Consider the following 55,023-nt stretch of genomic DNA (forward strand, 5'->3'; position numbering starts at 1 on the left):
GCGCCCTATGCGATCTTCAAGGACGGCGCGCTGGTGGGCGGCATCGACTTCGATCTGGCCCAGGCGATCGGCGAGGCGCTGCGCCTGCCGGTCCAGCATGTGCTGCTGCCGCGCCCGCGCGTGGACGCCGCTGTGGCCGCCGGCGAGATCGACCTGCGCTGCCATCTGAGCCCCGAGTTCACGCGTATGCCCGAGCAATACCTGTGGAGCAGCCCGCTGCTGGAGCTGGAGAACGTGCTGGTGGGCCACCAGACCGCCGAGGCCCTGGCCAGCCTCGAGCAGCTGCCGCGCGGCCAGGCGCTGGGCACGGTGCTGGGCTTCGTCTATCCCGGCGTCGACGAGCGCGTGGCCGACGGCCGCCTGCGGCGCGACGACACCATCGCCATCGAACGCTCGCTGCAAAAGCTCAGCCTCAACCGCGTGCCCTACGCGATCGCCGAGCAGCGCGAGGTGAGCTGGTACCAGCGCGCCAACCCCGGGCACAACATCGCCTACTGGCGGCTGCCGCTGTTCAAGGCCGAATTCCGTTGCGCCGTGCCCAAGAGCGGGCGCGGCGAGGCTGGGGGCAACGGCGGCGAACTCATGCTCGCCGCCATCGAGCGGCTGCGCAGCAGCGGGCAGATCGAGCGCATCCTGGCCCGCTACCTGGTGAGCCAGCCGGTGGTGGTGAGCTCGGCGCGGAGCCCGCTGGCCCGGCTCAGCAGGCAGGAGGTGAGCGAGCTCTACCTCGGGCAGGCGCGTGCCCTGCCCGACGGCAGCGCGCCACAGCTGCTGGCCAGCGGCGGTGCGCTGCGCGACGAGTTCTACGCCAGGGTGCTGGAGCGCGATGCGGCCCAGGTCAAGGCCGCCTGGTCGCGCCTGGTGTTCAGCGGCAAGGGCCATGCGCCGCGCGAGTTCGCCGATCCGGCGCAGCTGCGCGCCGCGCTGCTGGCCAACCCGGGTGCGATCGCCTATCTGGACGCCAGCCAGGTCGATGCCAGCATGAAAGTGCTGTACGCGCCCTGATGGACACCAGCGCGGCATGCCGCGCGGCTATGCTGGCGCCTTCGCTTCCACCCAGGCCCGCCACCCATGCAGATCGAGCAGCTCCAGCAGGAAATTCCGCGCATCTTTGCGCCCTGGATCGCCCAGATGGGCCTGGAGGTGCTGAGCGCCGAGCCCGGCCGCGTGCGGTTGCGCCTGCCGGTCAAACCCGAGTTCGTGCATGTGGGCGGCGTGATGTGCGGGCAGGCCGCGATGGCCGCGGCCGACACCGCCATGGTGCTGGCCATGATGGCCACGCTGGGCGAGTTCCGGCCCATGACCACGGTGCAGCTGCAGACCAGCTTTCTGCGCCCCGTCAGCGGCACGCATTGCCTGATCGAGGCCCAGGTGCTGCGCAGCGGCAAGAGCCTGGCCTTCGGGCAGATCGACATCCTGGGCGCCGACGGCAAGCTCGCCGCCCAGGCCACCACCACCTACGCCCTGCTCTGAGAGGCTGTGAAGCAATGGCTTACGCCCGCGTGAGGCCCCCAAAGGGGTCCAATCTAGGCGCCGACGCGCAGTCGTGCTGTACGCCCGACAAGCGTTGGCAACAACGAGTGGGCGCCTTTGGGGGCCTCACCCTGTGGGCCGGGGGGTCCCAGGGCGCAGGCGGGCGTTGCAGCCCTGGCCCGGACGCGAGTCCGGGCGGCGGCCTGCGCCTACTCCCGCGCCCTGGGATCCCCCGGCGCGGGCGCAAGCCATTACTTCACAGCCTCTAAGCACCATGGGCCTGGACTACCGCACCGCCTTCGACCTTGCACCGATCGGCCTGGTGCTGTCGGAGAACCGCCAGATCCTCGACTGCAACCGCCATGTGCTGGCGATGTTCGGCGCCGAGCGCGAGCAGTTCATCGGCCACAGCTTCGAGCTGCTCTACCCCAGCCCGGCCGAGTTCGAGCGCACCGGCGAGCGCATCGTCGCCAGCCTCGATCGCCAGGGCTATTACGCCGACGACCGCATCATGAAGCGGCTGGCCGGGCCGCGGCGCGGCGAGCTGTTCTGGTGCCATGTCTCGGGCCGCGCGCTCGACCCGCGCAACCCTCATGCCCAGGGCATCTGGAGCTTCGAGGACCTCTCCGCGCACCGCCAGCTGAAGGCCGTGCGCGCCGAGCTGACGGCGCGCGAGCGCGAGATCGCCGCGCTGCTGATCGAGGGCCTGACCAGCAAGCTGATCGGCAAGAGGCTGGCCATCAGCCCGCGCACCGTCGACGTCTACCGCGCGCGGCTGATGAAGAAGTACGGCGCCGCCACCACGCCGGATCTGGTGCACAAGCTATTGGTGGGTTGAGGCGCGGCGCTGCGCCCAGGCCAGCAGGGCCATCGCGGCCAGCACCAACGCCAGGCCCAGCAGCTGCTGGCCCGTGATGGGCTCGCCCAGCACCAGGGCCGAGAGCAGCAGGGCCGATGCCGGCATCAGCGCCGTCAGCAGCGCGGCCTGGGCAGCCGAGATGCGCGCCGCACCGGCATACCAGAGCACAAAGCCCAGCACCGTGGGCACCAGGGCGTAATAGGCAATGCCGGCCAGCGCCGCCGGGCTCATCCAGCGCCCGCCGGCCTGCGCCAGTTCCAGCGCGGCCATCGGCAGGGCCAGCAGCAGGCCGCCGCCCACCATCAGGGTGGCGAGCTGCAGCGGGTGCAGGGCCCGGCGCAGCTTCTTGTTGAGCAGGATGAACAAGGCCTCGCAGAGCACCGCACCCAGCAGCAAGACCTGGCCCCAGCCCAGGCCGATGCCCGCCTGCCGGAGGTTCAGCGCCAGCACGCCCAGGCTGGCCAGCGCGATCGCCGCCAGCGTCGCGGGCGCAGGCCGCTCGCCCAGCACCAGCACCGCGAACAGCGCCGCCACCGCCGGCAGCGTGCCGGTCAGCACGCCGGCATCGGCCGCACTCACCCAGGCCAGGCCCTTGATCAGCAACACCGTGTAGCCGACGCTGCCAGCGCCGGCCTGCAGCCACAGCAAGACCTGGTCGTGCCGGTCGGGGCGCGGCAGCGCCAGGCCGCGCCAACGCAGCAGGCCCAGCAACAGCGGCAGCGCGAGCGCAAAACGCAGCGCGGTGGCCGCGAACGGCGGCGCCCCCGCCGCGATCAGCTTGCTGACCACCACCGTGCTGCCCACCAGCAGCATCGCCAGCCCGGCATAGGCCTGGCCCTTGCGTTCATCCACCATCATCGCGCCCTCCAAAGGCTCAGATGCTGGCGGACGGATGGCGCGCGGTCTTGAACGAAATTGCAGCGCGGTAGGCGCCGGGCGTGAAACCCAGGCAGCGCACAAAGGCCCGGTGCATATGGCTCTGGTCGGCAAAGCCGGCCGCGCCCGCCGCCTCGGCCAGGCCCGTGCCGCGCGCGATCAGGCGGCGCGCCAGCGCCAGCCGGTGCTGCAGCAGATAGGCGTGCGGCGGCAGGCCATAGGCGCGCGCGAAACTGCGCAGCAGCTGGTAGCGGCCGAGGCCGCTGGCCTGCGCCAGCTCGTCCAGCCCCGGTGCGCGCTGCGGATCGGCCAGCAGGCGCTCGCGCGCACGCGCCATTTCAAGCGGGGCCGCGGCGCGCGAGTGCTGCGCCAGGGCGCCGCAGGCCGGCAGCAGCTGGGCCAGGCTCTCCAGCAACAAGGTCTCCAGCAGCAGGGCCGAGGGCGCAGCGCCCTGCTCCATCGCCATGAAGAGGCGCTGCAGCGCGCGGCGCAGGCCCGCATGGGCCAGCACCGGCGGCGTCAGCGGCACCTCGCCCAGCTGCGGCCGCAGCGCCGCGCCGCAGGCCTCGAACAGCGCCGGCTCCAGGTAGAGCATGCGCCATTGCCGGCCCTGCGCATCGAGCGCCCGGCCGTCGTGCACCTCGCCCGGATTCACCGTGATGAGCTCGCCCGCCCGCGCCTCGACCGGCCCGCGCCCACTCGCCGAGCGCTGGCCGCCGCGCTCGATCAGGCCGATGCCATGCTGGTCGTGACTGTGGCGCGGATAGCTGCGCGCGCCGCTCATCTGCAGCACCAGGCAACCCGGCAGGGGTGAAGGCAGCACGCGCCGCAGCTCTTGGAAGGCCATCGCGCCAGCATGCCAGCCGCCGGGCGTGCTGCCATTTGTCAGGGCGCCGCAAGACTTGACCCCGGGCAGCGGCCCACAGCGGCCTGTTCATCGATGTTTTCCCTGGTGCACGCTCAGAGCGCCCTGTTTATCGGCCACAATACGCACCGCCCGGAGCAATCGGGCTCAACCCAAAGTCATACTCGAATGAACAAGACCGAACTGATCGAACACCTGGCCTCCAAGCACGAGCTGACCAAGGCCGAAGCTGGCCGCATCCTCGAGACCCTGCTGGACGCTGTGGTCACCACGGTGAAGAAGGGCGGCGCCGTTTCCATCCCCGGCTTCGGCTCCTTCAAGCAACACGCACGTGCCGCGCGCACCGGCGTGAACCCCAGCACCGGCGACAAGATCAAGATCGCTGCTGCCAAGCTGCCCAAGTTCACCCCGGGCGCCGGCTTCAAGGCCGCCGTGGACCCCAAGGCCGCCGCTCGCAAGGCTGCCAAGGCCGAAGCCAAGCCTGCCAAGGCAGCAGCCAAGCCCGCTGCCAAGCCTGCCAAAAAGGCCGCCAAGAAGTAATCGCAATGCAGGCCGCCAGGCCTGCCGCTTGCGCACGAGAGCCCGCCAGACCCTGGGTCTGCCGGGCTTTTCCTTTGGCCTTACAGTGAAGGCCTGACCGCCCCGACCCGCCATGTCTGCCAGCTCCCTGCGCGTGCTCTCGCTCATCCCACCGATGACGCAGCTCAACACGCCCTACCCCTCCACCGCCTACCTGACCGGCTTTCTGCGCTCGCGCGGCGTGCCGGCCACGCAGCAAGACCTGGCCCTGGGCCTGGTGCTCAAGCTGTTCTCGCGCGCGGGGCTGCAGGCGATGCGCACGCGCGTGCAGGCCCTGCCGGCGGCGCGCCAGACCCTGCAGCTGCAGAACTTCGAGGCCCAGTTCGAGCGCTATCTGGCCACCATCGCGCCCACCATCGCCTTTCTGCAGGGCGGCGACCCGACGCTGGCGCACCGCATCAACACGCGCCAGTTCCTGCCCGAGGGCAAGCGCTTCGAGACCATCGACGCCTACCTGGCCGAGGACGGCGAGGACCCGCTGGCCTGGGCCTTCGGGGCGCTGGGCCTGCAGGACCGCGCCCGCCACCTGGCCACGCTCTACCTGAACGACCTCGCCGACGTGCTGCGCGAGGCGATCGACGAGCGCTTCGAGTTCGTGCGCTATGCCGAGCGCCTGGCCACCGCCCAGCCCAGCTTCGATCCGCTGGCCGAGGCGCTGGCGGCGCCGCCCAATCTGGTGGACGAGACGCTCGCCGCGCTGACGCTGGAGGCCCTGGCCAGGCATGCGCCGCAGCTGGTGCTGCTGTCGGTGCCCTTCCCCGGCGCGGTGTATGCCGCGCTGCGCATCGCCCAGACCATCCGCGCCGCCCACCCCGAGATCAAGCTGGTGCTGGGCGGCGGCTTCGTCAACACCGAGCTGCGCGAGCTGGCCGAGCCGCGCCTGTTCGACCATGTCGACTTCATCACCCTGGACGCCGGCGAACGCCCGTTGCTGGCCTTGCTGGAGCATTTGCAGGGCCAGCGCTCGCAGCAGCGCCTGGTACGCACCTTCGTGCGTGTCGATGGCGCGGTGAAGTACATCAACTTCGTCGAGCCCGACATTCCCTTCGATGCGGTGGGCACGCCCACCTGGGACGGCCTGCCGCTAGGCCAGTACCTGTCGCTGCTGGACATGCTCAACCCGATGAACCGGCTGTGGAGCGACGGGCGCTGGAACAAGCTCACCGTGGCGCATGGCTGCTACTGGAAGAAGTGCAGCTTCTGCGACGTCAGCCTGGACTACATCTCGCGTTACGAGGCCGCCTCGGCCACCACCCTGGTGGACCGGGTCGAGGCCATCGTGGCCGAGACCGGCCAGACCGGCTTCCACTTCGTCGACGAGGCCGCACCGCCCAAGGCGCTGAAGGCCTTCGCGGCCGAGCTGCAGCGGCGCGGCACCAGCATCTCCTGGTGGGGCAATATCCGCTTCGAGAAGACCTTCAGCCCCGAGCTCTGCCAGCAGCTGGCCGACAGCGGCTGCATCGCGATCTCGGGCGGCCTGGAGGTGGCCTCCGACCGGCTGCTGCAGCTGATGAAGAAGGGCGTGTCGGTCGAGCAGGTGGCGCGCGTCACCAAGGGCTTTGCCGATGCCGGCATCCTGGTGCATGCCTACCTGATGTACGGCTTCCCGACCCAGACGGTGCAGGACACGGTGGACGCGCTTGAGTATGTGCGCCAGCTGTTCGAGAACGGCTGCATCCACAGCGGCTTCTTCCACCGCTTCGCCTGCACCGTGCACTCGCCGGTGGGCATGCACCCCGAGGCCTATGGCGTGCAGCTGCGGCCGTTGCCGCCGGGCGCCTTTGCCAAGAACGACGTCGGCTTCATCGACCCGACCGGGGTGGACCACGATCTGCTGGGCAAGGGCCTCAAGAAGGCGATCTACAACTTCATGCACGGCATCGGCGTGGACGAGGATGTGCGCAGCTGGTTCCCCACCAAGGTGCCGCGCACGACCGTGCCGCGCCACAAGATCGCGCGGGCCTTGGCTTAAGGCAGCAGCCGCTCCCAGATCGGCCCACCGTCGTCGATGCGCAAATGGCTGCTGGCGGCAAAGCCCTGCGCCCGCAGTGCGACCATGGCCGCCTGGCCCGCCTCCCCCACCTCACCGGCGGCGGCCTGAGCCGCCTCGCTGAGGAAGGAAAGGTAGAGAGTCTGGCGCGGCAGCAGTGCCGCGAGGTGGCTGCGCCAGGCCTCACCCAGGCGCGCTGCGGCCTCGGCCGCGTCGCCCACGTAGAAGAAGGCGCCCAGGCCCTGCCAGAACGGCGATGCCCCCTGCGCATCGCGCAAGCCGCCCAGCTCCACCACCAGGCGCGTACCGAAGGCCCCGCGCGCATCGGCGATACGGGCCAGTGCCGCCTCGATCAGCAGCCCGAATGCCACATCGGGATCGTGCAAGCCGGGTGCGCAAGCCAGGTCCGCCAGCTCACTCTCGCCGGTATGGTCGTTGCCCAGCAGCAGCGTGGCCTGGCACTGGAACAGGCCCAGCTCCTGCGCGGCGTGCACGGCGCGGCCCAGGTGGTAGCTGTAGCGCGGCAGGTCCAGACCCAAGCGTGCGCGCAACCGCAGGCAGGCCTGCGGCCGCTCGTCGGCGTCGGCCAGCAGCAGCCATTGTTCGCCCTGCGCGAGCGCGGGCTGCACCAGCGCGCCGGTTTGATTGCGCCATTGCGCCAACACGGCGGCGTCGCTGGCTTCGCGCCAGGGGCGCAGGTGCAGCGCCGCGTTCATGCGGCCCTCCCGGCGTCCGGCCACAGCGGTGAAGCGCTGAGCCTGGCACCACTCATCGCGCCGAGGCGCTGCGCCGCCTCATGACCGGGGGCCAGGTCTTGCGTGCCGGGCGGCAGTTGCGCCAGCACCGCGGCGAACTGCTCGCGCTGAGGCCTGACGAGCAGATGCCAGGCGCCCTCCCCCTGGCCTATGCCGCCCTCGCGCACGCGCAGCTCGCGCGCAAGGCGCACACTGCGCAGCAGGGCCAGGCTGGCTTCCACGGTCGGGCCGCCATCGAAGATGTCCACATAGGTGTCGGCATCGAAACCCTCGTCCAGCAGGATGGAGAAGGGCAGCTCGCCCACCGGATGCAGCTGCCCGATGGCCCATTGCGCCGCCTCGGGCAGCAAGGGCACATAGATCGGCGAATGCGGCATCAGGTCGGCGATGAAGGCCTTGCTGCGGCCACCGGTGACGGCCTCGGCCTGCGGGTAATCCATATTGAAGAAACGCCGGCCCACCGCGTCCCAGAACGGGCTCTGCCCGGCCGCGTTGGACAGCCCCGGGCTTTCCGCCGCAATGCGCTCGTTGAAGCGCTCGGCACAGGCCTGGATGAAGAGCAGGCGCGCCCGCGACAGCAGCTGCGCCGCCGGGCCTTGCTCATAGGCCGGCTCCAGGTAGAAGGAGGTCAGCAAGGTGTAGCCGGTCAGGTCATGGCAGAGATGCAGGGTGTGCATGCGCTGGCTCACGCCCAGCGCCGCCGAGGCGTGCACGACGAACTCGTTGCGGTAGCTGTAGAAGCGATCGTGGAAACCGGCGCTGGCGGCGATGCCGCTGCTGCCCACCACCCGGCCGACGCTGCGGTCCTCCAGCACGAACAGATAGGTTTCCTCGCCGCTGGCGGCATCGCGGCTGGCAAAGGCCTGCAAGGAGCGCGCAATGCGCTCGGCCAGCTTGTCGCGGTCATGCGGCAGCGAGCTGATGCCATGCTCGCTGGCCGCGGCAATGCGCTCCAGGGCCGGCAGGTCGCTCATGGCCACGGGCCTGAGCAGGAGGTCGAGGGGGCTGGTCATGGTGTGCTGTCTTTCGGCGCGCTCAACTCGCGCCAGGCCGCCGCCCGCTGGCTGCGCTCGTCGCGCGGCGTGTTGCCGAACAGGGACTTGTAGGCATGGGAGAAATGCGGCCCCGAGGAAAAGCCGCAGGACAGTCCGATCTGCAGTATCGATTGGCTGGATTGTTGCAGCAGCCGCCGCGCGCGCTGCAGGCGCAGCTCGACGTAGTAGCGCGAAGGCAGCGCGTCCAGATACTGCTTGAAAAGCCGCTCCAGCTGGCGCCTCGACACCCCCACCAGGCGGGCCACCTCCTCGGTGGGCAGGGGCTCGGCGAGGTTGGCTTCCATCAGCGCCAGCGCCTCGGCCAGCTTGGGGCTGCCGCTACCCAGTCGTTCGGAGACGGCGACGCGCTGGCGCTCGCCGCCCGCGCGCGCGCGCTCCAGCCCCAGCAGCGGGGTCAGCTCTTGGCCCAGACGCTCGCCATGCAGGCGGCTCAGCCAGGCCAGCATCAGATCCAGGCTGGCGGTGCCACCGGCGCAGCTCAGGCGCAAAGCCTGAGCCTCGCCACTGATCTCCCAGACGTGGCGCGTCCACACCACCGCCGGGTGGGCGCTCATCAGGGCGTCGGCCAGGGGCCAGTCGACGGTGGCGCGCTGGCCGTCCAGCAGGCCGGCTGCCGCCAGCAGGGCGGCACCGCCGTCCACCCCGCCCAGGGTGCAGCCGGCATCCGCGAGCTGGCGCCAGGCCAGCAACTGCGCAGGCAGCAGCGGTGCACCCTCGCCGGCCACCACGAAAAGGGCATGCCAGGCCCGCTGCTCATCCAGCGGCTCGGTCTGCAGCAGGCTGCCGTTGGCCGCGGCCACCGGGCCGCCCTGGAGCGAGACTGCATGGGCCTGGTATGCCACCTCGTTCTGCAACTCGTTGGCGAGCTGCAGCGCGTCCAGCACGCCACTGGCCGCCAGCATGGAAAAGCCAGGCAGCAGCAGAACGGCACAGGGGCGGGACGGCAGGCTCACGGGTGCACTGTACTCAACGCCAGCCGATCAGCGAGGGCACGGCCAGCAGCCCCAGCGCCATCAGCAGATAGGCCAGCTGCAGCGGCAGCATCCAGCGCGCCCATTTGCTCCAGGGCACGCCGGCCAGCGCCAGCACACCGACGGTGATGCCCGAGGTTGGGATCACCGGCGTGGTGAGTTCGCCCAACTGGAAGGCCAGGATGGCGGTCTGGCGGCTCACCCCCACCAGGTCCGCCAGGGGCGCCATGATGGGCATGGTGAGCGCAGCCTGTCCGGTGCCCGAGTGGATGAAGAAGTTGATCACCGACTGGATCAGGAACATCTTCTGCGCCGCGATGATGGGGCTGGCTGAAGCCACGAAGGGCGTCAGCGCGTGCAGCAAGGTGTCGATGATCTGGCCCTCGCGCATCAGGATCACCGTGCCCTTGGCCAGTGCGATCACCAGCGCGGTACTGACCAGGTCCTTGGCGCCATGCATGAAGGCGGCCACCCAGGCGTCGGGCTGCAGGCGCCCCACCAGCCCGACCAGCAGGGCCATCACCAGGAACAGCGCCGCGATCTCCTCGATGTACCAGTTGAAGCGGATCACGCCGAAGATCATTGTGGCCAGCGTGGCCACGAAGATCAGCAGCACCAGCTTGTGCGTGCGGCGCATGCCGGCGAAGTTCTCGAAGCCCGCCAGGTCGAGCTCGCGGCGGCGCGCCTGATCCTGCTCAAAACAGGGGCTGAGCTCGGGCTGGCGCCGGATGCGCGCCGCGTACCACATCAGGAAGGCGATGGTGACGGCGGTGGCCACCAGCCAGACCAGCAGCCGGTAGCCGATGCCCGAGAACAGGGGCACGCCGGCAATGCCCTGGGCCACGCCCACGTTGAAGGGATTGAGAAAGGCGGAGGCAAAGCCGATCTGCGAGCCGACGAAGGGAATCGCGATGCCCACGATGCTGTCGTACCTGAGCGCCAGCGCCAGCGGGATGAAGATCAACACGAACGGGATGGCCTCCTCGGCCATGCCGAAGGTGGCGCCGCCCAGCGAGAACAGCACCACGAACACCGGGATCAGCGCCGCCCGCACCAAGGGAGAGCGGGTATGGGCCTGGGCGACCGACTTGATCATCGCGTCGATCGCCTCGGTCTTCTGCAGCACCGCGAAGGCCCCGCCCACGATGAGCACGAAGCCGATGATCAGCGCCGCCTCCACAAAGCCCTTGATGGGCGCCATCATCAGCGCCACCGGGCCCTGCGGCCGCCCTTCGATGGCATGGAAGGAGCCCGGCACGATCAGCTTCTTGCCGTCCACCAGCTGGGTGTCGAACTGACCACCGGGCACCAGCCAGGTGGCCAGGGCAATCAGCGCCAACAGGCTGAACAGCAGCACAAAGGTATTGGGGAACTTGAGCTTCATGAGTTTGTCTCAGAGCGAGAGCAGCTTGCCGCTGCGATAGGCCTGCTGGCCGGCGATCTTGGCCACGCGCATGCCGCGTGAGGCATAGCGCCTGGCCACGCGGGCGAACAGGGTGCCGGTGACACCGGCCAGCAGCGGCGTGGTCTGATCGGTGAGAGGGTCCAGCAGCTCGGCGATCGGCTCGCCAACCTGCACCGCGTCACCCGGCGCTTTGAGGAACACCAGCAAGCCGCTGTGGGGCGCGGTGATGGGCTCGACGCCCTCCAGCGGCGTGGCCTCGCAGAGCGCTGCCGGCAGGGGCGCGGCGCGGCCGTCGACCAGGCCCTCGTACCGCAACCATTCAATCAGGGCCCCGGCATCGCGTGTCGCCAGCCCGTGCTCGACCTCAACCTCGCCGCGCAGCTCCACGGTGGCCGCAAAGCAGGCCTGCGCGATCGGAAAGCGCCCCGCGAAGTGGGCGCCGAGCTCCCACCAGATGCGCGCCACCGTCTCGTCAAAGGGATCGTCCCCGGACGCGGTGCAGGTCAGCAACGCCTGCGCACCGAGGTAACGTGCCAGCGGCGCGGCCTGCGCGGCCAGCGGCGTGCCGGTATAGAGGTGCAGCACCGCCTGGTTGTCGCAATGCAGGTCCAGCACGATGTCGGCATCCATGGCCAGGCATTGCAGGCGCTGCTTGAGCGCCTCGGTCTCGGTGGCCGGCTGCCAGGCCTGCAGCAGCTGCATGGCGGTGCCGCGAATCAAGGCCGTGTTGCTCGCCACGTCGGGGCTCAGCCGCGGCTCCAGCAAGGGAATCAGCGCCGCCGTCAGCGACTTGTAGTGCCGGTTGAAGTTGAGCCCGGTGCTGAGGTCGAAGCGTCCCAGGCTCGCGCCTTGCAGATCCTGGGCCAGGCCGATGGGGTTGGCCATCGGCACCAGCACGATCTCGCCGCGCAGCTGGCCGGCCGCCTCCAGCGCCTCCAGCTGACGCCGCAGATGCTGCGCCACCAGCATGGCCGGGACCTCGTCGGCATGCAGCGAGGCCTGCAGATAGGCCTTCTTGCCGGCGGCGCCGCGGCTGCCGAAATGCAGGCTGCGCAGGGTGCGGGTGGTGCCGGCACTGAAGTCCGGGAGTGCATGCAGCACGGTTCTCATCGGGGCGATCCTGTGGAAAGGGGGCGCGGCTGCGCCCACCGGCTGCATGTGGCAGCCGGCAGCGCAAGGCGGAAAAGTTCAGCGCGCGGCCGGGCGCAGCGGGGTATAGAGCGGTTGCGCGAACTGCACGGGCATCACGTCCAGCCGCATATTGAGCACCGTGTAGTCCTCGCCACCGAAGGCGCTGGTGGACCAGCCCACCGTGCCCGCGCCCTTGTAGAGGCGGAATTCAAAGCCCAGCTCGGGCCGCTCGTTGCCGGCACGGACGCGCACATCCGCCGCCAGGCCACGCAGCTCGGCATGCGGGCTGTCGATCAGATGCGCCATCGCATTGACGATGGTGGTGTCACCCAGCATGTCCATGTAGAAGGGCTCGTTGCTGTAATAGGGCTTGAAGTCGGGCGCGGCCGGGTCGATGCGCGGCTCACGCTGTTTCAGCGGCGAAGGCGTACTGACACCGGTCTTGAGGTCGTGACGGTCGCCCCGGTCCAGGTAGCTCAGGCGTGCGCCCTGGAGGTTGAAGGCCCCTAGCGCCGCATCGCTGCTGGCCTCGCCCAGGTCCACCAGCAACGCGCCCTTGGCGCCGATCACTTCCACGTCCTTGCCACGTATCACGGCCGCGCTGTTCTCATCCACCCCCAAGCCCAGCTTGTAGCCCTTGGCCAGCATCATCGGCAGCATGCGACCGACGCGGCCACGCTTGAGGAAGTGCTGGTCGATGAAGAGTGCGGGGCCGACAAAGCCGAGGCCGCGGTCGACTTCCCTGCCCTCGCGCAGCTGCCCCTTGAGGACCTGCAGATTGTCCTGCGCGTCGCGGAACATCTGCTCGCTCATGATGGCCGCGCCGGCGCTGGTACCGGCCACCACACCGCCGGCGCGGTAGACCTGCCAGATCGCCTTCAGCATCTCGGTGGGCTGCCCCTGGGGCTGCAAGGTGTCCACGATCAGTTCCTGCGCGCCGCCCGAGAAGAACACCCCCTTGGCACTGGCGATGCGTGCGATCAGGGCGGGATCCTGCAGGTTCTTGTTCAGGTCCGCACCCTTGAGCTTGGGCGCCACCGGAATCGCCTCGGCCACCGCACCCTGGCGTTCCAGCGCATCCACGATCAAGGCCGCCGCGCGCGCCGGATTGCCCGCGGCGGTGGCCAGCACGGCAAAGCGCGCGCCCCGCCCACCGGCCTCATCGACGATGCGCTTCCACACCGCGTCGTTGTCGAACTTGAGCGCGCCGCCAATGGCGATGGCGGTCTGCGCCTGTGCGGATGCACAGGCGCCGGCACACAGCAGGGCCGCACTCAGGCGCACTGCGTTGGCCAGGGTGGTCTTGGATTTCGTCGTCATGGCCGAGATCTTGTCAGCTGCCGCCCGCCCTGCCCAGCGGGTAAGGCCCGGCCAAGCCGTGTCCTGCGCGCATTCGGCAATTGCATGTCGCATCCATGTAAGGCCGGCCCATGCTGCCTCTGCGGGGTTTATATGCATGCGACGCGCATTTATGCCGAAGCGACCGCTGCGCCGAAACCCCATAGGCAAGTGCTTCGGCCCGCTCCTAGAGTCGCCTCCAGTTTCTTCCCTCCCCATCACCACTCCGAGGCCCTCATGTCCCGATTCAAACTGCAACACCTGGCCCAGGCCAGCCTGATGCTGATCGCCACCCAGACCCTGCATGCCCAGGAAGCGCAACTGCAACGCGTGGAGATCACCGGCTCCAGCATCAAGCGCATCGAAGGCGAAGGCTCGCTGCCGGTGCAGGTGATCAAGCGCGACGACATCGACAAGAGCGGTGTCACCACCGCCGCCGAATTGCTCAAGAGCATCAGCGCCAACACCGCACCGCTCACCGACGGCGCCAGCATCACCGATGGCACTTCGGGCCAGCGCGGCTTCAACGGCGCCAACCTGCGCGGCATTGGCGTCTCCAGCACCCTGGTGCTGCTGAACGGCCGGCGCCTGGCCAACTTCGCTTCGCCCGGCGACAACGCCGGTGTCGACCTGAACAACATCCCGGCCGGTGCCATCCAGCGCGTGGAAGTGCTGAAGGACGGCGCCTCGGCCATCTACGGCACCGATGCGATCGGCGGCGTGATCAACTTCATCACCCGCAAGGACTACCAGGGTGTGGAGCTCGGCGCCTACGCCAGCGGCACGCAGGAAGGCGGCGCCGGCAAGCGCACCGCCAGCCTCAGCGCCGGCACCGGCGACCTGAACAGGGACCGCTTCAATGTATTCGGCGTGCTGGACGTGCAGCAGCTCGACGCGCTGCGCTCCAGCCAGCGCCAATTCATCCAGGAGCGCCCGCTGGCCAGCACCCTGCCGGCCCTGATGTCCAGCAACACCTTCCCGGCCAATATCGACATCAGCTCCTCGCAGCGCAACGCGCTCATCGCCGCGGGCGTGCTGCCAGCGGGCAGCACGCGCACCCGCATCAATCCGGCCAACCCGGCCTGCAACACGCTCACCGATGCCACCGTGTTCGCACCCACCGGCCCGGGCGGCCCGCTGGCTTGCAGCTACGACTACATGAAAGACACGGAGATCTATCCGGAGGCGCAGAAACTCGGCTTCATCGGCCGCGCCACCTTCCAGGCCAGCGAGGATCTGCAGCTGTTCGCGGAACTGGTGCAATCGCACGCCGAGAGCCGCTATGTGCTGAGCCCCAACCCGCAGCGCATTCGCAGCCTGCCGGTGGCGCTGCTGCCAGAGAAGTACCGCACAGTGCTGAGCGCGCCCGGCCTGCCGTCCATGTTCAGCGGCATCCGTTACCGCATGAGCGAGGCCGGCAACCGTACCAACGAGGTCAGCAGCGACGCGCAGCGCCTGGTAGTGGGCGGCAACGCCAGCTTTGCGGGCTGGGACCTGGACTTCGGCATCGCCCGCGCCCAGAACGACGCCATCGACAAGTACGTGGATGGCTATGTGCTGTTCAAGGAGTTCGACGCGGGCGTGCGCGCCGGCACCATCAACCCCTGGGCGCCATCCAGCCAGGCCGGCAAGGACCTGATCAGCAGCATCAAGGTCAACGATGAAGCCCGCAAGGCCAGGGGCGTGACCACCTCCATCGATGCCAAGGCCTCGCGCAGCCTGATGACGCTGGCGGGCGGCGATATGGCGATCGCCGTCGGTGCCGAGTTCCGCAAGGAAAACACCAGCTTCACGCCCTCCGCGCTGCTGGTGGACAACAAGATCGCTGGTGACCGCGATACCGGGCTGGCCGCGGGTTCAACCACCGATTTGAAGGCCACCGACGACAGCCGCAAGGTGGCCTCCGCCTTCACCGAGTTGAACGCACCCCTCAGCAAGGAACTGGAAGTGCAGGCCGCGCTGCGCTACGACCGTTACAGCGAGGTGGGCTCCACCACCAACCCCAAGCTGGGCGTGCGCTGGCAACCGGAGAAGACGGTGCTGCTGCGCGGCTCGGTGGGCACGGGCTTCCGCGCGCCCTCACTCGCCGATCTGAAGCGGCCCACCACCTTCGGCTCGGCGTCCAGCTTCCTGACCGACCCGCAATGCGTGAAGCAGGAAGGCTCGATCGATCTGTGTACCGACCAATGGGCCGTGGAGCGCCGCTCCAACCCGAATCTCAAGCCCGAGAAGTCGCGCCAGTTCAGCTTCGGCCTGATCTTTGAGCCGGCACGCGATCTGAGCTTCAGCGTGGACTACTGGAACATCCGCAAGACCGATGTGATCAGCACGCTGGGCGAGCAGATCATCGTGGACAGCCCCGAGAAGTACAACGGCAAATACATCCAGCGCGATGCCGATGGTTTCATCACCAACATCCTGCTGCAAAAGGAAAACCAGGGGGTGTTGAAGACCGACGGGCTGGATCTGGGCTTCGACTGGCGCAGCGCCAAGAGTGAATTCGGCCGCTTCAGCGCCGGCCTCTCCGGCACGCTGATCCTGCACTACGACCGCCAGTTCGGCCCGCAAGAGCCCTACCGCAGCAACCTGGGTGTGTTCCTGAACGACCAGGTGGTGCAGAAGTGGCGCCACCGTCTGAACTTTGGCTGGGACTTCGGACCCTATGGCCTGACCCTGAGCAACCAGTATTCGTCGAGCTACACCGACCAGAACACCACCTACGACCCGAGCAGCGACACCTTGCTGCCCTCACGCACGGTGAAAGCCTATTCGCTGTGGGATCTGACGGGCAGCTGGAACGTGAGCAAGCAGTTGAAGCTGCGCGCCGGCGTGCTGAACCTGTTCAACACCGCCCCGCCCTTCTCCAACCAGGCCTACTACTTCCTGGCCACCTACGACCCGACCTACACCGATCCGAAGGGCCGCAGCGCCTTCGTGAGCCTGAACTACAGCTTCAACTGAGCGGCTGTGCAAGCGCCGGCAGCCATGCCGGCGCTGCCGGGCCCGGCCTTACTGGCCGGCGCCCATGCCCTGCGGGCGCTCGCGCATCGATTCGGCAAAGGCTTCCTTGCTGACCTTGGTGATGCTCTCGGCGTTGGACTTGCGCGGGATGCGCGAGCCGGTGGTGTAGCTCTTGTCGTCGGGATCGCTGGCGCGCGCGCTGCTCTTCTCGCCCTCGGGCGAGGGGGTGCTGGCGCAGCCAGCCATGACAGCGACGGACAAAACAGCGCACAGGCACGCACCGGCGTGCTTCAGATAGTTCATGGGGATCTCCCTTTTGGAAACAATGGAGGCGGCGGTGGCCGCCATGGATCGGCGCGCTGCTGCGCGCTCTTGTAAGAACTCTTGCAAGAAATTCAGTTGCCCACGCGATGCGGCATCTTGTGGTCCATGGTGTCGTCCTTGTAGGCGTCGCGGCTGACGCCCTTGACATGCTCGGCACCGTACCACTCGGAACGCGCCAGGCGCGAGCCGGTGATGAAGGTCTTGGGCTTCTCGCGCCCGTCTGCCGATGCGGCCGCCGCGGCCTCGGGGGCTTGCGCGGGCGCGCTGGCGCAACCCGGTAGCATGAGGCCGGCCGCCAGACTCAGGAAACTCAGTGACAGGATACGCGTCGTGTTCATATGCAGCCTCGTTGTGTGAAACCAGTCGGACCACCTGGATGCGCGCATTCTGACGGCCCCGGCGCCGCGGCGCCAGTGCCACCCGCCATCGGGAAACCCCCTGTTCGAAGGCTTGCCCGCGCGCCCACCCAGCTCAGGGCGTTATGCCCAGCTCACCCGCCATGCGGTTCACCAGGGCCCTGAGGCCGTCGAGCTCGGCGCGCAAGGCCTTCTGCTCTTCGCGCAGCTGGTGCAGTTCGTCATCGTCGCGGCGCGGCGCCGGGCCGGCGGCGGCCTCGATGTAGACGGGCTCGCCGCACAGCAGATGGGCCCAGCGCTGCTCGCGCGCACCGGGCGCGCGCGGCAGCCTCTGCACCAGCGGCGGCTGGCGTTCCACCAGTTCCTCCAGAAAACCGTCCACCGAAGAGATGTCGGCAAAGCGGTGCAGGCGTTCGGTGTTCGCACGCAGCTCGGCCGAGGTCTGCGGGCCGCGCAGCATCAGCAGCGTCAGCAGCGCCTCGGCCTGGCCGGGCACGCCCAGCACGCGGCGCAGATTGTGCTCGTAGCGCAGCACGCGGCTGCCGCTCACATTGTTCACCAGGCTCATGCCGCGCAGCTCGTCCAGCGCCAGCAGCACCTCCGATTCCGCCGCGTTCATGACCGGCTCGCGTGCGGTCTTCTGGTTGCAGCCCAGGGTCAGGGCGTTCAGCGAGAGCGGATAGCTGTCCGGCACGGTGTGCTGCTTTTCCACCAGCACGGCCAGCACGCGCGCTTCCAGCGCGCTCAGGGTTCGCAGGGACATCGGCTCAGACTCCGAAACCGTCGTCGGCCTGTATCACCGCGCCGTTGATGAAGTGGCTTTCGTTGGCGCACAGCATCAGCAAGGTGGTGTCGAGATCGCGCGGATGGCCGACGCGCTTGCGCGGCAGCAGCTCCACCAGCTTCTTGCCCTGCTCGCTGCCCCAGTGGTGGTGGTTGATCTCGGTGTCGATATAGCCCGGGCAGATCGCATTCACATTGATGCCGTACTTGCCCCATTCCAGCGCCATCGCGCGCGTCATGTGGATCACCGCGGCCTTGCTCATCGAGTACACGCCGATCTGGCTCAGCACGCGCAGGCCAGCCATCGAAGCGATGTTGACGATGCGCCCGCCGGTGAAGGTGCCCGGCGCGGCGCCGCGCGCGCGCGCCAGCATGCGCTTGCCCACCTCCTGCGCCACGAAGAAGGCGCCGCGCACATTCGTGTCCATCACGAAGTCGTAGTCGTTGGGGCTCACGTCGGTGAGCTTCTGCGTGGTGCTGACACCCGAGTTGTTGATGAGGATGTCGATCGTGCCCATCTCGGTCTCGGCATGGGCGACGGCGGACTTGATGCTGTCCAGATCGGTGACGTCGAGCGCCACCACATGGGCGTCGCCACCACCGGCCTCGATCTCGGCACGCAGGGTCTTGAGGCGCTCGACGCGCCGGCCCGCCAGCACCACGCCGGCGCCGGCCTTGGAAAGCGTCTTGGCGAACTGCGCGCCCAGGCCGCTGGATGCGCCCGTCACCAGGGCCACGCGGCCCGCGAGATCGATGCTGTAGCTCATGTCTTGTCCTTTGCAATCCTGCTGGGAACGATAGCACGCGGGCCCGCGCCAACGCTGTCGCGCGGGCGCCGCCGCCCGCCGTGCACAGCGTCGCGGACCAGACAGCCTAGACCGCCAACTCTAGGCAAAAATAGCACGATCGTTCTATTTGAACTGCAGGCCCGTAGAATCCGCCGCAAACCGGTAAATGCCGGCGCCAAGTCCTCACTCAAAAAATCCAAGGATTCCCCATGAGCTCTTCCGATCTGCTCGCCGAATACGGCCCACGCGAAAGCATGGAATACGACGTGGTGATCGTCGGCGCCGGCCCCGCCGGACTGGCGACGGCGATCCGGCTCAAGCAGCTGGCCGCCGAGCAGTCCAAGGAGATCTCGGTGGTGGTGCTGGAGAAGGGCTCGGAGCCCGGCGCCCACATCCTCTCGGGCGCGGTGATGGACCCGATCGCGCTCAACGAGCTGTTCCCGAACTGGAAGGAGCTGGGCGCGCCCGTGAACCAGGCGGTGACCGGCGACGACATCCTGTTCCTGAGCGAGACCGGCTCGCGCAGCACGCCGCAATGGCTGATCCCCGAGTGCTTCCACAACGAGGGCAACTACGTCATCTCGCTGGGCGCACTGACCAAGTGGCTGGGCGAGCAGGCGGAAGCCCTGGGCGTGGAGATCTTCCCCGGCTTCACCGCCGCCGAAGTGCTGTACGACGACAAGGGCGCGGTGCGCGGCGTGGCCACCGGCAATCTGGGCATTGGCAAGGACGGCAAGCCCAATGACAGCTTCCAGCTGGGCATGGAGCTGCTCGGCAAGTACACCGTGTTTGCCGAAGGCGCGCGCGGCCATCTGGGCAAGCAGCTGATCGCCAAGTACCAGCTCGACGCCGGCCGCGATGCGCAGAGCTGGGCCATCGGCATCAAGGAGCTGTGGGAGATCCCGGCCGAGCAGGCCAAGCCCGGCTATGTGCTGCACACCGCCGGCTGGCCGATCGCGGACGAAAGCTTCGGCGGCGGCTTCCTCTACCACCTGGAAGGCAACAAGGTCACGCTGGGCTTTGTGCTGGGTCTCAATTACGAGAACCCCTGGATGAGCCCCTTCGAGGAAATGCAGCGCTGGAAGACCCACCCGGACGTGCGCAAGCACATCGAGGGCGGCAAGCGCATCGGCTACGGCGCACGCGCCATCAACAACGGCGGCCTGCAGGCCCTGCCCAAGCAGGTGTTCCCGGGTGGCGCCCTGGTGGGCTGCGACGCCGGCTACCTGAACGCCTCGCGCATTAAGGGCAGCCATGCCGCCATCAAGACCGGCATGCTGGCCGCCGAGGCCGCTTTCGAGGCCGTGCAGGCCGGCCGCGCGCAGGATGAGCTCGCCGCCTACCCGGCCGCCTTCGAGCGCAGCTGGCTGCACACCGAGCTGCAAGCCACCAAGAACTTCAAGCTCTGGTTCAAGCACGGCAAGCTGGTCGGCAATCTGATGACTGGCATCGAGCAATGGCTGCTGCCCAAGCTGGGCGTGAAGGTGCCGCCCTGGACCCTGCACAACAGCAAGCCCGACCACCTGGCGCTGCGCCCGGCGGCCGAGATGCCCAAGATCGAGTACCCCAAGCCCGATGGCAAGCTGAGCTTCGACCGCCTCTCCTCGGTGTTCATCTCCAACACCAACCATGAGGAGAACCAGCCGGCGCACCTGACGCTCAAGGACGCCTCGGTGCCGGTGGCCGTCAACCTCGCCAAGTACGCCGGCCCCGAGAGCCGCTACTGCCCGGCCGGGGTGTACGAATTCGTGAAGAACGACGACAACAGCGACCGCCTGCAGATCAATGCGCAGAACTGCGTGCATTGCAAGACCTGCGACATCAAGGACCCGACGCAAAACATCGTCTGGGTCACGCCCGAGGGCGGCGGCGGACCGAACTACGCCGGTATGTAAACGTGCTCTAAGCCGCGGCCCCGCCGGGGCGGTGACTTTTGACGCAGCCTCGGCGCCGGCCGCCCAGGCTGCGTCGTCATTTCCGGCCGCCGCATTCCTACAATCCGCGCTGCTGTTTCCTGCGCGAGCCATGGCCGATCCTGTTGTACCCCTGAACCGTCTTTGGCAGCTGCTGCGCTGCCTGCTGCTGAGCTGGCTGTGCCTCGCGGGTGCCGCGCAGGCGGCCGAGCTCGGCACGGGCGCCGCGCGCGTGGAACTCTGGCCCAGCCTCAGCATGCTGGCCGAGACCGGCCCGCGCCTGAGCGCCCAGGTAGCGCTGGCCGCGGCCCAGGCCGGGCAATTTGGCAGGCCGGACGGCGCCAAGGGGGCGCTGGGCCTGCGCCAGGGCGCCGTGTGGCTGCGCATCCCACTGCAAGTGGCCAGCCAGGACGATGGCGAATGGGTGCTGGAGCTGGACTACCCGCCGCTCAACCATGTCGAGGTCTATCTGCTCTACCAGGGGCAGATCCTGCAGCAGGCGACGCTGGGCAATCTGCAGCCGCGCGCCACGCGGCCGCTGGCGTCGCGCAACCATGCCCTGCCCCTGAGCCTGCCGCCCGGACGCCGCAGCGAGCTGCTGCTGCGCGTGCAGACCCAAGGGGCCATGACCGTGCCGATCACGCTCGCCAAGCCGGCGGCCTACCAGAGCCACGCCCTCTCGGAGCAACTGCTGCAAGGCCTGCTGAACGGCCTGGGCCTGGCCCTGCTGGTCTACAGCCTGGCGCAATGGCTCTCCTTGCGCGAGCCGCTGTTCGCCAAGTACGCGCTGCTGATCACCGGCAGCCTGCTGTTCTCGCTGCTGCAGTTCGGCACCGGCGCGCAGTTCCTGTGGCCCGATTCGATCTGGATGGAGCAGCATGCCGGCGGCCTCTCGGCGCTGATCGCCGCCTGCGGCTCCTATCTCTTCATCGAGCAGGCCTTGCAGGGCAGCTCGCTGCTGTTTCGCCGCCTGATGTGGGGCGGCGCCGCCCTCACCCAGCTCAGCGCGCTGGTGTTTGCCTTCGATCTGATCGACGTGCGCGTGATCACCGTGATCATCAGCACCCTGGGTCTGGCGCCCGCGGTGATGGGCCTGCCCGGGGCCCTGCGCCGGGCGCGCCAGCGCGACGCGATCGGCTGGTGCCTGCTGCTGGCCTGGCTGGTCTACCTGCTCACCACCGCGGTGGCGATCGGCGTCATCAAGGGCCGCCTGGACGCCAACTTCTGGACCCTGCATGCCTTCCAGTTCGGCGCCAGCTTCGACATGCTGATGTTCATGCGCGTGCTGGGCCTGCGCACCGCGGCGATCAAGCAGGCCGCCGCCGAGGCCCGGCACGAGCGCGACCTGCTGCACGCGCTGGCGCACACCGATGCCCTCACCGGCCTGGCGAACCGGCGCGGCCTGCAGCTGCGCATGGACGAGCTGCTGGCCAGGCGCCGCCCCGAGCATCAGCTGGCCCTGTTCCTGCTGGACCTGAACGGCTTCAAGCAGGTCAACGACCGCCATGGCCACGAGACCGGCGACGCCCTGCTGGTGGCGGTGGCGCGCCGCCTGCAGGCCAAGCTGCATCCGGGCGATCTGGTGGCGCGCCTGGGCGGCGACGAGTTCGTGGTGGTGTGCGCCGAGCTGAGCCAGCCCCAACAGGCCGAGGCCCTGGGCGAGCGCCTGCTCGAGGCCTTCAGCTCGCCCTTCCAGATCGGCACGCTCAGCTGCGAGCTGGGCATGGCCCTGGGCCAGGCGCTCGCCCCGCAGGATGGCGGCGGGCTGCCGGAGCTGCTGGCCCATGCCGACGCCGCCATGTACCGGGGCAAGCGCGCGCAAAGCGCGGCCGCCTTCTTCGCGCCCTGAGGGCCGCGACTGCCGGGTTCAGCCTCAGAGCAGGCAGTCGTAGCGCAGAAAGCCGCGGTGCTGGGCCACGCGCTCGTACAGCGCGCGGGCACGCTGGTTGTCGCGATGCGTCAGCCAGTAGGTGCGGGTGGCGCCATGCGCTTGGGCGCGCGCGGCCACCGCGGTGATCAGGGCCTGCGCCGCCCCCTTACCGCGCGCCTGCTCGGCCACGAACAGGTCCTGCAGATAGCAGACCGCCGGGCTCCAGGTGCTGGCATGGAACAGGTAATGCGTGAGGCCGATCAGCTGCCCGCCCTGCTCCAGCACCAGGCCGTGCACGACCTCGCCCGCCAGCAGGCGCTGCCAGGCCAGCTCATAGTCGGCATCGGCCAGCTCGGTCTCGTAGAAGGCCTTGTAGCCGCGCGCCAGGCGCTCCCAGCCGGCACGGTCGCCCGCGCGCGGGACGCGAATCTCGAAGCTGCTGCTCATCGTCATGCCCCTCAAATGCCCAGCCGGTCCATCCAGCGCAGCAGCTGCGCACCGTTGTCGCCCTCGCGGGCATAGTGCTCGCGCAGCCGCGCGCGCTCGCCGGCGGCGCGGTTCTGGCTCAGCTTGGCCTTGGCCTCCCAGCTCCGGACATGGATGCGAAAACCCACGATGGCGGCCAGCAGCTTGTGCTGGAAATCCTCCGGCAACCCCATCCACTGCGCCGCATATTCCGGCTCGTGCTGGGCGATCAGGCGCTTGAGCAGGCGATCCTTGGCGAGCGGCTCGTCCACCAGCTCCAGCCGGCCGCGCACATGCAGCGCCAGGTAGTTCCAGGTCGGCACGCTCAGCTGGGTGTCGTACAGGCGCGGCGACACATAGCCGCCGGGCCCGCTGAATACCACCAGCAGCTCCGGCTGCGCCGCCAGCCAGGCATGCTGGGGATTGGCGCGCGCCATATGGCCCTCCAGCCACCAGCCACCCGCGGCGTCTGCTCCCCAGCTCAGCGGCAGATGCGAGGCAAAGCTGTGCCCGTCGGCGTCCGGGCCGATCAGCAGGGCCAGCGGATGCTCGGCGATGAGCTGGCGCGCCAGCGCCAGGTCCTGCATGCGGAATTGCGGCGGGTTGTACATCGCGGCCCTGCTCCTTGAAAGTTGATGCACCACTGTAGCCAGGCGCTTGGTACGATGAAAGTTCCAACTTCCTGCAATATGGAGGTACCAATGCCCAAGGGTACGCTGGCCCTGGATCCGGCCGGCATGTCGGTGGATCGCGGCCAGCCGCTGGTGCCGCAACTGCATGCGCAGCTCAAGGCGCGCATCCTGAGCGGGCAGCTGGCGGCGGGCGCGCGCCTGCCCACCACGCGCGCCCTCGCCGGCGCGCTGGGGCTCTCGCGCAACACCGTCGTGCGCGTCTACGAGCAATTGCTGGACGAAGGCTATATCAAGGGCCGCACCGGCGACGGCAGCTATGTCAGCGAACTGCACGGCGCTTCGGCCCATGCACCCAAGGCTGCCGAGCCGCTGCGCATGCCGGACGGCCCGCTGTGGCAGCGCCTGCAGGCCTACCAGCCCGCGCGCATGCCCGAGGGGCCGGCGCGCGCCTTCCGCTATGGCATGCCGGCGCTGGATCTGTTCCCGGCCGAGGTCTGGTCGCGCCTGCATGCCCGCTTCTGGCGCCATCCCGCCAGCCGCGCGCTGGGCTACTCGGACCCGGCCGGGCTGCCCCGGCTGCGCCGCCAGGTGGCCGACTATCTCAGCCATGCGCGCGGCCTGAACTGCGAGCCCGAGCAGGTGATCATCACCACCGGCTCGCAGCAGGCCATCAGCCTGGCGGCGCTGGCGCTGCTGCGCGCGGGCGACCGCGTCGCCACCGAGAGCCCGGGCTACCGCGCCGCCGCGGCGGCGCTGGGCCTGCTGGGCAACCAAGTGCTGCGCGTGCCGCTGGACGAGCAGGGGCTGCGGGTGGGCGCGCTGGAGGCGCTGGGGCCCTGCCGGCTGGTCTACGTGACGCCCTCGCACCAGTTCCCCAGCGGGGTCACGATGACGCCGGCGCGCCGGCTCGAACTGCTGGACTGGGCGCGCCGCCACGACGCCTTCGTGATCGAGGACGACTACGACGGCGAGTACCGCTACACCGGCGTGCCGCTGGCACCGCTGGCCGCGCTGGACGCGAGCGGCCGCACGCTCTATGTGGGCACCTTCTCCAAGCTGCTGTTCCCCGGCCTGCGCCTGGGCTATCTGCTGGCGCCGCCGGGCTGGGCCGAAACGCTGGCGCGCTTGCGTGCGGTGCTGGACCGCCACTCCGGCATTGCCGATCAACATGTGCTGGCCGATTTCATCGAGCAGGGTCATTTCCTGCGCCATGTGCGACGCGTGCGCCGCGCGGCACTGACGCGGCGCGACGCCCTGCTGGAGAGCTGGCAGCGCGCCTTTGGCCAGGCCTTGCCGCTGCGCCCGGTGGCCGCCGGCCTGCATGCCCTGCTACCGCTGGAGAGCCCGGCGCAGGAGGCGCTCTATCTGCGCCTGGCCGAGCAGCAGGGCATCGAGCTGGGCGCGTTGCGGCAGATCGGTGCCGTGCCCGCGGCGAGCCAGCTGGCCGGCCTGGTGCTCGGCTTCGCGCCGGTGCCGGAAGCCCAGATCCAGAGCGCCGTGCAGACCCTGGCAAGGGCCTGGCGCAAGGCCTGACGGCCCAAGCTCAGGCGGCGGTTGCGCGCAGCGTCTGGCTGGGGGACTCACCGAACACGCGCTGATAGTCCTGGCCGAAGCGGCCCAGGTGGCAGAAGCCCCAGCGCAAGGCTAGATCGGTGATGCGCGTACCCGAGGCGGCGTTGAGCAGCTCGGCACGCACCTTGCGCAGCCGCACCTCGCGCAGCATGCGCATGGGGCTGACGCCACGGTAGCGCTGGAAGCCCAGGAAGAGGCTGCGCACGCTCACCCCCGCCAGTGCCGCCAGTCGCTCCGGCGTCAGCGGCTCGGCGCAATGCGCCAGCAGGTACTCCTCCACCAGGCGCACGCTGCGCGGCGCCACCGGCGGACAACTGCCCCCCAGCAACTCGCTGGCATCGTGCGGCAGGCTGCCCAGCAGCAGGGCCAGCAGCCGGTACTGCAGCTGCGCCGATGGCAGCTCGGCCAACGCGCCGTGATCGGCCACCTGGATCAGCGTCAGCAACAGGTCCTGCAGCAACGGCTGCTCGTCCAGATGCAGCTGCGGCTGGAACTGTGGCAGCTGCATCACGGCGCGCCCCGTCCAGGCCGCGACAAAGCGGCGCAGCACCTCGGCCTCGATGCGAACGCAGAGCTGGACATTGCTCGCATCCCAGTGCATGCGCAGGTCGGCGCCCGGCGAGACCAGGCTGGCGCAGCCGGGGTCGGAGCGGAATTCCTGGCCCGCGGTAGCGATGCGTGCCGAGCCGACGATGGGCAGCTGCAGCAGATAGAAGCGTTCCAGCGGTCCCGGCTGGATATCCACGCCTGCGCCGTAGCTGAGCTGGCTGATACCCAGCAGGCCGGCGTCCAGGTGCTGCATCTGCGCTACCAGCCTGGCACCGCGCTCGGGCTCCAGCCGGTGCGGGCGGAACACCCGGGCCACCGTGGCCTGCGCGCAATCGCGGTCGCTGGTGGTGAACAGCGTACGGCGTCGCTGTGCCCCCTGCCAGGCTTGCGCCAAGGCCTGCGCGGCCGAGCCGGGCGGCGCGCAGGCTGGGCTTGATGCGGAGGGGGTGAATGGGCTCATGACACAGCTCAATGTAATGAGTCGGCCGCGGCAACGCCAGATGAGCAACCTCAGTGCCGCTGCGCTTTCTTGCGCTGAACGGATAAAGCCTGCGCCGCCCGGATAGTGCGCGCCACACCTCGCGCCGGACCATCCGGGCATCGCTCAACAGGAGAGAACGATGCAGGGATTGTCCGGAAAAGTGGCCCTTGTCACCGGCGGCGCCACCTTGATAGGTGCCGCCGTGGTCGAACGGCTGAGCGCCTATGGCGCCAAGGTAGCGGTGCTTGACATCGACGCCGCCGGCGCCGAGCGCGTCGCGGCGCTGGCCCCCGAGCAGCGCCTGGCGCTCGCCTGCGACATCACGAACGACAGCCAGTTGGCCGAGTGCGTGGCCGCCGTGCAGCAAAAGTTCGGCGGCGTGGACCTGCTGGTGAATCTGGCTTGCAGCTATCTGGACAACGGCCTGGCGTCGCCACGCGCCGAATGGCAGGCCGCGCTGGATGTCAACGTGGTCAGCGCGGTGATGGCCACACGTGCGGTGCACGAATCCATGAAGCAGCGTGGCGGCGGCGCCATCGTCAACTTCACCAGCATCTCATCCAAGGTGGCCCAGACCGGCCGCTGGCTCTACCCGGTCAGCAAGGCCGCGCTGGTGCAGCTGACCCGCAATATGGCGATGGACCTGGCGGCCGACCGCATCCGCGTGAACTCGGTGTCGCCGGGCTGGACCTGGTGCCGCCTGATGAACGAGCTGAGCGGCGGCGACCGCGCCAAGACCGACCGCGTGGCCGCGCCCTACCACCTGCTGGGCCGCGTCGCCGACCCGGCCGAGGTGGCCGAGGTGGTGGCGTTTCTGTGCTCCGAGCACGCCAGCTTCGTCACCGGCGCCGACTACGCGGTGGACGGTGGCTACTCGGCCATGGGCCCGGAGCAGAACCTGCCGGCCATCCCCAGGCTGATGGACTGATGGCAGCCCGCCGTACCGACAACCACAGGAGACAAGCAGCATGAGCGCAAGAAAAATCGCCATCGTCGGCGCCGGCCAGTCCGGCCTGCCCCTCGCCATCGCCCTGCAAGCCCGCGGCGACGAGGTCACCTTGCTGACGAACCGCAGCCCCGACGACATACGCGCCGGTCGGGTAATGTCCAGCCAGTGCATGTTCGATGCCTCGCTGCAGATCGAACGCGACTTCGGTCTCAACCAATGGGAGCATCTGTGCCCGCCCGTGCAGGGCATCGGCCTGACCGTGCCCCACCCTGGGCAAGCCGGCGCCAAGCTGATCGACTGGGCCGCGCCTTTGACACGCTATGCGCAGGCGGTGGATCAGCGCATCAAGATGCCGGGCTGGATGGACCTGTTCGTGCAGCGCGGCGGCAAGCTGGTGCTCAAGGACGCCGGTATCGCCGATCTGGAAGAGCTGGCCGAGCGCAACGAGCTGACCGTGGTCTCGGCCGGCAAGGGCGAGATCGTCAGGCTGTTCGAAAGCGACCCCCTGCGCAGCGCCTTCGACCAGCCGATGCGCGCGCTGGCCCTGAGCTATGTGAAGGGCATGACGCCACGCACGCCGTTCTCGCGCGTGTGCTTCAACCTCATCCCCGGCGTGGGCGAGTACTTCGTCTTTCCGGCCCTCACCACCAGCGGCCCCTGCGAGATCATGGTGTTCGAGGGGGTGCCCGGCGGCGCCATGGATTGCTGGGCCGGGGTCAAGACCCCCGAGCAGCATCTGCAGCAAAGCCTCTCCATCCTGGAGACCTTCTTGCCCTGGGAAGCCGAGCGCTGCCGCCATGTGGAACTGACGGATGACATGGGCATCCTGGCCGGCCGCTTCGCGCCCACCATACGCCGCCCGGTCGGGCGCCTGCCCTCCGGCCGCATCGTGATGGGCCTGGGCGACGCGGTCTGCGTCAACGACCCCATCACCGGACAGGGCTCCAACAACGCGACCAAGGCCTTCAAGGTGGCGCACAGCAGCATCCTGGCGCGCGGCGACGGCGCCTTTGACGAGGCCTGGATGAACGCCAGCTTCGAGCGCTTCTGGGACTACGCCCAGCATGTGGTGCGCTGGACCAATAGCTTGCTGACGCCGCCGCCCGAGCACATCCTGAACTTGCTGGGCGCGGCCGGTCAGTGCCCCAGCCTGGCCAGCGAGATCGCCAACAACTTCAACCATCCGCCCAACTATTTCCCCTGGTGGACCGATGCGGCCGAGTGCCAGGCCCTGGTCGCGCGGCATATGGCAGCAAGCTCTGCGGGCAGCCTGGCAGGAGCCGCGGCATGACGGCTGTGGCGACGCAGCAGCCGGCCACGGCCGTGATCGACGACGCGGCGCGCCAACTGCGCCGCACGCTGGGCTGCTACCCGACCGGCGTCACCGTGGTCACCACCCGCGCGCCGGACGGGCGCCCGGTCGGCCTGACGGTGAACTCCTTTGCCTCGCTATCACTGGAGCCGCCGCTGCTGCTGTGGAGCCTCGCGAACCGCTCGCCCAACCTGCGTGCCTTCCGCAGCGCCTCGCACTTCGCCATCAATGTGCTGGCGCATGGTCAGCACGAGCTGGCCATGCGATTCGCCAACCCGGCGCTGCCCGACAAGTTTGAGGGCGTGGCGTTGCACGAAGAGGCCAAGGAGGCGGCCGCGCTGGCACCGCTGATCAGGGGCAGCCTGGCCTGGTTCGTCTGTGCCGGCCGCGACGCCATCGAGACCGGCGACCACACCCTGTTCATCGGCCGCATCGTGCAGCATGCGGCCCAGCAGGGCACGCCGCTGGTGTTCCACGCCGGCGCCTTTGCACGGCTGGAGGAAGCATGAGCAAGGCTGCCAGCGTGGACGCGCTGATCGTCGGCAGCGGCATCAACTCGCTGGTCTGCGCCGCGCTGCTGGCACGCAGCGGCCGCAAGGTCCTTGTGCTGGAACGCGAAACGGTGCTGGGCGGCTGCATACGCACCGACGAGCTGACCTTGCCGGGCTTTCGGCACGACACCCTGTCCACCGCCCATCCGCTGTTCATGGTGGGCCCTGCCTACGCCCGGCTGGGCCAGGCCCTGCATGCCGCCGGCATGCAGTACTGCAACACCGACAGCCCCACCGGCGTGCTCTTGCCGGATGGCCGGAGCCTGGTGCTCTCGACCTCGCGCGATGCCAATCTGGCGCGCCTCGAGGCGGCCTGCGCCGGCGACGGCGCGGCCTTCGCCGCCGCCATGGGCGAAATCGGTGCGCAGGCACCGCTGCTGTTCTCGCTGCTGGGCAATGAGCTCTGGCGTTATGCCACCGGCAAGACGCTGGCCGGCATCGCCTGGAAGCAGGGCAGCCGGGCGCTGAGCGACTTTTTCGGCCAGGCCCTGGTGCCGGCCCGCCCCTGGCTGGCGCAGCAGTTCGGCTCCGAGCTGGCGGCCGCCCTGCTCGCGCCCTGGGTGCTGCACTGCGGACTGGGGCCGGACGCGCCGCTCTCGGCGCTGATGGCGCAGGTGGTGGCCTTCACGCTGGAAGCCGTCGGCATGCCCATGGTGCAAGGCGGCAATGCCAACACCGTCCTGGCCTTCGAGCGCCTGATCCGTGAGGCCGGCGGCGAGCTGGAAACCGGCGCCGACGTCGAGCGTGTGCTGGTGCAGCGCGGCCGCGCGGTGGGCGTGCGCCTGGCCGATGGACGCGAGTTGCGCGCCGGCGAGGTGATCTGCAATGTGACGCCCACCCAGCTCTACGGCCGCCTGCTCGACCCGGCGCTGCTGCCAGCTGCGCTGCGCCGCCAGGCCCAGCAGTGGCGCTACGGCAAGGGCAATCTGCAGATCCATCTGGCGCTGTCGGAGGCCCCGCAATGGCCGGACGCGGCGCTGGGCCGCGTGGCCTATCTCCATCTGAGTGGCGGCGCGGCGGCGGTGTCGCGCGCCGTCAACGAGGCCGAGCGCGGCCTGCTGCCGGCCGACCCCACCATCTGCGTGGCCCAGCCCACCGCACTGGATCCCAGCCGCGCGCCGGCGGGCCGGCACATCCTCTGGGTGCAGTTGCCCGAATGCCCGCGCGAACCGCTGGGCGACGCCGCCGGTGAGATCCCGCTGCAGGCCGGCCAGGGCTGGACGCCAGCGCTGCGCGAGGCCTACGCCGATCGCGCAATCGCCCGGATTGCCCGCCACGTGCCGAATCTGCGCGCCAGCATCATCGGCCGCGCCGTGCTCTCGCCGGCCGATCTGGAGCGGCTGAACATGAACCTGGTCGGCGGCGATCCCTATGGCGGCGACTGCAGCCTGGACCAGAGCTTTCTGTGGCGGCCGCTGCGCGCCACGCGCAACCACGCAACGCCCGTCAAGCATCTCTGGCATATCGGCGCCTCCACCCACCCCGGCCCCGGTCTCGGCGGTGGCTCGGGCTTCCACGTCGCCCAGAGCCTCGGCGCCGTCTGATCAAAACGAACAAGCAAGGAGACAAGCATGAGCCACTCACTCACTCAGTTCGCGCAAGACCTCGCCAGCGGCGCGCTGCGCATCGTCGATCTGACCCAGACCCTTTCAAGCGACTTCCCTGCCCTGGTGCTGCCGCCGCAGTTCGGTCAGGTCTGGGCCTTCAAGCAGGAACGCATCTGCCAGTACGACGAGCAAGGCCCCGGCTGGTACTGGAACAACTTCTCCTGCGGCGAGCACACGGGCACGCATTTCGATGCGCCGGTGCACTGGATCACCGGCAAGGATCATCCGAACAACAGCGTGGACACGATTGACACACGCCAGTTCATCGGCCCGGCCTGCGTGGTGGACGCCAGCCGCGAGGTGGCAGCCAACCCGGACTGGCTGCTGACGGTGGACTTTCTGCAGACCTGGGAGTCGCAATACGGCCGCATCCCGGCCGGTGCCTGGCTGCTGCTGCGCACCGACTGGAGCAAGCGCATCAGCGACCCGGCCGCCTTCGTGAACCTGCGCGAGGACGGCGCCCACACGCCCGGCCCTACCCAGGCGGCCGTGGAGTGGCTGGTGGCGCGCGGCGTGCGCGGCTTTGGCGTGGAGACCATCAACACCGACGCCGGCCAGTCCTATGCCTGGCCCATGCCCTACCCCTGCCACACGCTGATGCACGGGGCGAACCGCTTCGGCCTGCAGTGCCTCACCAATCTCGACCGCTTGCCGCCGACCGGCGCGCTGGTGATTGCCGCGCCGCTCAAGATCAAGAACGGCTCCGGCTCGCCGCTGCGCGTACTGGCGCTGCTGCCCTGACGCATTCTTCCTGGAGACCCGCATGAACACCTATTCCCGACTGATCAGTGCCCTGAGCCTGGCCCTGCTGTGCGCCAGCGCCCATGCCACCGAAGGCGGTGGCCTGGGCGTCTACCCGGACGGCCTGGAAAACTATCTCTCCGGCGCACTGCCGCCCCCGGGCGTCCACGCCCTGCTCTACGGCGGCCTGCTGAAGTACGACAAGGTGCGCGACAACGCGGGCCATCAGATCGCGATTCCCGACTTCGGGGTGGACGTGGCGGTGCTGGCGCCGCGCCTCATCTGGGTCACCAAGGAAAAGCTGCTGGGTGGCGATCTGGCCTGGCACGCCGTGTTGCCCCTGCTGAACGTGAAGTTCAAAGCGGCCGGCGCCAGCTGGAGCAGCACGGGCCTGGGCGACATCAGCTTCGGTCCGGCACTGGGCTTTCATGCCTCGCCCAGCCTGCACTATGTGGCAGCCGTCGACGTCGTGGCCCCCACCGGCCGCTACAGCAGCAGCGACCCGTCCAGCCTGGGCAAGAACTACTGGAGCATCCAACCTATCCTGGCCATCAGCCAGATCGACCCGGCCGGCTTCAACGCCGACGCCAAGCTCATGCTGGACCTCAACCGCAGGAACACGGCCACCCAGACCACCTCGGGGCGCGCCCTGCATGCCGACTACGCCCTGGGCTGGGGCTTCGGCAACGGCTGGGCAGCGGGCGTGGGCGGCCATGTGTTCCTGCAAACCAGCAGCGACAGCGGCCCGGCCGCCGCGCCAGGCAAGGCCCGCGCCGTCGCCATCGGCCCCTCGCTGCGCTACTTCGACGGCAAGGGCACGCTGCTGACGCTCAAGCTGCAACAGGAGTTCAGCGTGCGCAACCGCCCCGAGGGCAGGCAGCTGTTCGTCAAGGCCAGCCTGCCGTTCTGAGCGGATCCCATGGCAGAACGTTCCTTTGCGCGCGAAGTCCAGCAGCTGCGGGTGCCGGCCGGCAGCGAGTTCTATGGTGAAGGCATCCTGGCCGTCACCAAGGCGCTGCTGGAGGCCGGCGTGGGCTATGTGACCGGCTACCAGGGCTCGCCGATCTCGCACCTGATGGATGTACTGGCCGACGCCCAGCCCATCCTGCAGGAGCTGGGCGTGTATTTCGAGCCCGCCGCCAGCGAGGCGACGGCCGCAGCGGCCCTGGCCGCCTCGGTGAACTACCCCGTGCGCGGCGCCGTCACCTGGAAGTCCACCGTGGGTACCAATGTGGCCAGCGACGCGCTGGCCAATCTGGCCTCGGGCGGCGTCACCGGCGGCGCGCTGATCATCGTCGGCGAGGACTATGGCGAGGGCAGCTCCATCATGCAGGAGCGCAGCCATGCCTTCGCGATGAAGTCGCAGCTCTGGCTGCTGGACCCGCGCCCCAATCTGCCGGCCATCGTCAAGGCAGTGCACGACGGCTTCGCGCTCTCGGAAGCCAGCCACACGCCGGTGATGCTGGAACTGCGCATACGCTCCTGCCATCTGCGCGGCCACTTCACCACGCGCGAGAACCGCCGCCCGGCCTTCAGCCTGAAGCAAGCCCTGGAGCAGCCGCGCCGTGATCCCGACCGCATCGTGCTGCCGCCCGCGTCCTTCCTGCACGAGCGCGAAAAACTGGAGCAGCGCTGGCCCGCGGCGCTGCAGTACATCCGCGAGCATGAGCTCAACGAGTTCGTACCCGGCGAGCTGGAACACATGGGCATCATCATGCTGGGCGGGCTCTACAACAACACGCTGCGCGCGCTGGAACTGCTGGATCTGGCGGAGCTGTTCGGCGCCAGCCGCGTGCCGCTGTACATCCTGAATGTGGCTTACCCGCTGCTGGAGGACGAGGTGCTGCGCTTTTGCAGCGGCAAGCGCGCGGTGCTGGTGGTGGAAGAAGGCCAGCCCGACTATCACGAGCAACATATCCACGCCATCCTGCGCCGCGGCGGCCTGGCCTGCGCGGTGCATGGCAAGGATCTGCTGCCCAAGGGCGGCGACTACACCGTTGCCGCATTGCGCCAGGGCCTGCACGGTTTTGTGCAGCAGTACCATCCGGCCGCGTTTGCCAAGCCTCAGCCCGTCGCCCTGTCCAGGCCCGCCTCCGCCGTACCAAGCCTGCCGCCCCGCCCGCCCGGCCTGTGCGTGGGCTGTCCGGAGCGGCCCATCTTCTCGTCGCTCAAGCTGGTCGAGCAGCAGATCGGTGCGCACCATGTGTCGGCCGATATCGGCTGCCATCTGTTCTCCATCCTGCCGCCCTTCAATCTGGGCGCCACCACCATGGGCTATGGCCTGGGTGCGGCCAGCGCCTCGGCCTTTGCCGCCGGACCACAGCTGGGCGCCGCACGGCGCGCCATCGCCTTCATGGGGGACGGCGGCTTCTGGCACAACGGCCTGACCTCGGGCATTGCCCACGCGGTCTTCAACCGTCATGACAACGTGTTCGTGATCGTCGACAACAACTACACCTCGGCCACCGGCGGGCAGGACCTGCCCTCGTCGCGCAGCCCGCATCCCCAACGCTCCACGCTGCACCCGATCGAGCAGTCGGTGCGCGGTGTGGGCGTTGAATGGGTGCGCACGCTGACGCACACCTACGACGTCAGCACCATGCGTGCCACCCTGCGGGAAGCACTCACCACCTCCTTCAAGGGGCCCAAGGTCATCATTGCGCAGAGCGAGTGCATGCTGAACCGCGAGCGCCGCGAGAAGCCCCGGCGCAAAGCCGCCTTGCAGGCCGGACAGCGGATGCTGAAAGAGCGCTTCGGCGTGGATGCTGCCGTCTGCTCAGGTGACCATGCCTGCATGCGCATCTCCGGCTGCCCCAGCCTGACGCTGGCGCCCAGCGGCGACGCGCTCAAGCCCGACCCCGTGGCCCATGTCGACGAACATTGCGTGGCCTGCGGCCACTGCGGCGAGGTGGCCGATGCCGCCGTGCTCTGCCCCTCCTTCTACAAGGTGCATCAGGTGCAGAACCCCGGGGTCATTGAACGATGGCGCGCCCATGCCTCGCGGCGTCTGCTGCGCTGGCTGCAGGCACGCCAGTGGCGCGCCCGCGCCGCACGCGCGCTCTACCCGCTGGAGGAACTTGAGGCATGAGCGCAACAAAACCCCAACGCATCCACCTCGCCGTGCTGGCCCTGGGTGGACAGGGTGGCGGTGTGCTGGTGGACTGGATCGTCGAACTGGCCGAGCATGCCGGCTGGACCGCGCAGGCCACGTCGGTGGCCGGTGTGGCGCAGCGTACCGGCGCCACCATCTACTACATCGAGCTGGTCTCGCCCACGCCGGGACGGCGGCCGGTGCTGGCACTGATGCCGGTGCCTGGCGAGGTGGACGTCCTTATTGCTGCCGAGCTGATGGAGGCCGGCCGTGCCGTCGAGCGCGGCCTGGTGACACCCGATCGCACCACGCTGATCGCCAGCAGCCATCGCGCCTATGCGGTGCAGGAAAAGATGGTGCCGGGCAATGGCGTGGCCGACGGCGCCGCCGTGCTGGCCCATGTGCAGAGCCAAGCCTGCCGAAGCGTCATCGCCGATATGCAGGCCCTGGCCCAGCAGCAGGGCAGCGTGATCTCGGCCAGCCTGTTCGGCGCATTGGCGGGTTGCGGCAGGCTGCCATTCACGCAGGACGACTTCGAGGCCGTGGTGCAGCGCAGTGGCGTGGGCGTGCAGCCCAGCCTGGCGGCACTGCGCGCCGCCGCCAGGCTGGCGCGCGAAGCCGGCCCGGCACCACGGCCAGCTGCCGAGCCGATGCAGACCGCGCCGCGTCCATTGCCGCAGCAGGCGGCCGCGCCGGCCCTGCAGGCGCTGCTGGAACGCATCCGCCGCGAGTTTCCGCCCCCTGCCTGGCCCTGGCTGGGCGAGGGGTTGGCGCGCGTGGTGGACTGGCAGGACATCGCCTATGGCCAGGAATACTTGGACCGCGTGGGGCGACTGAGCGCGCGGGGCCGCAGCGACCCCGCGCACATGCTGAGCATCGAAGCGGCACGCTGGATTGCCGTGGCCATGAGTTATGACGATGTCATACGCGTGGCCGAGCTCAAGTGCCGCGGCGAGCGCAGTGCGCGGCTGCGCCGGGAGATCGGCGGCGAGGCCAGCGCTGTACCCGACGCCATCGTGGGCGCGGAAGAGTATTTCCATCCGCGCCTGGAGGAAGCACTGGCCACGCTGCCGCGCGGCCTCGCCGACTGGTTGGACCGCACGCGCTGGCTCAAGGCCTGGCTGGCGCCGCGCCTGGATCGCGGCCGGCGTATCCAGAGCCAGAGACTCTGGGGTCACCTGCAGTTGCGACTACTGGCCAGCCTGCGCCGCTGGCGGCGCGGCACGCGCCGTCATGCGGAGGTCCAGGCTCATCTGCAACGCTGGCTGGCAAGCGTGGAGCAAGCCCTGCCATCGAATCCGGACGTGGCAGTGGAACTGCTGCGCTGTCAGCGCTTGGTCAAGGGTTACAGCGACACGCAAGTGCGCGGCCATAGCCGCTTCAACAGCTTGATGCAGGCGGCCGCGCAGGTCCATGGTCGTGCCGATGCGGCGGCCACGCTGGCCTTGCTGCGCGAGGCGGCGTTACGCGATGCCGATGGTCTGACGCTGCAAGCGCAGTGGCAGCTGTTGGGCCTGGGCTGAGCGAATCCAGCAGCGGCCCGACGCAAGCCCTGACCCCATAGGCCCAGAAACAACAAAACCCCCGTGGCTTGCGCCACGGGGGTTTGCATACTGTTGGCGGAGTCGGAGAGATTCGAACTCTCGATGCAGGTTTTGCCCACATACTCCCTTAGCAGGGGAGCACCTTCGGCCACTCGGTCACGACTCCAGCAGAGCCTCGCAGTATAGCAGTAGTTTTTGGCTGCTCAAGCGAAACTCCATCTTTCGACGGATTTTCTTAGGCGACTTCCTGGTCGAGATCGAAGGCCTTGTGCAGGGCACGCACCGCCAGCTCCATGTACTTCTCGTCGATCACCACGCTGGTCTTGATCTCGCTGGTGGAGATCATCTGGATGTTGATGCCCTCTTCGCTGAGCGAGCGGAACATCTTGGAGGCCACGCCCACATGCGAACGCATGCCGATGCCAACGATCGAGACCTTGCAGATCTTCGGGTCGCCCATCACCTTGGCGGCATGGGTGGCCGGGCCCACGGTCTTCTCCAGCAGCTCCATGGTGCGCGCATAGTCGTTGCGATGCACGGTGAAGGAGAAGTCGGTCTTGCCGTCCTGCGAGACGTTCTGGATGATGACGTCGATGTCGATATTGGCGTCCGCCACCGGGCCCAGGATCTGGAAGGCGATGCCGGGCTTGTCGGGCACGCCCAGCAAGGTCACCTTGGCTTCGTCACGGTTGAAGGCGATGCCCGACACGACGGCTTGTTCCATTTTTTCGTCCTCTTCAAAACTGATAAGGGTGCCGGACTTGGCTTCCTCGTTGATATCGATGTCCCAGGGCGTGAAGCTGGAGAGCACGCGCAGCGGCACGCGGTACTTGCCGGCAAATTCCACCGAGCGGATCTGCAGGATCTTGGAACCCAGCGAGGCCATCTCCAGCATCTCTTCGAAGCTGATGGTGTGCAGGCGGCGCGCCTCGGGCACGATGCGCGGATCGGTCGTGTAGACGCCATCCACATCGGTGTAGATCAGGCACTCGTCGGCCTTCATCGCGGCGGCGATCGCCACCGCGGACGTGTCCGAACCACCGCGCCCCAGGGTGGTGATGTTCATGTCCTCGTCGATGCCCTGGAAGCCCGCAATCACCACCACCTTGCCAGCGGCCAGGTCGGTGCGCACGCGGCTGTCGTCAATGCTCTCGATGCGGGCCTTGGTGTAGGAGGAATCGGTGGAGACCGGGACTTGCCAGCCGGTGTAGCTGACCGCCTCCAGGCCTTCGGCCTGCAGCGCGATGGCCAGCAGACCCACCGACACCTGTTCGCCGGTGGAGGCGATCATGTCCAGCTCGCGCATCAGCTCGGGGCTGGTGGAGGCGGGCGACAGCTCCTTGGCCAGGCCCAGCAGGCGATTCGTCTCGCCGCTCATCGCCGAAGGCACCACCACCATCTGGTGACCGGCACGCGCCCATTTGGCGACGCGCTTGGCCACGTTGCGGATACGGTCGGTCGAGCCCATCGAGGTGCCGCCGTACTTGTGAACGATCAAAGCCATGGGATGTCTTGTTGCATGCGCGGTGGGTTCGGAAAGCTCGGGGTGCGCCGCGGTCGCAGCCGTGGATTCTAGCTGTTGCATCGCAGCAAACCCCTGTTCATGCGGGTTACAGCGAGCTTCAGCGAGCAGCCTAATCAGCATGCCAGCTGATGCTGAGCTGGGGCTGACCGGGCTCGGCCCAGCAGCGCGCATCCAGCCCCAGGCCCGGCACATGCAGCAATTGCGCGCCCGCATAGAGCAAGGGCCCGTGACGCGCCGACGCGGGCACGCCGGCCGCCTGCCAAGCCTTCTTGAGACTGCGAGCCACCCTTTGCGGATGAGAAAGGAATTGCTCGCCGCCCTGGCGTGCACGCGCGCTCAGCGCGGCCAGAGTGCTTGGCGCAACGCCGCCCTGCGCCACCGCCTGCACCAGCCAATACCCACCCCATTGCGCGCTCCGATATTGCCCGGGTCGGCTCAAATCCAGTGCCTCCAGCGCCTCCGGTGCCGCCACCACGGTGGCCGGCCCGAGCGGCTGCAGGCTCAGGCGGCCGCGGTAGAGCTGCAAGCGCCCGCCCGGCACCGGCCAATAGCCCGTGCGGGCCGTCGGCAGCTCATCCAGCAGGCGCTGTACCAGGCTGGCGGGCGCGGCCCGGCCCAGGCACTGCAGCAACCAGGCGCGCAGCAGATTGCTGGCACGCGCGGCCGAGAGAACGCCAAGCGCGGCTTGCTGCAGTCCCTCTGCGTCGGTCCAACGGGGCAGGTCCTCGGCGGCGATCTCCTGCTGCAGGCTCAGGGCCTGCTGCGCCCAGGCCGCGGCCTGGGCCAGGCTGGCCTCGGCCTGCGGAAAGGCCTCGCTCAGGCCCTCCCACAGCTGCAAGCGGATGCGGTTGCGCGCATAACGCGGATCCTGGTTGCTCTCGTCCTCGACATGCGCCAGGCCATGGGCCGCCACATAGGCCTCGATAGCGCTACGGGGATGGTCCAGCCAGGGCCGTGCCCAGACAAGGCCGGCGCGCGCCTGCGCGCGCGGCATACCCGCCAGCCCGGCGCTGCCGGCACCGCGCAGGGCCTGCAGCAACCAGGTCTCGGCCTGGTCGCGGCGATGGTGGGCCAGCAGCAGCAGGCCGCAAGCCTGCGTCGCCGCCATCTCGGCCAGGGCCTGGTAACGCCCGCCACGGGCCCAGGCCTCGATGCTTTGCCCGGGCGCGGGCGCGCCGCTCAGGCGCCGCGCATGGAAACTGATAGGCAGGCCGGCCGCAGCCCAGTCCGCGCATTGCCGCTGGCCATGCGCCAGCCAGGCGTCGGCCTGCGGGCTCAGCCCATGGTGCACATGCAGGGCGCAGACATGCAAGCCCAGAGCCCGGGCCTGGGCGGCCGTGGCGTGCAGCAAGGCGGTGGAATCGCGGCCGCCGCTGTAGGCGACGGCGACGCGGCGGGCTGGGTCAGCGGTTCTTGGTGTCGCTGAAACGTCCATAGGCCTGCAGACGCTCGTAGCGGCGTTCCAGCAGTTCCTTGGTCTTCAGATCGCTGACCTGGCGCAGCGCGTCGGAGAGCGCGCGCTTCAGGTTGGAGGCCATCTGCTTGTTGTCGCGGTGCGCGCCACCCACCGGCTCATTGACGATCTTGTCGATCAGGCCCATGGCCTTCAAGCGGTGCGCGGTGATGCCCAGCGCATCGGCGGCCTCGGGGGCACGCTCCGAGGTCTTCCACAGGATCGAGGCACAGCCTTCCGGCGAGATCACCGAATAGGCCGAGAACTGCAGCATCAGCACCTGATCGGCCACACCGATGGCCAGGGCGCCGCCCGAGCCGCCCTCGCCGATCACGGTGGCGATGATGGGCACTTCCAGCTGCGCCATCTCGAAGATGTTGCGACCGATGGCTTCGGACTGGCCGCGCTCCTCGGCACCGATGCCGGGATAGGCACCCATGGTGTCGATGAAGGTGAACACCGGCAGGCCGAACTTCTCGGCCAGCTTCATCAGGCGCAGGGCCTTGCGATAGCCCTCGGGGCGCGGCATGCCGAAGTTGCGCAACGCGCGCTCCTTGGCGTCCGCACCGCGCTGATGGCCGATCACCATGCAGGCCTGGCCATTGAAGCGGGCAATGCCGCCGACGATGGCCGCGTCATCCGCGAAATGGCGATCGCCGTGCAGTTCCTGGAACTCGGTGAAGATGTCGGCGCAGTAGTCCAGCGTCTGCGGGCGCTGCGGATGGCGGGCGACCTGGTAGGTCTGCCATGGGGCCACGCTGGAGTAGATGTCCTTGGTGAGCTGCTGGCTCTTCTTGGAGAGGCGGTCGATCTCTTCGGAGATGTCGACGGCCGACTCGCTTTGCACGTAGCGCAGCTCTTCAATCTTGGTTTCGAGCTCGGCAATGGGCTGCTCGAATTCGAGGAAGTGTTTCTTGCTCATCCTGCGTGGGTCTCTCTCAGTGATGATATGGCCTCGACACCAGCAATGCAGGCCTGATAGGCCACGATGCGAGGGCGCCTGACGGGCTCAGTAGTCCACCGGCAGCGGATCCAAACTGCGCCAAATGTACCATGTGGCTACCGAGCGGTAGGGGGCCCAGGCCTCACCCACCTCGCGCGCCTCGGCACGCGACACCGGTTCGCCGGAGAAGTAGTTCTGGCTGATGCCCTTGAGCAGACCGAGGTCGTCCAGGGGCATCACGTTCGGGCGCATGAGGTGGAAGATGAGGAACATCTCGGCCGTCCAGCGGCCGATGCCGCGGATCGCCACCAGCTCGTCGATGATGGCTTCGTCGTCCATCTGCGTCCATTGCTTCACATGTACGCGGCCGGCCTCGAAGCTTTCGGCCAGATCGCGCAGGTATTCCACCTTGCGCGCCGACAGGCCGGCGCCGCGCTGCAGCTCCACGGTGAGCGCCAGCACCGCCTGCGGCGGCACCTTGTGGCTCGGGCCGCTCATCAGGGCGCAGAACTTGTCCCACACCGATTGGGCGGCCTTCACCGAGATCTGCTGGCCGACGATGGAGCGTGCCAGCGTGGTGAAGGCATCGCCCTTGCTCTGCAGCCGCGCCTCGCCGAACTGCGGGATCAGCTTCTTCATCACGCGGTCGCGCTTGCTCAGATGGCGGCAAGCCTCGTCCCAATAGTCCGGGGTCACCCCGGCGGCCGGCGCGCGCCCCATCAGGCCTTCATCCAGGTGGTGCCGCTGGGGGAATCCTGCAACACGATGCCCTGGGCCAGCAGCTCGGCGCGGATGCGATCCGCCTCGGCGAACTGGCGCGCGGCCTTGGCGGCCGCACGGGCGTCGATCTGCGCCCGGATGGCGGACTCGTCCAGGCCGCTGCCGGCCTGCAGGTACTGGCGCGGCGCCTGCTGCAGGATGCCCAGCGTCGCGCCCAGGCCCCTCAGCAGGGCCGCGTCGGCGCCCGAGCGGCTGCGGTTCACCGCATTGGCCAGCTCGAACAGCACCGAGACGGCGCCCGGCGTATTGAAGTCATCGTCCATCGCGGCCTTGAAGGCGGCGGCCTGCGGCTGCGCCCAGTCGATCGCGGCGTCAGGCACCTCGATGCCATCCAGCGCGGTGTAGAGGCGGCGCAGCGCGGCGCGCGCGTCGTCCAGGTTCACATCGCTGAAGTTGAAGGGGCTGCGGTAATGGGTGCGCAGCATGAAGTAGCGCAGCGTCTCGCCGTCGTAGCGCTTGAGCACGTCCTGGATGGTGAAGAAGTTGCCCAGGGACTTGGACATCTTCTCGTTGTCGACGTTGAGGAAGCCGTTGTGCATCCAGACGTTGACAAAGGGATGGCCCAGCGCGCCCTCGCTCTGGGCGATCTCGTTCTCATGGTGCGGGAACTGCAGGTCCATGCCGCCGCCATGGATGTCGAAGCGCTCGCCCAGCAGGGCGCAGCTCATCGCCGAGCATTCGATATGCCAGCCGGGGCGGCCGGGGCCGTAGCCGCTGGCCCATTTGGCGTCGTCGGGCTCGCTCTCCTTGGCCGACTTCCACAGCACGAAGTCCAGCGGGTCCAGCTTGCCATCGTCCACGGCCACACGCTCGCCCGCACGCAGATCGTCCAGCGACTTGCCGCTGAGCTTGCCGTAGCCGGGGAACTTGCGCACCGCATAGTTCACATCACCGTTGCTGGCGCGGTAGGCCAGGCCCTTGCCTTCCAGCGTGCCGATCAGGTCCAGCATCTGGCCCACATAGTCGGTGGCACGCGGCTCGTGCGTGGGGCGCTCCACGCCCAGGGCACCAATATCGCGGTGCATCGCGGCGATCATCTCGTCGGTGAGCTCGCGGATGCTGATGCCGCGCTCCACCGCGCGCTTGATGATCTTGTCCTCGATGTCGGTGATGTTGCGCACATAGGTCACGCGGTAGCCCGAAGCCTTGAGCCAGCGCTGCGCCACATCGAAGGCCATCATCATGCGGGCATGGCCCACATGGCAGAGGTCGTAAATCGTCATGCCGCAGACATACATGCGCACATGACCGGGTTCGATGGGAGCAAAGGGCTCGACCGCACGGGTGAGCGAGTTGTAGATGCGCAGAGTCATGGATGGGGCTGGGCTTGGATGCGAGATAGGCTGCTGCGCGCCCCACTGATCATGCCGGTGGTGGCACGGGCGGTTGACCGGCGCCAGGCAGCGATCAGGCACTCTAGAATGGCCCGAAGTATACCGGCTCGACTTCTGCTGAGGCATGAGGGCCGGCCCTCAGACGAGCGCCCTCGGCACCCGCTGCGCCCCAACATCCGAATCCCCATGTACCGTCAACGAACCCGAGCGCTGGGCCTGGCCCTGCTGCTGAGCACCCTGCTGGCGGGCGTCGCCCAGGCCGGCGTGCTGGAGCAGGCCCAGGCCGATTGGCTGGCCGGCAAGCGCGAGCAGGCCCTGCTGAGCGTGCAGACCGCGCTGAGCGAGTCACCGCAGGACGCGCGCCTGCGCTTTGCGCTGGCGGTGATGCAGATGGAGTCCGGCCGCGCGGATGCCGCCGAGGCCCTGCTGCTGGGGCTGACCCAGGACTTCCCGGATCTGGCGGACCCCTACAACAATCTGGCCGTGATACGCGCCGGGCGTGGCGAGCTCGAAGGCGCGCGCCGCGCGCTGGAGCAGGCGCTCGCGCTGCAACCCGAGCATGTGCAGGCGCAGGAAAACCTGGGCGATGTGCTGCTGCGCCTTGCGCTGCAGGCCTATGAACGCGCGCAGAAGCTCAGCGTCAGCGCGCGCCCGGCCCTCGAACTCAAGCTCAGCCGCACCCGCGAACTGGCGCGCCTGCTCGCGCCCGGCCGCTGAGCCACAATATCCACCCTTCCGAACCGCAACCATGAACAGCAAGATCCTAGCCCTCAGCACCGCCCTGCTCTGCGCTGCCGCCGGTGCGCAGACCGTCAAGCTCAGCACCACCGAAGGCGATATCCGCGTCCAGCTGGATGCCGAGAAGGCGCCCAAGACCGTGGCCAACTTTCTGCAGTATGTGAAGGCCGGCCACTACAACGGCGTGATCTTCCACCGGGTGATCGACAACTTCATGATCCAGACCGGCGGCTACACCGTGAAGCTGGCGCAGAAGCCCACCAAGCCGGCGATCCCGCTGGAGAGCAACAACGGCCTGCTCAACACGCGCGGCACGCTGGCCATGGCCCGCACCGCCGACCCGAACTCGGCCACCGCCCAGTTCTTCATCAACGTGGCCGACAACGCCTTCCTCGACGCGGCCAACGCCCGCGACGGCAAGGGCTATGCGGTGTTCGGCCAGGTCATCGAAGGCATGGACGTGGTCGACAAGATCAAGTCCATCCCGACCAGCCCCCAGGGTGTGCACCAGAACCTGCCCACCAAGACCGTCCTCATCACCAAGGCCATTGTGGAGTCCAAAAAATGACCAAGACCGTAGAACTGCAGACCAACCATGGCGTGATCCGCATCGAGCTGGATGATGCCAAGGCCCCCATCAGCGTGGCCAACTTCCTGAGCTATGTGAACAGCGGCCACTACAACGGCACGGTGTTCCACCGCGTCATCAAGGGCTTCATGGTGCAGGGCGGCGGCTTTGAACCCGGCATGAAGCAAAAGCCCACCGAGGCGCCGATCCAGAACGAGGCCAACAACGGCCTGAAGAACGAGCACTACACCCTGGCGATGGCGCGCACCAATGCGCCGCACTCGGCCTCGGCCCAGTTCTTCATCAACACCACCAAGAACGACTTCCTCAACTTCAAGTCCGAGAGCCCCTCGGGCTGGGGCTATGCCGTGTTCGGCAAGGTCGTCGCCGGCACCGAGGTGGTGGATGCGATCGAGAAGGTCAAGACCGGCCGCTCCGGCTTCCACGACGATGTGCCGCTGGAAGACGTGGTGATCGAGCGTGCCGTCGTGATCGAGTGAGCGGATTGCCTGAGTCGCTGAGCTCGGTGCAGGCGCCGTCCGCCTGGACGGCGATCGACTTCATCTCCGACCTGCACCTCGCCCCCGAGACCCCGCTGACCCTGGCCGCGCTGCGGCGCTACTTGCGCAGCACGCCGGCCCAGGCGGTGTTCCTGCTGGGCGACATCTTCGAGGTCTGGATCGGCGACGACGCGCGCAACGATGCCTTCGAGGCCGAGTGCACGGCGCTGCTGAAGTCCGTCAGTCAAGACCTGACCCTGTTCTTCATGGCCGGCAACCGCGACTTCCTGATCGGCGACGAGATGGCCGCCGCCGCCGGTTTCCAGCGGCTGGCGGACCCCTGCCTGCTGGAGGCGTTTGGCCGGCGCTGGCTGCTGAGTCACGGCGATGCGCTGTGCCTGGACGACAAGCCCTATCAGCAGTTCCGCGCGATGGCGCGCAACCCTGCCTGGCAGGCGCAGATGCTGGCCCAGCCGGTCGAGCGCCGGCGCGAGCAGGCGCGCCAGATGCGCCTGCAAAGCATGGCCAATCAACAGGCCATGAAACCCGAGAACTGGGCCGATCTGGATGCCGAGGCAACGCGCGCCTGGCTGCGCCAGGCGGCTGCGCCGCTGCTGATCCACGGCCACACCCACCGCCCCGCCGAGCACGATCTGGGCGAGGGCCTGAGCCGCTGGGTGCTGCCCGACTGGGACTGCGAGCACGCCGTGCCGCGCGGCGGCCCGTTGCGCCTGACGGCCGCCGGCCTCAGCCGCCAAGGCCTAGGCCTCGGCTGATGCTGGCCGCCTGGTGGCAGCGCTGGCGCGCGCGCCGCGAGCGCCAGATCCCCGAGCCGCTCTGGCAGCTCACCCTCGCCCGCTATCCCTTCATCGCGGCGCGCTCGGACGCTGAGCTCGGCGAGCTGCGCCGGCTCTGCTCGCAGTTCCTGGCCCGCAAGGAGTTCCACGGCGTGGCCGGTTTCGAGGTCAGCGACGAGGTGGCCCTGGCCGTGGCCGCCCAGGCCTGCCTGCCGGTGTTGCGCCTGGGGCTAGATTGGTACGACGGCTTCGTCGGCATCGTCATGCATGCGCACGAGGTGGTGGCCGCGCGCGAGTTCATGGATGAGGATGGCGTCGTGCACGAGTACGACGAGGTGCTGGCCGGCGAGGCCATGGAGGGCGGCCCGCTGATGCTGGCCTGGAGCGAACTGGCGCCCGACCCCGCCGAGCTGATGGCGGCCGAGAGCGTCTACAACGTGGTGATCCACGAATTCGCCCATGTGCTGGACATGCGCGACGGCATCGCCGATGGCGTGCCGCCACAAGCCAGCGCGGCGGCGCGTGCGCAGTGGCTGCAGGTGCTGGAGGCCGAATGGCACGCCTTCTGCGAGCGCGTCGACGCCGGCGAAGCGACCCTCATCGATCCCTATGGCGAAGAGGCGATCGAGGAATTCTTCGCCGTCGCCAGCGAGGCCTTCTTCGTGGCGCCCAAGGAGCTGCGCGCCGAGCAGCCAGCCTTGTACCGGCTGCTCGGCGGTTTCTACCGCCAGGATCCCGCGGCGGGCTGAGCGATCGAGCTCAGCTGGTCGTGGCCGGCTCGGCCTTGGGCTTGTTGTCGCTGCGCTTGAGCGGCTGGATGTCCAGCAGCACCTCGCCCGCATCGTCCACATCCACGCTCAGGCGACCGCCATCGACCAGGCGGCCGAACAGCAACTCGTCGGCCAGCGCGCGGCGTATGGTGTCCTGGATCAGGCGCTGCATCGGGCGCGCGCCCATCAGCGGATCGAAGCCCTTCTTGGCCAGATGCTTGCGCAGCTTGTCGCTGAAGGTGACCTCGACCTTCTTCTCCTGCAGCTGGCTTTCCAGTTGCAGCAGGAACTTGTCGACCACGCGCATGATGATTTCCTCATCCAGCGCGCGGAAGGACACGATGGCGTCCAGGCGGTTGCGGAACTCGGGCGTGAACAGGCGCTTGATGTCGCCCATCTCGTCGCCGCGTTCGCGCGAGTTGGTGAACCCGATGGTCGACTTGTTCATCGTCTCGGCGCCCGCATTGGTCGTCATGATGATGATGATGTTGCGGAAGTCGGCCTTGCGCCCGTTGTTGTCGGTGAGCGAACCATGGTCCATCACCTGCAGCAGCACATTGAAGACGTCCGGATGCGCCTTCTCGATCTCGTCGAGCAGCAGCACCGCGTGCGGCTTCTTGGTGACGGCCTCGGTCAGCAGGCCGCCCTGGTCAAAGCCCACATAGCCCGGAGGCGCACCGATCAGACGGCTGACCGCATGGCGCTCCATGTACTCCGACATGTCGAAGCGGATCAGCTCGATGCCCAGGATGTAGGCGAGCTGCTTGGCCACCTCGGTCTTGCCCACGCCGGTGGGGCCGGAGAACAGGAAGGAACCGATCGGCTTGTCGGGCTTGCCCAGGCCCGAGCGCGCCATCTTGATGGCGGCCGCGAGCGCGTCGATGGCCGGCTCCTGGCCGAACACCACGCTGTTGAGGTCGCGGTCCAGGCTCTTGAGCTTGCCGCGGTCATCGGTGGACACCGAGGCCGGCGGGATGCGCGCGATCTTGGCGACGATGTCTTCCACCTCGGCACGCGTGATGGTCTTCTTCTGCTTGCTCTTAGGCAGGATGCGCTGCGCCGCACCGGCCTCGTCGATCACGTCGATGGCCTTGTCGGGCAGGTGGCGGTCGTTGATGTACTTGGCCGAGAGCTCGGCCGCGGCCTGCAGGGCGCCGAGCGCGTACTTGACGCTGTGGTGCTCCTCGAAGCGCGACTTCAGGCCCTTGAGGATCTCGACGGTCTGCTCCACCGAGGGCTCCACCACGTCCACCTTCTGGAAGCGCCGCGACAGCGCCGCATCCTTCTCGAAGATGCCGCGGTACTCGTTGAAGGTGGTGGCGCCGATGCACTTCATCGCACCCGACGACAGGGCCGGCTTGAGCAGATTGCTGGCGTCCAGCGTGCCACCCGAGGCGGCGCCCGCCCCGATCAGGGTATGGATCTCATCGATGAAGAGGATGGCGTTGGGCTGGTCCTTGAGCTGCTTGAGCACGGCCTTGAGGCGCTGCTCGAAATCGCCGCGGTACTTGGTGCCGGCCAGCAGCGCGCCCATGTCCAGCGAATACACCACCGCCTCGCCCAGCACGTCGGGCACATCGCCCTCGGTGATGCGCCAGGCCAGGCCCTCGGCAATGGCGGTCTTGCCCACGCCGGCCTCGCCCACCAGCAGCGGGTTGTTCTTGCGACGGCGGCACAGCACCTGCACCACACGCTCAACCTCATGCTCGCGGCCGATCAGCGGATCGATCTTGCCGTCCTTGGCGAGCTGGTTGAGGTTCTGCGTGAACTGCTCCAGCGGCGAACCTTTTCCGCCGCCGCCGGCGTCGGTCTCTTCGCGCTCGGCCTCGCCACCACCACCCTCCTGCCCCTTGGGCGGCTCGGGCGGTTCGCTCTTCTTGATGCCGTGGGCGATGTAGTTCACCACGTCCAACCGCGTCACGCCCTGCTGGTGCAGGTAGTAGACGGCGTGCGAGTCCTTCTCGCCGAAGATCGCCACCAGCACGTTTGCGCCGGTGACTTCCTTCTTGCCGCTGCCGGTGGATTGCACATGCATGATGGCGCGCTGGATCACGCGCTGGAAGCCCAGCGTCGGCTGGGTGTCCACCTCATCGCTGCCGCCCACCGTGGGCGTGTTGTCCTTGATGAACTGCGCCAGACTCTTGCGCAGATCGTCGATATTGGCCGAACAGGCCCGCAGCACCTCGGCCGCGGACGGGTTGTCCAGCAACGCCATCAGCAGATGCTCCACGGTGATGAACTCGTGGCGCTGCTGGCGCGCTTCGACAAACGCCATGTGCAGGCTGACTTCAAGCTCTTGCGCAATCATGCGGCCTCCATAATGCACTGCAAAGGATGGCCGGCACGCCTTGCGGCGGCCAGCACCAACTCGACCTTGGTGGCCGCCACGTCCTTGGTGAACACACCGCAAACGCCTCGGCCATCGTGATGGATTTTGAGCATGATCTGGGTGGCCGTATCCAGGTCATGGCGGAAATATTCCTGCAGCACCATCACCACGAATTCCATCGGGGTGAAGTCGTCATTGAGCATCAGCACCTGGTACAGGCGCGGGGGCTCGGTCTTCTGCGGCACCCGCTCCAGAATGGTGGTGCCGTCTGCATCGTCGCGCCCCGGCACCGCACCTGGCGTCTGGCCAGGTGGCGTGGGAGGCTGGTTGGGAAGATCAGGCATGAACCGATTCTATAGACAGGGGCAACTCCCCACATGGGGCCGGTCCATCTTCCGACAAGTCCAGCGCACACAAGAGATGAACTGGGCGCCGGCCGTGCTGCAATTCTCGGCACTTGCTTCTGGCACCCCCGGGCAGGCCCTGAATTGACATCTGGGAGACAGTGGAGAGAATCCGCGACTGGTGCGTTAGACACCGGGATGGAGAAGGAAATGCCACTAGGAACTGTCAAGTGGTTCAACGATGCCAAGGGTTTTGGCTTCATCGAACCCGAGCAAGGCGGAGAAGACGTGTTCGCCCATTTTTCGGCGATACAGATGGAGGGCTTCCGCACCCTCAAGCAGGGCGGCCGCGTGAACTACGAGCTGGTGCAAGGCCCCAAGGGGCAGCTGGCACAGAACATCACCCCGCTGGAAGCCGCCGCCGCGGCGCAACAGGAGGCCTCGCTGAGCGGTGCCGCATAAGTACCGGATTCGGCGGCAGCCAGCAAGACAAAGGCCCGCTCTGCAGCGGGCCTTTTTACTTGCCAGCGCGGGGCTCGGGCCCCGGCCGGTGGCTTACATGTGGTCGATCATCACCTGGCCGAAACCGGAGCAGGAGACCTGGGTCGCGCCGTCCATCAGGCGCGCGAAGTCGTAGGTCACCTTCTTGCTGGCGATGGACTTCTCCAGCGCGCTGATGATCAGATCGGCGGCCTCGAACCAGCCCATATGGCGCAACATCATCTCGGCCGAAAGGATTTCGGAACCGGGGTTCACATAGTCCTTGCCGGCGTACTTGGGCGCGGTGCCATGGGTGGCCTCGAAGCAGGCCACCGAGTCCGACAGATTGGCGCCGGGCGCGATGCCGATGCCACCCACCTGCGCGGCCAGCGCGTCGGAGATGTAGTCACCATTGAGGTTCAGCGTCGCCACCACCGAGTATTCGGCCGGACGCAGCAGGATCTGCTGCAGGAAGGCGTCGGCGATCGAATCCTTGATGGTGATCTGCTTGCCGCTCTTCGGATTCACGAGCCGGCACCAGGGGCCGCCGTCGATCAGTTCGGCACCGAATTCCTTCTGCGCCAGGGCATAGGCCCAGTCACGGAAGCCACCCTCGGTGTACTTCATGATGTTGCCCTTGTGCACGATGGTCACGCTGGGCTTGTCGTTGTCGATCGCGTACTGGATAGCCTTGCGCACCAAGCGCTCGGTGCCTTCGCGCGAGACCGGCTTGACGCCGATGCCCGAGGTGTTCGGGAAGCGGATCTTCTTCACGCCCATCTCGTCCTGCAGGAACTTGATCAGCTTCTTGGCCTTGTCGCTCTCGGCCTCGAACTCGATGCCGGCGTAGATGTCTTCCGAGTTCTCACGGAAGATCACCATATTGGTCTTCTCGGGCTCCTTCAGCGGCGAGGGCACGCCCTTGAAGTACTGCACCGGGCGCAGGCAGACGTAGAGGTCGAGTTCCTGGCGCAGCGCCACGTTCAGCGAGCGGATGCCGCCGCCCACGGGCGTGGTCAGCGGCCCCTTGATGGAGACCACGTACTCGCGCAAGGCCTCGAGTGTCTCGGCCGGCAGCCACACATCGGGGCCGTAGACCTTGGTCGACTTCTCGCCGGCATAAACCTCCATCCAGTGGATCTTCTTCTTGCCGCCATAGGCCTTGGCCACGGCCGCGTCGACCACCTTGAGCATCACCGGCGTGATATCGAGGCCGGTGCCGTCACCCTCGATGAAGGGGATGATGGGTTCGTCCGGCACCGTCAGCGACATGTCGGCGTTGACGGTGATCTTGCTGCCCTGCTCGGGGCGCTTGATGTGCTGGTACATGGTGCGGTCTTTCTGATCAGGCTGCGACGGACGCCAGCGCCAGGTTGAAGGTCGCGCTCGGGCGCATCACGGCTTCCAGCTTGGCCATGTCGGGCATGTAATAGCCCCCGATGTCGACCGGCTTGCCCTGCACCGCGGCCAGCTCGGCCACGATGGTGGTCTCCTTGTCGGCCAAGGCCTTGGCCAGCGGCGCGAACTTCGCGGCCAGCTCGGCGTCATCGCCCTGCGCGGCCAGCGCCTCGGCCCAGTACAGCGCCAGGTAGAACTGGCTGCCGCGGTTGTCGAGCTGGCCGGTCTTGGGGCTGGGGTTCTTGTTGTTGTCCAGCAGCCGGCCGGTGGCGGCGTCCAGGGTCTTGGCCAGCAGCTTGGCGCGGGCGTTGTTGTTCTTCAGGCCCAGGTCTTCCAGGCTCACGGCCAGCGCCAGGAACTCGCCCAGCGAGTCCCAGCGCAGGTGGTTCTCTTCCACCAGCTGCTGCACATGCTTGGGCGCCGAGCCGCCGGCGCCGGTCTCGTACATGCCGCCGCCGGCCATCAGCGGCACGATCGACAGCATCTTGGCCGAGGTGCCCAGCTCCATGATGGGGAACAGGTCGGTCAGGTAGTCGCGCAGGATGTTGCCGGTGGCGCTGATGGTGTCCTGGCCGCGGATCACGCGCTCCAGCGTGTAACGCATGGCACGCACCTGGCTCATGATCTGGATGTCCAGGCCCGAGGTGTTGTGCTCGTGCAGATACATCTTGACCTTGGTGATCAGCTGCGCCTCGTGCGGACGGTAGGCGTCGAGCCAGAACACCACCGGCATGCCCGAGTTGCGCGCGCGGTTGACGGCCAGCTTGACCCAGTCGCGGATCGCGGCGTCCTTGCACTGGCACATGCGCCAGATGTCGCCCTGCTCCACGTCCTGGCTCATCAGCACCTCGCCGCTGTCCAGGTCGGTGATGTTGGCGACGCCGTCTTCAGGGATCTCGAAGGTCTTGTCGTGCGAGCCGTATTCCTCGGCCTGCTGGGCCATCAGGCCGACGTTGGGCACCGTGCCCATGGTCTTGGGATCGAAGGCGCCGTGCCATTTGCAGAAGTTGATCATCTCCTGGTAGATGCGGGCGAAGGTCGACTCCGGCATCACCGCCTTGACGTCCTTCAGGCGGCCGTCGGCGCCCCACATCTTGCCGCCGTTGCGGATCATCGCCGGCATCGAGGCGTCGACGATGATGTCGTTGGGCGAGTGGAAGTTGGTGATGCCCTTGGCCGAATCGACCATGGCCAACTCGGGGCGGTGCTCGTGGCAGGCGTGCAGATCGCGCTTGATCTCGTCCTGCTTGCTCTGCGGCAGGGTGGCGATCTTGTTGTACAGATCGACCATGCCGTTGTTGACATTGATGCCCAACTCGTCGAACAGCTTGCCGTGCTTCTCGAAGGCTTCACGGTAGAAGATCTTTACGCAGTGGCCGAACACGATCGGATGCGAGACCTTCATCATGGTGGCCTTGACGTGCAGCGAGAACATCACGCCGGTCTGGCGCGCGTCCTCGATTTCCTTTTCGTAGAAATCCAGCAAGGCCTTCTTGCTCATGAACATGCTGTCGATGACCTCGCGGTCCAGCAGCGCCACCTTGGGCTTCAAGACGATGGTCTTGCCGCTCTTGGTGATCAGCTCCATCTTGACGTTGCGCGCGCGGTCCAGGGTCATGGACTTCTCGCCGTGGTAGAAGTCGCCGGCATGCATGTGCGAGACATGCGAGCGCGAGGCCTGGCTCCAGTCGGCCATGCTGTGCGGGTTCTTGCGCGCGTATTCCTTGACGGCCTTGGGTGCGCGGCGGTCCGAGTTGCCCTCGCGCAGCACCGGGTTCACGGCCGAGCCGATGCACTTGTTGTAGCGCGCGCGGATCTCCTTTTCCTCGTCGGTCTGCGGCTTCTCGGGGAAGTCGGGGATCTTGTAGCCCTTGCCCTGCAGCTCCTTGATGGCGGCCTTCAGCTGCGCGACCGAGGCGCTGATATTGGGCAGCTTGATGATGTTGGCCTCGGGCCTTAAGGTCAGCTTGCCAAGTTCGGCCAGGTGGTCGGGCGCGCGCTGCGCCTCGCTCAGGGCTTCGGGGAACTGGCCCAGGACGCGGCCGGCGACGGAGATGTCGCTGGTCTCGACATGCACGCCGGCGGGCGCCGTGAAGGCGCGCACGATGGGCAGGAAGGACGCGGTCGCCAACAGCGGCGCCTCGTCGGTCAGGGTGTAGATGATGGTCGGTTGCTGAGTAGTCATGAGGTATCCAGATCGGCCCATCAAAGAGGCCCGCGGGGTGGTCGATTAGAGCGGTGATTCTAGGGCAGGTGCGCCGGCCGGCGAGCCAAGTCTTATAGAAGTCTTGGCCTTGATCAGTTTCTCAGCTGGGCAGGCCGCAGAGGGCGGCAACCTGCAACCAGACGCCATGACCCAGGGCCCATCCGGAGGCGGCGATCAGCGCCAGGCCGGCCAGGCGCACGGCCCAGGCCATGCCTTGCGCACCCAGGGCTTTCAGCAGCAGGCCGGGGCCCAGCGCCAGGCCCGCTCCGGAGCCGGCTGCAAAGGCCATCATCACCAGGGCGCCGGCCGCAGCGCCGCTGGCCAGGCCCGCGGTCAGCAGGGCCGATTGCAGCAGCCCACAGGGCCAGGCCACCCAGGCCAGGCCGACCAGCCCGGATCGAGCCGGGGCCGACAGCACCACCCGCCCTGCCCCGGGCATGGCGAGCGTTGCCACGTTGACCTGGCGGCCGATCTGACCCAGCCAGGCCGGCTGCCTGGCAAACACCAGCAGGTACAGGCCCAGCAAGAGGGCCGCGGCATGCACGAGCAGCCACAGCGGCCGCAGCCAGGCCGCCGCACTGCCGATCCAGGCCAGCGCGCCCACACTGGCCGCCACCACGGCGCCGCCAAGCCCATAGCCCAGCATGCGGCCGAGCTGGAACGCGCCCGCCGCACCTCGCCCAGCTCTGCCGCAAGCAGCGGCCGTCGGGCCACACATGGCCAGACAATGGGGAGTGCCGGCCAGGCCCATCAGCAGGGCCGAGCCGGCAAGTGCGAGATCCAACATGGGGTCAGATGATGCGCGAAAACTTGGCGCGCGTCTGGTCGGCGCTCAGGTAGCGATCGAACACCATGGCCACGGCGCGCACAAAGTACCAGCCCATGGCGGTGACCTGGATCGCGCTGGGCTCCACCACCACCAGGCCGGTATCGGCCATGGCGCGCAGGCGCTCCAGCTCGGGGCCGAAGTAGTCCTGCACCTTGATCAGATGCGCCAGCTCGATGGACTCGAACTCCACCCGCCCCTGGCACATCAGCGCCATGATCATGGCGCGCCGCACCAGGTCGTCGCGCGACAGGGCCAGGCCGCGCTCGATCGGCAGCTGGCCATGGGCCAGCGCGTCGTAGTACTCGGGCAGGGTCTTGGCATTCTGGCTGTAGGTGGCGCCGATGCGGCCGATGGCGGAAACGCCCAGGCCGATCAGGTCGCAATCGGGCTGGGTGCTGTAGCCCTGGAAGTTGCGGTGCAACCGGCCCTGGCGCTTGGCCACCGCCAGGCTGTCGTTGGGCAGGGCAAAATGGTCCATGCCGATATAGGTGTAGCCGTGCCCGACAAAGCCGCCGAGCGCGCCCGACAGCATGTGCAGCTTGTCGGCCGCCACCGGCAGCAGTGCGGCGTCGATGCGGCGCTGCGGCTTGAAGCGCTGCGGCAGATGGGCGTAGCCATACAGCGCGATGCGGTCCGGCTTGAGTGCCGCCACCTGGGCGATGGTGCGGGCGAAGGACTCGGGCGTCTGCTGCGGCAGGCCGTAGATCAGGTCCACATTGGTGGATTCGAAGCCCAGGGCACGCGCCTGGATCATCAGCGCTTCCACGCTCTCGTAGCTCTGCATGCGATGCACGGCCTTCTGCACCGCCGGGTCGAAGTCCTGCACGCCAAAGCTCAGGCGATTGAAGCCCAGGCCGCGCAGATGCTGTAGGCGCTCGTTGGTGACGGTGCGCGGGTCCACCTCGATCGAGATCTCGGCACCGGGCGCGAGCTTGAAGCGGCTGCGAATGTCGTCCATCAGGCGCGTCAGCTCCGCATCGCTGAGGAAGGTCGGTGAACCGCCACCCAGATGCAGCTGCGACACCGACTGGGTGCGTCCGAGATCCGCCAGGGTCAGGTCCATCTCCGTGACCAGCGCGTCCAGGTATTCGGCCGCCTTCTCATGGTGCTTGGTAATGACCTTGTTGCAAGCGCAGTAGTAGCAGACCGACTCGCAAAAGGGGATGTGCACATAGATGGACAGCGGCGCGCCGCCCCCCACCACGCCGCCCTGGGCCCGCTGTTGCAGGGCCTGACGGTATTGGGTGGTGGTAAAGGCCTCGACGAAACGGTCGGCAGTCGGGTAGGAGGTGTAGCGCGGCCCGGAAACGTCAAAGCGGCGCAACACGTCTTCGGTGATGCCTGGCAGGGGTTCAGCGACTCTTGGTTCCATGGACCGTACTGTGCCAAGCCCGTTGACAGGGCGTTTGACTTGGGTCAATCTTGCAGCGCGAGCATAGAGAAAGAATGGCGTCAATCTTGAGGAGCATCATGTTCAACTCTATGCACACAGGCACGCCATCGGGTGCGGAATCCGCCCCAGCTCCGGGCCCAGCCACCATAATTCGCCACATGAATGCCAACCACGCCATCAAGATCGAGCCCTTCAAGGTAGCTTGTTCCAGCTGCAACCTGCGGGAGTTGTGCTTGCCCGTCGGCCTATCCAAGGGTGACCTGGATCAACTGGACGCCCTGGTGGCCACACGCCGCAATGTCGAACGCGGCGACACGCTGTTCCGTACCGGGGACTCCTTCCAGTCGCTTTATGCGGTGCGCACCGGTTTCTTCAAGACCTGCGTGTCGTCCGAAGACGGGCGCGACCAGGTCACCGGCTTCCAGATGGCCGGCGAGTTGCTGGGGCTGGACGGCATCAGCAATGACCGCCACAGCTGCGACGCCGTGGCCCTGGAGGACTCGCAGGTCTGCGTGATTCCCTACAGCCAGCTGGAAGAGCTGTCGCGCGAATTCACCGATCTGCAGCATCAGTTCCACAAGATCATGAGCCGCGAAATCGTGCGCGACCATGGCGTGATGCTGCTCTTGGGCAGCATGCGCGCCGAGGAGCGCCTGGCGGCCTTCCTGCTCAACCTGACCCAGCGCCTGCAGGCGCGCGGCTTCTCGGCCTCGGCCCTGGTGCTGCGCATGACGCGCGAGGAAATCGGCAGCTATCTGGGCCTGAAGCTGGAGACGGTCAGCCGCACCTTCTCGAAGTTCCAGGAAGACGGCCTGCTGGAAGTGAAGCAGCGCCAGATCCGCATCATGGA

50 protein-coding genes and 1 tRNA gene (2 of these 51 only partly in view) are annotated in these 55,023 nt (G+C 68.0%); 24 read left to right on the forward strand and 27 right to left on the reverse strand.

Annotation, left to right across the window (positions count from 1 at the left end):
- From PFX98_RS22415 to PFX98_RS22425, 3 genes are all read left to right on the forward strand, one after another.
- On the forward strand, window positions 1-1,005 hold the 3' portion of the coding sequence (locus PFX98_RS22415) for a substrate-binding periplasmic protein (protein WP_285232697.1). Its footprint begins 105 nt before the window's first position; only the last 1,005 of its 1,110 coding nucleotides appear in the window; its start codon lies off the left edge, out of view; the stop codon is at window positions 1,003-1,005.
- A 66-nt stretch (window positions 1,006-1,071) separates the two neighbouring features.
- Window positions 1,072-1,473 (forward strand): PaaI family thioesterase, encoded by a 402-nt coding sequence (locus tag PFX98_RS22420; protein WP_285232698.1) that lies wholly within the window; start codon window positions 1,072-1,074, stop codon window positions 1,471-1,473.
- Between the two features lie 274 nt (window positions 1,474-1,747).
- Window positions 1,748-2,311 (forward strand): PAS and helix-turn-helix domain-containing protein, encoded by a 564-nt coding sequence (locus PFX98_RS22425; RefSeq protein WP_285232699.1) that lies wholly within the window; start codon window positions 1,748-1,750, stop codon window positions 2,309-2,311.
- On the opposite strand, the gene PFX98_RS22430 is transcribed toward PFX98_RS22425, so the two are convergent.
- Window positions 2,297-3,190, reverse strand: a complete 894-nt coding sequence (locus tag PFX98_RS22430; protein ID WP_342399164.1) for a DMT family transporter — start codon at window positions 3,188-3,190, stop codon at window positions 2,297-2,299. The two genes, PFX98_RS22425 and PFX98_RS22430, sit on opposite strands and share 15 nt — an antisense overlap.
- 16 nt (window positions 3,191-3,206) lie before the next feature.
- Window positions 3,207-4,055 carry an AraC family transcriptional regulator gene (locus tag PFX98_RS22435; RefSeq protein WP_285232700.1) on the reverse strand — a complete coding sequence of 283 codons (849 nt, stop codon included), beginning with the start codon at window positions 4,053-4,055 and terminating at the stop codon, window positions 3,207-3,209.
- Window positions 4,056-4,241: 186 nt separating this feature from the next.
- Between PFX98_RS22435 and PFX98_RS22440 the strand changes: the two genes are divergently transcribed.
- Window positions 4,242-4,613 carry an HU family DNA-binding protein gene (locus PFX98_RS22440; protein WP_285232701.1) on the forward strand — a complete coding sequence of 124 codons (372 nt, stop codon included), beginning with the start codon at window positions 4,242-4,244 and terminating at the stop codon, window positions 4,611-4,613.
- A 112-nt stretch (window positions 4,614-4,725) separates the two neighbouring features.
- Window positions 4,726-6,624, forward strand: coding sequence for a B12-binding domain-containing radical SAM protein (locus PFX98_RS22445; RefSeq protein ID WP_285232702.1), 1,899 nt, complete (start codon window positions 4,726-4,728; stop codon window positions 6,622-6,624).
- Here the strand turns inward: PFX98_RS22445 and PFX98_RS22450 are convergent.
- The 6 genes from PFX98_RS22450 to PFX98_RS22475 form a co-directional block, all read right to left on the reverse strand.
- Entirely contained in the window at window positions 6,621-7,358 is a 738-nt protein-coding gene (locus PFX98_RS22450; RefSeq protein ID WP_285232703.1) for an arginine N-succinyltransferase, read from the reverse strand. The two genes, PFX98_RS22445 and PFX98_RS22450, sit on opposite strands and share 4 nt — an antisense overlap.
- The gene (locus PFX98_RS22455; RefSeq protein WP_285232704.1) at window positions 7,355-8,410 is read right to left on the reverse strand and encodes an arginine N-succinyltransferase; all 1,056 of its coding nucleotides are present in this window, start codon (window positions 8,408-8,410) and stop codon (window positions 7,355-7,357) included. The genes PFX98_RS22450 and PFX98_RS22455 overlap by 4 nt, the downstream gene beginning before the upstream one ends.
- A complete protein-coding gene (locus PFX98_RS22460) occupies window positions 8,407-9,405 on the reverse strand; it encodes a GlxA family transcriptional regulator (protein WP_285232705.1) in 999 nt (332 codons plus the stop codon). The genes PFX98_RS22455 and PFX98_RS22460 overlap by 4 nt, the downstream gene beginning before the upstream one ends.
- A gap of 13 nt (window positions 9,406-9,418) precedes the next feature.
- Window positions 9,419-10,807 carry a YfcC family protein gene (locus PFX98_RS22465; protein WP_285232706.1) on the reverse strand — a complete coding sequence of 463 codons (1,389 nt, stop codon included), beginning with the start codon at window positions 10,805-10,807 and terminating at the stop codon, window positions 9,419-9,421.
- Between the two features lie 9 nt (window positions 10,808-10,816).
- Window positions 10,817-11,938: a succinylglutamate desuccinylase/aspartoacylase family protein gene (locus tag PFX98_RS22470; protein WP_285232707.1), complete on the reverse strand. Its 1,122-nt coding sequence runs from the start codon at window positions 11,936-11,938 to the stop codon at window positions 10,817-10,819.
- Between the two features lie 78 nt (window positions 11,939-12,016).
- Complete coding sequence (locus PFX98_RS22475) at window positions 12,017-13,279, reverse strand: cyanophycinase (protein ID WP_285232708.1); 1,263 nt, start codon at window positions 13,277-13,279, stop codon at window positions 12,017-12,019.
- Between the two features lie 255 nt (window positions 13,280-13,534).
- Here PFX98_RS22475 and PFX98_RS22480 point away from each other — a divergent pair, with 255 nt between their 5' ends.
- Entirely contained in the window at window positions 13,535-16,258 is a 2,724-nt protein-coding gene (locus PFX98_RS22480; protein ID WP_285232709.1) for a TonB-dependent receptor, read from the forward strand.
- Window positions 16,259-16,306: 48 nt separating this feature from the next.
- Here the strand turns inward: PFX98_RS22480 and PFX98_RS22485 are convergent, their stop codons facing one another.
- From PFX98_RS22485 to PFX98_RS22500, 4 genes are all read right to left on the reverse strand, one after another.
- Window positions 16,307-16,561 (reverse strand): hypothetical protein, encoded by a 255-nt coding sequence (locus tag PFX98_RS22485; RefSeq protein WP_285232710.1) that lies wholly within the window; start codon window positions 16,559-16,561, stop codon window positions 16,307-16,309.
- A 92-nt stretch (window positions 16,562-16,653) separates the two neighbouring features.
- Window positions 16,654-16,920 (reverse strand): hypothetical protein, encoded by a 267-nt coding sequence (locus PFX98_RS22490; protein ID WP_285232711.1) that lies wholly within the window; start codon window positions 16,918-16,920, stop codon window positions 16,654-16,656.
- Window positions 16,921-17,053: 133 nt separating this feature from the next.
- Complete coding sequence (locus tag PFX98_RS22495; RefSeq protein ID WP_285232712.1) at window positions 17,054-17,701, reverse strand: YceH family protein; 648 nt, start codon at window positions 17,699-17,701, stop codon at window positions 17,054-17,056.
- A gap of 4 nt (window positions 17,702-17,705) precedes the next feature.
- Window positions 17,706-18,488, reverse strand: a complete 783-nt coding sequence (locus tag PFX98_RS22500) for an SDR family oxidoreductase (protein ID WP_285232713.1) — start codon at window positions 18,486-18,488, stop codon at window positions 17,706-17,708.
- Window positions 18,489-18,718: 230 nt separating this feature from the next.
- Between PFX98_RS22500 and PFX98_RS22505 the strand changes: the two genes are divergently transcribed.
- On the forward strand, window positions 18,719-20,404 hold the full coding sequence (locus tag PFX98_RS22505; RefSeq protein ID WP_285232714.1) for an electron transfer flavoprotein-ubiquinone oxidoreductase: 1,686 nt from the start codon (window positions 18,719-18,721) through the stop codon (window positions 20,402-20,404).
- Between the two features lie 130 nt (window positions 20,405-20,534).
- Window positions 20,535-22,271, forward strand: coding sequence for a diguanylate cyclase (locus tag PFX98_RS22510; RefSeq protein ID WP_285232715.1), 1,737 nt, complete (start codon window positions 20,535-20,537; stop codon window positions 22,269-22,271).
- 24 nt (window positions 22,272-22,295) lie between these two features.
- Here the strand turns inward: PFX98_RS22510 and PFX98_RS22515 are convergent, their stop codons facing one another.
- Window positions 22,296-22,739 carry a GNAT family N-acetyltransferase gene (locus PFX98_RS22515; RefSeq protein ID WP_285232716.1) on the reverse strand — a complete coding sequence of 148 codons (444 nt, stop codon included), beginning with the start codon at window positions 22,737-22,739 and terminating at the stop codon, window positions 22,296-22,298.
- An 11-nt stretch (window positions 22,740-22,750) separates the two neighbouring features.
- On the reverse strand, window positions 22,751-23,368 hold the full coding sequence (locus PFX98_RS22520) for an FMN-binding negative transcriptional regulator (RefSeq protein WP_285232717.1): 618 nt from the start codon (window positions 23,366-23,368) through the stop codon (window positions 22,751-22,753).
- Window positions 23,369-23,458: 90 nt separating this feature from the next.
- Between PFX98_RS22520 and pdxR the strand changes: the two genes are divergently transcribed.
- Window positions 23,459-24,922 carry a MocR-like pyridoxine biosynthesis transcription factor PdxR gene (gene pdxR / locus PFX98_RS22525; RefSeq protein ID WP_285232718.1) on the forward strand — a complete coding sequence of 488 codons (1,464 nt, stop codon included), beginning with the start codon at window positions 23,459-23,461 and terminating at the stop codon, window positions 24,920-24,922.
- Window positions 24,923-24,932: 10 nt separating this feature from the next.
- Here pdxR and PFX98_RS22530 read toward each other — a convergent pair whose 3' ends face one another.
- Window positions 24,933-25,970, reverse strand: coding sequence for an AraC family transcriptional regulator (locus PFX98_RS22530; protein ID WP_285232719.1), 1,038 nt, complete (start codon window positions 25,968-25,970; stop codon window positions 24,933-24,935).
- 160 nt (window positions 25,971-26,130) lie between these two features.
- On the opposite strand from PFX98_RS22530, the gene PFX98_RS22535 reads away from it, so the two are divergent.
- From PFX98_RS22535 to PFX98_RS22570, 8 genes are read left to right on the forward strand one after another with little or no spacing between them, the layout of a single operon-like run.
- Window positions 26,131-26,919: an SDR family oxidoreductase gene (locus PFX98_RS22535; RefSeq protein WP_285232720.1), complete on the forward strand. Its 789-nt coding sequence runs from the start codon at window positions 26,131-26,133 to the stop codon at window positions 26,917-26,919.
- A 40-nt stretch (window positions 26,920-26,959) separates the two neighbouring features.
- Entirely contained in the window at window positions 26,960-28,231 is a 1,272-nt protein-coding gene (locus tag PFX98_RS22540; RefSeq protein ID WP_285232721.1) for a styrene monooxygenase/indole monooxygenase family protein, read from the forward strand.
- Window positions 28,228-28,761: a flavin reductase family protein gene (locus PFX98_RS22545; protein WP_285232722.1), complete on the forward strand. Its 534-nt coding sequence runs from the start codon at window positions 28,228-28,230 to the stop codon at window positions 28,759-28,761. Before PFX98_RS22540 ends, PFX98_RS22545 begins: the two co-directional genes overlap by 4 nt.
- Window positions 28,758-30,347: a phytoene desaturase family protein gene (locus PFX98_RS22550; RefSeq protein WP_285232723.1), complete on the forward strand. Its 1,590-nt coding sequence runs from the start codon at window positions 28,758-28,760 to the stop codon at window positions 30,345-30,347. The genes PFX98_RS22545 and PFX98_RS22550 overlap by 4 nt, the downstream gene beginning before the upstream one ends.
- A 27-nt stretch (window positions 30,348-30,374) precedes the next feature.
- Window positions 30,375-31,151, forward strand: coding sequence for a cyclase family protein (locus PFX98_RS22555; RefSeq protein WP_285232724.1), 777 nt, complete (start codon window positions 30,375-30,377; stop codon window positions 31,149-31,151).
- Between the two features lie 22 nt (window positions 31,152-31,173).
- Complete coding sequence (locus PFX98_RS22560) at window positions 31,174-32,061, forward strand: SphA family protein (protein ID WP_285232725.1); 888 nt, start codon at window positions 31,174-31,176, stop codon at window positions 32,059-32,061.
- 9 nt (window positions 32,062-32,070) lie between these two features.
- Window positions 32,071-34,239 (forward strand): thiamine pyrophosphate-dependent enzyme, encoded by a 2,169-nt coding sequence (locus PFX98_RS22565; RefSeq protein WP_285232726.1) that lies wholly within the window; start codon window positions 32,071-32,073, stop codon window positions 34,237-34,239.
- Complete coding sequence (locus PFX98_RS22570) at window positions 34,236-35,765, forward strand: indolepyruvate oxidoreductase subunit beta family protein (RefSeq protein WP_285232727.1); 1,530 nt, start codon at window positions 34,236-34,238, stop codon at window positions 35,763-35,765. Before PFX98_RS22565 ends, PFX98_RS22570 begins: the two co-directional genes overlap by 4 nt.
- A gap of 94 nt (window positions 35,766-35,859) precedes the next feature.
- Here the strand turns inward: PFX98_RS22570 and PFX98_RS22575 are convergent.
- The 6 genes from PFX98_RS22575 to cysS all read right to left on the reverse strand — a co-directional run bounded on the left by PFX98_RS22575 (window position 35,860) and on the right by cysS (window position 41,800).
- Window positions 35,860-35,952: transfer RNA gene (locus PFX98_RS22575), tRNA-Ser, on the reverse strand.
- 69 nt (window positions 35,953-36,021) lie between these two features.
- Window positions 36,022-37,290 (reverse strand): aspartate kinase, encoded by a 1,269-nt coding sequence (locus PFX98_RS22580; RefSeq protein ID WP_285232728.1) that lies wholly within the window; start codon window positions 37,288-37,290, stop codon window positions 36,022-36,024.
- A 130-nt stretch (window positions 37,291-37,420) separates the two neighbouring features.
- Window positions 37,421-38,662 (reverse strand): tRNA lysidine(34) synthetase TilS, encoded by a 1,242-nt coding sequence (tilS, locus tag PFX98_RS22585; protein ID WP_285232729.1) that lies wholly within the window; start codon window positions 38,660-38,662, stop codon window positions 37,421-37,423.
- Between the two features lie 52 nt (window positions 38,663-38,714).
- Window positions 38,715-39,686, reverse strand: a complete 972-nt coding sequence (locus PFX98_RS22590) for an acetyl-CoA carboxylase carboxyltransferase subunit alpha (protein WP_285232730.1) — start codon at window positions 39,684-39,686, stop codon at window positions 38,715-38,717.
- 87 nt (window positions 39,687-39,773) lie between these two features.
- On the reverse strand, window positions 39,774-40,427 hold the full coding sequence (locus PFX98_RS22595; protein ID WP_285232731.1) for a DNA-3-methyladenine glycosylase family protein: 654 nt from the start codon (window positions 40,425-40,427) through the stop codon (window positions 39,774-39,776).
- Complete coding sequence (gene cysS / locus PFX98_RS22600) at window positions 40,427-41,800, reverse strand: cysteine--tRNA ligase (RefSeq protein ID WP_285232732.1); 1,374 nt, start codon at window positions 41,798-41,800, stop codon at window positions 40,427-40,429. Before cysS ends, PFX98_RS22595 begins: the two co-directional genes overlap by 1 nt.
- A 207-nt stretch (window positions 41,801-42,007) precedes the next feature.
- On the opposite strand from cysS, the gene PFX98_RS22605 reads away from it, so the two are divergent.
- From PFX98_RS22605 to PFX98_RS22625, 5 genes are read left to right on the forward strand one after another with little or no spacing between them, the layout of a single operon-like run.
- Window positions 42,008-42,538: a tetratricopeptide repeat protein gene (locus PFX98_RS22605; RefSeq protein ID WP_285232733.1), complete on the forward strand. Its 531-nt coding sequence runs from the start codon at window positions 42,008-42,010 to the stop codon at window positions 42,536-42,538.
- Window positions 42,539-42,569: 31 nt separating this feature from the next.
- Complete coding sequence (locus PFX98_RS22610; protein WP_285232734.1) at window positions 42,570-43,127, forward strand: peptidylprolyl isomerase; 558 nt, start codon at window positions 42,570-42,572, stop codon at window positions 43,125-43,127.
- Window positions 43,124-43,627, forward strand: a complete 504-nt coding sequence (locus tag PFX98_RS22615) for a peptidylprolyl isomerase (RefSeq protein ID WP_285232735.1) — start codon at window positions 43,124-43,126, stop codon at window positions 43,625-43,627. The genes PFX98_RS22610 and PFX98_RS22615 overlap by 4 nt, the downstream gene beginning before the upstream one ends.
- Window positions 43,624-44,403 carry a UDP-2,3-diacylglucosamine diphosphatase gene (locus PFX98_RS22620; RefSeq protein ID WP_342399165.1) on the forward strand — a complete coding sequence of 260 codons (780 nt, stop codon included), beginning with the start codon at window positions 43,624-43,626 and terminating at the stop codon, window positions 44,401-44,403. The genes PFX98_RS22615 and PFX98_RS22620 overlap by 4 nt, the downstream gene beginning before the upstream one ends.
- Window positions 44,403-45,173, forward strand: a complete 771-nt coding sequence (locus PFX98_RS22625) for a M90 family metallopeptidase (protein WP_285232737.1) — start codon at window positions 44,403-44,405, stop codon at window positions 45,171-45,173. The genes PFX98_RS22620 and PFX98_RS22625 overlap by 1 nt, the downstream gene beginning before the upstream one ends.
- Before the next feature lie 10 nt (window positions 45,174-45,183).
- Here the strand turns inward: PFX98_RS22625 and clpA are convergent, their stop codons facing one another.
- The gene (gene clpA / locus PFX98_RS22630) at window positions 45,184-47,502 is read right to left on the reverse strand and encodes an ATP-dependent Clp protease ATP-binding subunit ClpA (RefSeq protein WP_285232738.1); all 2,319 of its coding nucleotides are present in this window, start codon (window positions 47,500-47,502) and stop codon (window positions 45,184-45,186) included.
- Window positions 47,499-47,867: an ATP-dependent Clp protease adapter ClpS gene (gene clpS / locus PFX98_RS22635; RefSeq protein WP_285232739.1), complete on the reverse strand. Its 369-nt coding sequence runs from the start codon at window positions 47,865-47,867 to the stop codon at window positions 47,499-47,501. The genes clpA and clpS overlap by 4 nt, the downstream gene beginning before the upstream one ends.
- A 210-nt stretch (window positions 47,868-48,077) precedes the next feature.
- Here clpS and PFX98_RS22640 point away from each other — a divergent pair, with 210 nt between their 5' ends.
- Window positions 48,078-48,329 carry a cold-shock protein gene (locus PFX98_RS22640; RefSeq protein WP_285232740.1) on the forward strand — a complete coding sequence of 84 codons (252 nt, stop codon included), beginning with the start codon at window positions 48,078-48,080 and terminating at the stop codon, window positions 48,327-48,329.
- A 93-nt stretch (window positions 48,330-48,422) separates the two neighbouring features.
- Here the strand turns inward: PFX98_RS22640 and icd are convergent, their stop codons facing one another.
- From icd to hemN, 4 genes are all read right to left on the reverse strand, one after another.
- Window positions 48,423-49,676, reverse strand: coding sequence for an NADP-dependent isocitrate dehydrogenase (gene icd, locus PFX98_RS22645; RefSeq protein ID WP_285232741.1), 1,254 nt, complete (start codon window positions 49,674-49,676; stop codon window positions 48,423-48,425).
- 16 nt (window positions 49,677-49,692) lie between these two features.
- The gene (locus tag PFX98_RS22650) at window positions 49,693-51,930 is read right to left on the reverse strand and encodes an NADP-dependent isocitrate dehydrogenase (protein ID WP_285232742.1); all 2,238 of its coding nucleotides are present in this window, start codon (window positions 51,928-51,930) and stop codon (window positions 49,693-49,695) included.
- 121 nt (window positions 51,931-52,051) lie between these two features.
- Complete coding sequence (locus PFX98_RS22655; protein WP_285232743.1) at window positions 52,052-52,738, reverse strand: sulfite exporter TauE/SafE family protein; 687 nt, start codon at window positions 52,736-52,738, stop codon at window positions 52,052-52,054.
- A gap of 4 nt (window positions 52,739-52,742) precedes the next feature.
- The gene (gene hemN, locus PFX98_RS22660; RefSeq protein ID WP_285232744.1) at window positions 52,743-54,152 is read right to left on the reverse strand and encodes an oxygen-independent coproporphyrinogen III oxidase; all 1,410 of its coding nucleotides are present in this window, start codon (window positions 54,150-54,152) and stop codon (window positions 52,743-52,745) included.
- A gap of 179 nt (window positions 54,153-54,331) precedes the next feature.
- On the opposite strand from hemN, the gene fnr reads away from it, so the two are divergent.
- Window positions 54,332-55,023: the 5' portion of a fumarate/nitrate reduction transcriptional regulator Fnr gene (fnr, locus tag PFX98_RS22665; RefSeq protein ID WP_285232745.1), read on the forward strand. The gene runs 43 nt beyond the window's last position; only the first 692 of its 735 coding nucleotides appear in the window; the start codon lies at window positions 54,332-54,334; the stop codon falls past the right edge of the window.

It is taken from the genome of Paucibacter sediminis, assembly GCF_030254645.1.
In the GTDB taxonomy this organism is placed as follows: domain Bacteria; phylum Pseudomonadota; class Gammaproteobacteria; order Burkholderiales; family Burkholderiaceae_C; genus Paucibacter_B; species Paucibacter_B sediminis.

What these genes read in the sequence shown, in the direction of transcription:
- PFX98_RS22530 (WP_285232719.1), bottom strand. Translation starts at nt 25,970, where the DNA reads ATGAGCCCATTCACCCCCTCCGCATCAAGCCCAGCCTGCGCGCCGCCC.
- PFX98_RS22595 (WP_285232731.1), bottom strand. Translation starts at nt 40,427, where the DNA reads ATGGGGCGCGCGCCGGCCGCCGGGGTGACCCCGGACTATTGGGACGAG.
- PFX98_RS22605 (WP_285232733.1), top strand. Translation starts at nt 42,008, where the DNA reads ATGTACCGTCAACGAACCCGAGCGCTGGGCCTGGCCCTGCTGCTGAGC.
- PFX98_RS22490 (WP_285232711.1), bottom strand. Translation starts at nt 16,920, where the DNA reads ATGAACACGACGCGTATCCTGTCACTGAGTTTCCTGAGTCTGGCGGCC.
- PFX98_RS22520 (WP_285232717.1), bottom strand. Translation starts at nt 23,368, where the DNA reads ATGTACAACCCGCCGCAATTCCGCATGCAGGACCTGGCGCTGGCGCGC.
- PFX98_RS22540 (WP_285232721.1), top strand. Translation starts at nt 26,960, where the DNA reads ATGAGCGCAAGAAAAATCGCCATCGTCGGCGCCGGCCAGTCCGGCCTG.
- PFX98_RS22450 (WP_285232703.1), bottom strand. Translation starts at nt 7,358, where the DNA reads ATGAACGCGGCGCTGCACCTGCGCCCCTGGCGCGAAGCCAGCGACGCC.
- PFX98_RS22505 (WP_285232714.1), top strand. Translation starts at nt 18,719, where the DNA reads ATGAGCTCTTCCGATCTGCTCGCCGAATACGGCCCACGCGAAAGCATG.
- PFX98_RS22430 (WP_342399164.1), bottom strand. Translation starts at nt 3,190, where the DNA reads ATGATGGTGGATGAACGCAAGGGCCAGGCCTATGCCGGGCTGGCGATG.
- hemN (WP_285232744.1), bottom strand. Translation starts at nt 54,152, where the DNA reads ATGGAACCAAGAGTCGCTGAACCCCTGCCAGGCATCACCGAAGACGTG.
- PFX98_RS22565 (WP_285232726.1), top strand. Translation starts at nt 32,071, where the DNA reads ATGGCAGAACGTTCCTTTGCGCGCGAAGTCCAGCAGCTGCGGGTGCCG.
- PFX98_RS22465 (WP_285232706.1), bottom strand. Translation starts at nt 10,807, where the DNA reads ATGAAGCTCAAGTTCCCCAATACCTTTGTGCTGCTGTTCAGCCTGTTG.
- PFX98_RS22610 (WP_285232734.1), top strand. Translation starts at nt 42,570, where the DNA reads ATGAACAGCAAGATCCTAGCCCTCAGCACCGCCCTGCTCTGCGCTGCC.
- PFX98_RS22510 (WP_285232715.1), top strand. Translation starts at nt 20,535, where the DNA reads ATGGCCGATCCTGTTGTACCCCTGAACCGTCTTTGGCAGCTGCTGCGC.
- PFX98_RS22455 (WP_285232704.1), bottom strand. Translation starts at nt 8,410, where the DNA reads ATGACCAGCCCCCTCGACCTCCTGCTCAGGCCCGTGGCCATGAGCGAC.
- PFX98_RS22440 (WP_285232701.1), top strand. Translation starts at nt 4,242, where the DNA reads ATGAACAAGACCGAACTGATCGAACACCTGGCCTCCAAGCACGAGCTG.
- icd (WP_285232741.1), bottom strand. Translation starts at nt 49,676, where the DNA reads ATGTACCAGCACATCAAGCGCCCCGAGCAGGGCAGCAAGATCACCGTC.
- PFX98_RS22485 (WP_285232710.1), bottom strand. Translation starts at nt 16,561, where the DNA reads ATGAACTATCTGAAGCACGCCGGTGCGTGCCTGTGCGCTGTTTTGTCC.
- PFX98_RS22590 (WP_285232730.1), bottom strand. Translation starts at nt 39,686, where the DNA reads ATGAGCAAGAAACACTTCCTCGAATTCGAGCAGCCCATTGCCGAGCTC.
- PFX98_RS22470 (WP_285232707.1), bottom strand. Translation starts at nt 11,938, where the DNA reads ATGAGAACCGTGCTGCATGCACTCCCGGACTTCAGTGCCGGCACCACC.
- clpA (WP_285232738.1), bottom strand. Translation starts at nt 47,502, where the DNA reads ATGATTGCGCAAGAGCTTGAAGTCAGCCTGCACATGGCGTTTGTCGAA.
- PFX98_RS22570 (WP_285232727.1), top strand. Translation starts at nt 34,236, where the DNA reads ATGAGCGCAACAAAACCCCAACGCATCCACCTCGCCGTGCTGGCCCTG.
- PFX98_RS22625 (WP_285232737.1), top strand. Translation starts at nt 44,403, where the DNA reads ATGCTGGCCGCCTGGTGGCAGCGCTGGCGCGCGCGCCGCGAGCGCCAG.
- PFX98_RS22475 (WP_285232708.1), bottom strand. Translation starts at nt 13,279, where the DNA reads ATGACGACGAAATCCAAGACCACCCTGGCCAACGCAGTGCGCCTGAGT.
- PFX98_RS22425 (WP_285232699.1), top strand. Translation starts at nt 1,748, where the DNA reads ATGGGCCTGGACTACCGCACCGCCTTCGACCTTGCACCGATCGGCCTG.
- PFX98_RS22535 (WP_285232720.1), top strand. Translation starts at nt 26,131, where the DNA reads ATGCAGGGATTGTCCGGAAAAGTGGCCCTTGTCACCGGCGGCGCCACC.
- PFX98_RS22445 (WP_285232702.1), top strand. Translation starts at nt 4,726, where the DNA reads ATGTCTGCCAGCTCCCTGCGCGTGCTCTCGCTCATCCCACCGATGACG.
- PFX98_RS22655 (WP_285232743.1), bottom strand. Translation starts at nt 52,738, where the DNA reads ATGTTGGATCTCGCACTTGCCGGCTCGGCCCTGCTGATGGGCCTGGCC.
- PFX98_RS22550 (WP_285232723.1), top strand. Translation starts at nt 28,758, where the DNA reads ATGAGCAAGGCTGCCAGCGTGGACGCGCTGATCGTCGGCAGCGGCATC.
- PFX98_RS22555 (WP_285232724.1), top strand. Translation starts at nt 30,375, where the DNA reads ATGAGCCACTCACTCACTCAGTTCGCGCAAGACCTCGCCAGCGGCGCG.
- pdxR (WP_285232718.1), top strand. Translation starts at nt 23,459, where the DNA reads ATGCCCAAGGGTACGCTGGCCCTGGATCCGGCCGGCATGTCGGTGGAT.
- PFX98_RS22500 (WP_285232713.1), bottom strand. Translation starts at nt 18,488, where the DNA reads ATGAGCTACAGCATCGATCTCGCGGGCCGCGTGGCCCTGGTGACGGGC.
- PFX98_RS22435 (WP_285232700.1), bottom strand. Translation starts at nt 4,055, where the DNA reads ATGGCCTTCCAAGAGCTGCGGCGCGTGCTGCCTTCACCCCTGCCGGGT.
- PFX98_RS22545 (WP_285232722.1), top strand. Translation starts at nt 28,228, where the DNA reads ATGACGGCTGTGGCGACGCAGCAGCCGGCCACGGCCGTGATCGACGAC.
- PFX98_RS22580 (WP_285232728.1), bottom strand. Translation starts at nt 37,290, where the DNA reads ATGGCTTTGATCGTTCACAAGTACGGCGGCACCTCGATGGGCTCGACC.
- PFX98_RS22515 (WP_285232716.1), bottom strand. Translation starts at nt 22,739, where the DNA reads ATGAGCAGCAGCTTCGAGATTCGCGTCCCGCGCGCGGGCGACCGTGCC.
- clpS (WP_285232739.1), bottom strand. Translation starts at nt 47,867, where the DNA reads ATGCCTGATCTTCCCAACCAGCCTCCCACGCCACCTGGCCAGACGCCA.
- PFX98_RS22560 (WP_285232725.1), top strand. Translation starts at nt 31,174, where the DNA reads ATGAACACCTATTCCCGACTGATCAGTGCCCTGAGCCTGGCCCTGCTG.
- PFX98_RS22640 (WP_285232740.1), top strand. Translation starts at nt 48,078, where the DNA reads ATGCCACTAGGAACTGTCAAGTGGTTCAACGATGCCAAGGGTTTTGGC.
- PFX98_RS22495 (WP_285232712.1), bottom strand. Translation starts at nt 17,701, where the DNA reads ATGTCCCTGCGAACCCTGAGCGCGCTGGAAGCGCGCGTGCTGGCCGTG.
- PFX98_RS22420 (WP_285232698.1), top strand. Translation starts at nt 1,072, where the DNA reads ATGCAGATCGAGCAGCTCCAGCAGGAAATTCCGCGCATCTTTGCGCCC.
- cysS (WP_285232732.1), bottom strand. Translation starts at nt 41,800, where the DNA reads ATGACTCTGCGCATCTACAACTCGCTCACCCGTGCGGTCGAGCCCTTT.
- PFX98_RS22480 (WP_285232709.1), top strand. Translation starts at nt 13,535, where the DNA reads ATGTCCCGATTCAAACTGCAACACCTGGCCCAGGCCAGCCTGATGCTG.
- PFX98_RS22615 (WP_285232735.1), top strand. Translation starts at nt 43,124, where the DNA reads ATGACCAAGACCGTAGAACTGCAGACCAACCATGGCGTGATCCGCATC.
- PFX98_RS22650 (WP_285232742.1), bottom strand. Translation starts at nt 51,930, where the DNA reads ATGACTACTCAGCAACCGACCATCATCTACACCCTGACCGACGAGGCG.